This window comes from Microbulbifer sediminum, assembly GCF_021729035.1.
GTDB classification, from domain to species: Bacteria; Pseudomonadota; Gammaproteobacteria; order Pseudomonadales; family Cellvibrionaceae; genus Microbulbifer; species Microbulbifer sediminum.
The window spans coordinates 402,794-456,599 of the sequence record NZ_JAJSAP010000004.1; the positions used below are offsets into that span (position 1 = coordinate 402,794).

Genomic DNA, 53,806 nt, shown 5'->3' on the forward strand with positions numbered 1-53,806 from the left:
GAGATTGGGCACCACCAGCCGTTCCCGCACCTGTTGTGCGAGATCGGCAATATCCAGCTCAATACCGAGGCCGGCACTGTCAGTCATATTGCTGCCACGGGTTCGCCGCAATCGCAGGGCCAGCCGGTCGCCATCCGGCCAAGCGGTGAGCCGGAACTCCCGCTGCCCCCGGTAACTGGCGGAGAGCACGATGCCCGCATCCGCGACCAGTGCGCCGGCAGACGACAGCAGGCTGTACTCCAGCTCCAGGGTGGCTTCCAGGTGACAGTTAGACTGCCACTGCAGTCCCGCGAAATCGTTGGCGGTCAGGATTCCGTCCGGGCTGAAGGGTGATGGCAGTCGCTCCAGGCAAGCGGCGGCCGCAGGGGCAAAGCGCATATCGGCGGGCACCCGGAACCAGTAATCGAGCCGGCCGCGGGCCTCGCCATCCACCGCGGCGACGCCGCCAGCCCCGGCCTCCCCAAGGATCTGTCCCGCCAGGCCGATTCGCAGTGGGCAGGTGGCGGCCCCGGCATCTTCTGCGGGAGAGACTGGCAACCCCAATTCCGGCTGGTCAAATGCCTCCAATTCCAGGCGCGCCTCGCCATCGCCGGCCAGCACCAGGCTGGCGGCACCGGTGTGCAATGTGGTCCCGGCGGGAACCGCAGCATCCAGCAGGGGCAGCTGTACCAGGCCCGGGTCATCGTCAAAGCTTGCCAGCGGTCGCAGCAGCCTGCGCCACGAGGCAGGTATGAGATCGGCACACGCCCGACGCAGCTGGGCCCCAAGCGCCGACAGGGCCGCGGGATCAATATCCAGCGCCTCCAGCCGCGGCCCCTGGACATCCAGCTCATCCTCCAGGGTAACCAGATATTCCAGAGGGGAGTCCGCAGTAGTACCGGTGCGAAGCTCGGGCCAGTGGCGCTGGAGACGCGCCAGCGTCTGCAGTAGCTCAACCTCCCGGTCGAGGCCGAGGCGGGCAAGTGCCTCACCGGCGGAAGACCGGCGCGAGAGGAAATCCATGGAGCACTCCTTGCGGGTTATTCTTATCAAATGGATGCTGTCCCGGAGGATAAGCCAGTGACGGAGACAAAAGCCAGCAGCCATGGGGGCTGCCGGCACCTCCGTATTGAACCCCCCCTTGGACTCACCCATAATACCGCCCCTGCGCGGTATGCCACCGCACCCCACTCCCCGGCCCTCTTCGCGACACGGCCCCATGCGCGGGAACGGGGCGAACCAGTGCTAGGCTTCGACAACCAGCACCAGGCCAATCCCGGAGAACCATGACCGAATTTGCCGTCATCCTGTTGAGCACCATTCTGGTTAACAACTATGTATTGGTGCAATTTCTCGGCCTGTGTCCTTTTATGGGCGTCTCCAACAAGCTGGAGACCGCCGTTGGAATGGCCGGCGCCACCACCTTTGTGCTCACGCTGGCGTCCATCTGTTCCTACCTGGTGAACACTTACCTGCTGGAGCCCTTCGATATCGGCTACCTGCGCACCATCTCCTTTATCCTGGTAATCGCAGTGGTGGTGCAGTTTGCCCGTATGTTTATCGAGAAAACCAGCCCGCTGATGCACCGTGTACTCGGTGTATTCCTGCCCCTGATCACCACCAACTGTGCGGTCCTGGGCGTGGCGCTGCAGAACACAATGAAGGCGCACAATTTTGTGCAATCGACCCTGTACGGGTTCGGCGCCGCAGTGGGCTTCTCGCTGGTGCTGATTTTGTTTTCCGCCATGCGCGAACGCCTGTTTGCGGCGGAAGTTCCCACCCCATTTCGCGGTGCCGCCATTGGCATGATCACCGCCGGGCTGATGTCGCTGGCCTTTATGGGCTTCAGCGGCCTGGTATAGGGAGGCGCCATGCTGGACTGGTTACCCGAAATTTCCACTCCCCTGCTGGTGCTTGGCGGCATGGCGCTGGCATTCGGCGCACTGCTGGGTTTTGCGGCGGTGCGTTTCCGGGTCGAGGGCGACCCTCTGGTGGACCAGGTTGATGCCCTGCTGCCACAGACCCAGTGCGGCCAATGCGGCTATCCCGGCTGCCGCCCCTACGCCGAGGCCATCGTCCACGGCGACCGCATCAACAAGTGCCCGCCCGGCGGCCAGGGCACGATCAACGAACTTGCCAATCTGCTGGATGTTGAACCCGAGCCACTGGATGCCGAGCACGGTGTCGAGGATGTAAAGAAAGTGGCCTTTATTCGCGAGGCCGAGTGCATAGGCTGCACCAAGTGCATCCAGGCCTGCCCGGTGGATGCGATTGTGGGCGCGGCCAAATACATGCATACCGTGATCGAGGAGGAGTGCACCGGCTGCGACCTGTGCGTCGAGCCGTGCCCCGTGGATTGCATTGATATGGTGCCGGTGGAAACCCCGCTGCAGGACTGGCACCCGCCCAAGCCGGTTGACGGTGTGGAGCTGATCGCCAGTGACAGGAGAGACGTAGCGTGAGCCCCGAGCAGTTACCATCATCACGCGAAACCGCCGAAGAGCGCCGGACGGCCCGCGAGGCGCGCCTGATCGCGCGCGAGGAAAAGCGGGCATTGAAGCCCAACGACTTTCCCGGCGGCATCCATCCGCCGGAGAACAAACAGCAGTCCACTGGTGAGCCCATCGGCAGCATTCCCCTGGCGGAGAAACTGGTGGTACCGCTGATACAGCATACCGGCACTGCCGCCATCCCCGTGGTCAAGCTGGGGGACAAGGTGCTGAAGGGCCAGCTAATCGCCGAGGCCGATGGCCTGATCAGCGGTAATATCCATGCGCCCAGTTCCGGCACGGTGGAAGCCATCGAGCCCGGCCCCATGCCCCATCCCTCCGGCATGGAGGTGGATACCATCACAATCCGCACCGATGGTGAGGATCGCTGGTGCGAACTGACCCCGTGCGAGGACTTCCGCCAGCTGGCACCGATCGAGCTGCTGGAAAAAATCCGTGATTGCGGGGTTGCCGGCCTGGGCGGCGCGGGATTTCCAACCGCGGTAAAACTCGACCCCCACGGTGGCACCGAGATCGACACCCTGATTATCAACGGCACCGAGTGTGAACCCTACATTACCGCCGATGACATGCAGATGCGCGAGCGCGCCGGGGAGATCATTGCCGGCGTTGAAATGATGGCCTATATCCTGGACGAGCCCGACCAGGTCCTGATCGGGATTGAGGACAACAAGCCGGAAGCCATCGAGGCCATGCGCGCCGCCGCGGAGGGCACCCGCTTTGATATCATCGTCTATCCGACCAAATACCCATCCGGTGGTGAGAAACAGCTGATACAGATCCTCACCGGGCGCGAGGTGCCCAACGAGGGCCTGCCTGCCAACGTGGGCGTCATCTGCCAGAATACCGGCACCGCCCGTGCGGTGTACCGCGCGGTGCGCTTTGGCGAGCCCATGATCAGCCGGGTGACCACGGTAGTGGGTGAAGCCCTGGAGAGAAGCCGCAATATCGAGGTGCCGCTGGGCACCCCCATCCGTCATATCCTCAAGCAGCATGGTGTCCACCGTGGACTGATGCAGCGGATCATCCATGGCGGGCCCATGATGGGCTTCACCATCGAAGACGACCGCACTCCGGTGATCAAGACCACTACCTGCCTCCTGGTGCCGACCGACAGTGAACTGCCACCGCCCCCTCCGGCCCAGGCCTGTATCCGCTGCGGCTTCTGCGCCGAGGCCTGCCCCGCCTCACTGCTGCCGCAGCAGCTCTACTGGTACGCGCGGGCTGACGACCGCGAGAAGCTGCAGGCCTACAACCTGTTCGACTGCATCGAGTGCGGTGCCTGCTCCTATGTCTGTCCCAGCACCATTCCGTTGGTGCAGTACTACCGCGCAGCCAAGGGCGATATTCGCATCGCCGAGGAAGAAAAGGAGAAATCCGATCGCGCCCGCGAGCGCTTCGAGTTCCGCAAACTGCGCCTGGAAAAGGCCGAAAAAGAGAAGGAAGCCAAGCGTAAGGCACGACGCGAGGCCGCTGAACAGGCGCGCAAGCAACGCGAGCAACAGGCTGCCTCCGGCAACGGCGACAGCGCGTCTGGCAAGGCCGCGAAAGAAGAGGCCGATGTGGTGGCTGCAGCCCTGGCACGAGTCAAGGCCAAGCAGTCGTCACCGGAGCAGCAGCTGGCCCGCGCCAAACGCTCACTGACCAGCGCCGAACATCGTGTCGAGCGCATGCAGAAAAAACTCGACGCCGCCGACGATGCCCAGCGCGACCAGCTGGCGGCACAACTCAAGGATGCCGAGCTCAAGTTGCAGGACGCCCGGCGCAAGCTGGCCGACGCGCAGGCCAAGGCCAGCCCCTCTGCCGCCACAGATGCCGCCGACGTACAGAGCGGTACCGGCGGCAGTGGCGAAGAGGGAGGGCATGGCGGCCAATCCCGGGCGCAGAGCGCAATCGAGAAAGCCAAGGCTGCCGCCGCGGCGCGGGCCAGTATGGACCCGGCGGAAAAGCTGGCGGCTGAGATAGAGGCCCTCAGGGCCCGCGTGGCCAAGGCAAAAGCGCGACTGGAGAAAGCGCGCGCGGAGCAGGACGAGAACGTCGATGCCTTTGCCACGGCACTGGAAAAATTACAGGAAAAACTGGACCACAAGATGCGCCAGCAACAGGAACAGGACGGGGAAAAATAATGTCTCTGATGCGCATGTCCTCGCCCCATACCCGCTCCGGTGACCGCACTGCCGGGGTGATGCTACAGGTAGCAGCCGCCACCGCCCCCGGCGTGCTGGCACTGGTGCTGTATTTCGGTATTGGCGTGCTGATCAATATCGTCCTGTGCACCATCACCGCTCTCGCCTGTGAGGCGGCAATGGTGAAACTGCGCAACCGGCCGGTGTCCTTTTACCTGAAAGACTACACCGCTTTTGTGACCGCGCTGCTGCTGGGCATTGCCCTGCCCCCATACTGCGCCTGGTGGCTGCCGGTAGTGGGCAGTGCCGTGGCTATCGTGCTGGCGAAACAGCTCTACGGCGGCCTTGGCTACAACCCCTTCAACCCGGCCATGGTGGGATATGTGGTATTGCTGATCAGCTTCCCGCTGGCCATGACCCGCTGGGTGGCGCCGGGCGAACTGATCCAGGGCACACCGGGAATCGCTGAGGCCTTTTCTCTCGTTTTCGGTAACTACAGTGTCGATGGCTTTACCCGCGCCACTCCACTGGAAATCGTGCGCCTGAACGACTCGGTGCTGCTCGAGCAGCTTTACCAGATGGAACCCATACTCAACCAGGGCAGGGTCGCGGGTCTCGGCTGGGAAACCGCCAACCTGGGCTTCCTGGTCGGCGGCCTGTTCCTGCTTTACCGCCGCGTAATCACCTGGCATGCCCCGGCGGCCATGCTCGCCACCCTGGCACTGCTGTCAATGCTCTTCTACGACAGTGGCAGCTCGCTCAGCGAGGGTTCCCCGGCACTGCACCTTTTCTCCGGGGCCACCATGCTCGGGGCGTTTTTTATCATCACTGACCCGGTGAGTGGCGCCACCAGTAACAAGGGCCGCCTGATTTTCGGTGCCGGCGTGGGACTGCTCACCTATGTCATCCGTGCCTGGGGCAGTTACCCCGATGCCGTGGCATTTGCTGTGCTGCTGATGAACTTCGCCGCACCCACCATCGATAATTACACCCTGCCACGTACTTATGGCCACAAGGCACCGCGCAAGGCCACCGAAGGGGAGGAGCAGTAATGCTGAAACGCTCCATGATCAGTAACGCGGTGATACTGGCCCTGTTCGCCCTGGTTACCGCCGGTACCCTGGCAATTACCCAGATCACCACCCGCGAGCCCATCGAGCGTGCAGTCCGTGCCGCCGCAGCCAAGGCACTGCTGGAGATCATCCCCCTGGATCGCCACAGTAACGACATGCTGGTGGACACCTACCCGATACCACGCCAGTACTGGTCGCGCCTGGGGCTCAAGGACGGTGGTGATATCAACCTCGCCCGCGAGGACGGCCGCATTACGGCAGTAATTATCCCCGCAGTCGCCCCGGACGGTTATGGCGGCCCGATCAACCTGCTGGTGGGGGTAAACCGCGATGGCACCGTGGCCGGTGTCCGGGTCACCAGCCACAGCGAAACCCCAGGCCTGGGGGACAAGATCGAGGTAAAAAAGAGTGACTGGATCCTCGATTTCAACGGCAAATCGCTGGGCAACCCACCCCGCGACCAGTGGCAGGTACAGAAAGACGGTGGCGCTTTCGACCAGTTCTCCGGTGCCACCATCACACCTCGCGCGGTGGTAACCCAGGTGCGCGAGGTGCTGGAATTCGTCGCCAAGCACCACCAGGAAATTTTCTCCGCGCCCGTTTCCGAGCGCGCAGTGGAAGTAGAACAGCCCAGCGAGTCCGGCCAGGAGGAGCAGTAAGATGGCAACGCCCGGCTACAACGAAATCAGTCGCAACGGCCTCTGGAACAACAACCCCGCCCTGGTGCAGCTCCTGGGACTATGCCCGCTACTGGCAGTGACCGGTACGGTGGTCAACGCCATCGGCCTGGGACTGGCCACCATCGGCGTACTCACCTGCTCCAACCTGGCGGTATCCATTGTTCGCCGACAAATGCCGGAAACGGTCCGCTTGCCCGTATCGGTGATGATCATCGCCACATTCGTAACCTGTGCCGAGCTGCTGATGAAGGCGTTCACTTATGAGCTCTACCTGGTGCTGGGCATTTTCATCCCACTGATCGTGACCAATTGCGCGATCCTGGGCCGGGCGGATGCTTTTGCCAGCAAGAACCCGGTACTGCCCTCGATGGTGGACGGCTTCATGATGGGCCTGGGCTTTATGGCAGTGCTGATTACGATTGGCGCCATCCGCGAGATCCTCGGCCAGGGCACCCTGTTCGCGGACATGGACCTGTTGCTGGGCCCAGTCGCCCGGGACTGGACTATCCCGGTGCTGGGCAGTGACTACCCGGGCTTCCTGGTGGCGGTACTGCCACCCGGCGCCTTCCTGGTTGCGGGGCTGCTGATTGCAGCCAAGAACGCCATCGACGCCGGTATTGAGCGCCGTCGCAGCCAACCGGTGCGAGTCGTGCCCGGGGCCAAACGAGTGCGCGTTACCGGCAAGATTTCCTGATATGCACCAGCGGCGCGCACGCGCCTGTTGCCATGTAAGGCCCTGTAAGCTGGTTGGCACCACATTCTTCCAAATGACGCTGGCCACGGGATTCTTTTTCGCTAGAATGGTACGCCCGATCAGGGGATTGATCGGGTATGTACGAAATAAAAAGGAATTACCGCTATGACAGTGGACAATGGAAAGTCTGAACTCGTTTACCACGGCCGGCGTGCACAACGCGCTGACAGCCGCCAGCGCCGCAAGGCGATTCTAGAAGCCACACTGCGCCTGATCGTCAAGGACGGTATCCGCGGTATCCGCCACCGCGCTGTCGCCCGCGAGGCCTCTGTCCCGCTGGCCGCCACCACTTACTACTTCAAGGACCTCAACGACCTGATCAGCGATGCATTTACCTACTTCGTTGAACAGGGACTGGAGCATACACGCCAGCTGCAGGAAGACAGTTTCGCCGCAGCCCGCGCACTGTCACCCGAGGAGCGCGCCTCCGCCGGCGGACGCAAGCTGCTGACCCAGCAACTGACCCGCTTTATCCTCACCCATGTGCGGGCCCAGGCCAGCCAGCGCGACTTCCGCCTGATCGAGCTGGCCTTCCGTAACGAGGCCCTCCGCAACGAACAGTTGACCCGGGCGATCCGCATGGCCAACCAGGCCAACCAGGCCCTGATTGAGGAGTTCTTCCAGTTGCTGGATGTCGCCGACTCGGAAGCTGCCGCCCAGATCACCATGGGTACCATCCTCAACCTGGAATACCAGATCCTGAGCGGCGCGGTGGATATCGAGTCACCACTGCTGGAGCGCACCGTCACCAAGATGGTCAAGGGACTGATCCCGGTAAGTGCCCCTGCCAGCCAACCGGTCGCTCTCGACTGAGCCCCTGCCCTGCCCCGCCCCGCTCCGGCGGGGCTGCCCCGCCCCCTCCACAACTGCCACAGCCAGCTAGGCTGGAGGTATGACTCTGTAAACATACTTCATCGCCATGACACCAAGCTGGCGCCTGTTATTCGCAATTATCGTCGCGCTGTTGCTGTCAAACACCGGCTGCGAGCGCGGCAACCCGGGTGCCGTCCCCACCGGTAATAGTGCGGCCGCCTCAACGCCCGGTAACCTTGATGCTATCCCGATAGAACTGTATGACAACTACGTCGAATCCGGTGACCTGGCCGCGATTGAAAAGCGTGGCCGGTTGCGCCTGCTGGTTGATTCCAGTCGTTCGGCCGCCCTGCACCGCGAGGCAACACAACAGGATGTGGAGATCGAACAGGCCCGCCTGATGGCGCATCGGCTGGGCCTGCAGTTGGTCGTGCTGGAGGTGCCCCAATTCAGTGACCTGATCCCAATGCTCAATGCCGGCGGGGGCGACCTGATCGCCAATAACCTGCTGGTAACCGATGCCCGGCGGCAGAAAGTCGACTTCTCGATTCCCACCGCCGAAACCGACGTGGTACTGGTATCCGCAACCGGCACTGAGGATATCAACGACCAGAGCCGGTTGAGCGGGAAGGTTGTCGTGGTGACCGCCGGCACTGTATTCGAGGAGGAGGCTCAGGAATTTACCCGCCAATACCCGGGAGTGGAGCTCCAGATACGCGAGGATAACTATGTCGACTTGCTTATCGAGGTGGCTGACGGTGATGTGGATTTTACCATTGTCGACCGGCAGGCCCTGGACCTGGTATTGCAGTTTCGCGATGGCCTCAAGGCGAACCATGTGTTTCCCGGCCGGCGGGAACTGGCCTGGGCAATCCGAAAGGACTCGCCAGAGTTACTGCAGGCCATCAACAAGCAGGTACAGCAGATCCGCATGACCCGGCCGGGACAGCGCTCCGTGGGTGACCTCCAGGCCATCAGGAAGCGCGGTGTCCTGCGGGCGGTGACACGCAATCATCCCGGCACTTACTTCATGTGGAAGGGCCAGGTTCTCGGGTTCGAGTTCAGACTGCTGGAAAATTTCGCCAAGTCCCTGGATGTGCGACTGGACATTACCGTGGCCGATACCCATGAAGATTTTGTCCGGATGCTGCGTAACGGCGATGTGGATGTTTCCGCAAGCCTGCTGGCAGTGACCCGTCGGCGACAGGCTTCGGGCATGGCGTTCTCCAGGCCCTACCTGCAAAGCCCGACCGGCATAGCCGCACGCGCGGGCGAGAAACTGTCAGGCATGCAGGACCTGGCTGGCCGCACTCTCTGCGTGCGTCGGGCCAGCAGCCAGTACCAAGTGGCGGAGGAACTGAAAAAACAGGTGCCCGGCATTGAGGTGCAGGAAGTTCCCGGGGAGCTGGACATCCAGGAAGTCATCGACAAAGTGGTCAACAACGAGTGCGACCTCACCATTGCTGACGAAATATCTGTCCGGTTGGAGCAGGTGTGGCGCGATGATATCGCGTTCGCGCTCAGGCTGCCCCGGGAAGAAAGCCGTTATGCATGGATGGTGCGGGAGTCCAACCCCAGGTTATTACGGGCCATTAACGAGTTTTTTGCCGAACCCAGCACCGACGACAGGATTCCCGAACTCTTTGAGCGCTATTTCAATGCCCCCAAGCGCACCCGTGACGAAATCGAGGAGCTCAACCGCAGCGGCCAGCTATCCCCTTTTGACGATATCGTGCGCCGGTACGCAGAGGAGTTCGACTTCGACTGGCGACTGATCGTCGCGCAGATGTACCAGGAAAGTAATTTCCACCCCGACGTTAAGTCCTGGGTGGGCGCCAGGAGATTGATGCAGGTGATCCCGAGCACCGGCAGGCGAGTGGGCGAAACCGGCCTTTTCACTCCTGAAAACAGTATCCGGACCGGCATCACGTATATGCGCTGGCTCCCTGACAAGTTTGACGACAAGGGCATCAACCTGGAGAACCAGATGTGGTTCCCACTCGCCCCTTACAACGCCGGCTCGGCTCATGTCGACGACGCGCAGGACCTGGCTCGGGAGAACGGCTGGGATCGCAGGATCTGGTTCGACAACGTGGAAAACGCCATGTTGCTGTTGCCGGACGGGAAATACTTCAGGTAGACCCGCTATGGCTATGCCCCTGAACAGGAACCGGTGGACAACGCACGCAAGATCGAGGCGCGCTTTCGCTCCTTTGCCTCACTGCTGGAGGCACAGAAACAACGGGAGGAACAGGGCAGCCACATGACCCCACCGGGAACCTTCTCCACCGGCCAGGTACGTTACCGCGCCACCAATGCCCGAGCACAGCCTCTGGCTAGACTGTAACCAACGAAACAAGCACCGACCGGTATATAACTCAATGCGGTTTATCCCCCCGAGATTCTCTCTAAGCGTCATTGTCCTGACAATCTTCCTCGCGGCTGGCTATGGCGGCGAGCACGAGGAATCTCAGCAACGCGAGGCGACCGACATGGTCGCAGAACAGGAGTCCTCGGAAAGCGGGAGCGAGACTGCTACGGCAGATGAAGCGAAGGGGGATTCAGCCCCTGAAGCGCAGCAACCTCCAGAGTCCCCGGAAAAAGCTGTCCCTGGGGAGGCCAGGGAAAAGGTCGGTAAAGCGGCAAAGGCACCCGGCCTGTGGGATCGCTTCGCCAAGCGCGTGGCCGGCAAGGATGACCTGCGGCCGGAAGCCGCCTGGTCACCCGAAACTACCGGCGAATACCCCATCGGCGCCTACGACAACTATATTGAGACCGGTGACCTGGACGCCATCAGGAAGCGCGGCAAGCTCGGCATTCTGGTGGATGTCACTAATACCGACTCACTCCACCGGGCTGCCACGCCACAAGACATTGAGATCGAGCGAGCCAAGCGAAAGGCGGAAATACTGGGCCTGGAGCCGGTTGTGCTTTACGCGGAAAGCTTCGACCAGCTGATACCCATGCTGATAGAGCAAGGGGGACATTATCGCCAACAACATGGTCCCAACCTCCGAGCGTCGCGAGCTGATTGACTTCAGCATTCCAATAGCATCCACCCATGACACCCTGGTGTCCCGGGCCGATATGCCTGATATCAAGGAGGGGGACTCCCTCAAGGGCAAAACACTACAGGTGACCAAGGGCACAGTGTTTGAGCAACGTGCTCAGGAGCTGGCACAGAAATACCCTGGCTTGAAAGTCGAAGCGGTAAAGACCAACTATGTCGAACTGGCCCTGCAGGTATCCATGGGGAATATCGACCTCACCATAATTGACGAGATGATATTCGACCTGTTGAGCCAGTTCCGTGACAACCTGAAGAAAAATATTGTCTTTGAGCGGGAGGACCAGCTGGCGGCCGGTATCCGCAAGAACTCCCCCCAGCTGAAAAAGTTTATCGACGATGCCATCCGCGATATCAAACTGACCACCCCCGACCAGCGCTTTATCGGTGATCTGGACCAGATCAGGGAGCGCGGGGTGCTGCGTGCGGTTACCCGCAACCACCCGGGAACCTACTTTATGTGGAAGGGACGCATAATGGGCTACGAATACGAGCTGCTGCAAAGGTTTGCCAGGGATCTCGACGTGCGCCTCGAGATTATCGTGGCCCCCAAACACAGTGACCTCCTGAATTTCCTGCGAGATGGAAAAGCCGATGTAACCGCCAGCCTGCTGACTGCCACTGATATACGCGACAGCCAGGGGGTCGATTTTGGCCCTGCCTATATGGAAGAAAAGGTCAGCGTGGTCGGGCGCCCGGGGGAAACCATCAACAGTATCAAGGACCTGGAAGGCCGTACCGTTCACGTGCTCGAGTCCAGTAGCCAGTATGAAATACTGAGGGAAATCCTGGAACAGTACCCGGACATCAACGTGGACCTGGTGCCGGAAGAGCTCACCATTCCCCAGATCCTTGACCGGGTCGCAGAGGGCGAATACGACCTTACGATTGCTGACGACATAACCGTGCGCCTGGAACACCAGTGGCGTGACGATGTGGACAACCTCCTCGACCTGCATGAGGAGGATAATGTCTATGCCTGGGCGGTGCGCGAGGGAAATCCACAATTGCTGGAGGCCGTGCACAATTTCTTCAACGACAAAAAAATAACCCAGTTAAGAAAAACACTGTTTCGCAAATACTTCGATGAACCCAAGCGTACACGCGACGAAATCAAGGCCTTGAGCGAGAAAGGGGAAATCTCCCCTTTCGACAAAATCGTCAAAAGGTACGCCGATAAACATGATTTTGACTGGCGGCTGGTAGTCGCGCAGATGTACCAGGAAAGCACTTTCGACCCCAAAAAGCCAAGTCATGGGTCGGCGCGCGCGGCCTGATGCAGGTAATGCCCGATACCGGCAAGCAGGTTGGCGAGACCAACTTGTTCGAGCCGGAGACCAGTGTGCGCGCGGGCCTGAAGTATCTGGAATGGCTTCACCGCTAGTTCGAGGACAAAGGTATCACCCCGGAAAACCAGATGTGGTTCACCCTGGCCTCCTACAACGCCGACCTGGGCCATGTATACGACGCGCAGGACCTGGCAGAGGAAAAGGGCTGGGACCACAAAGTGTGGTTCAACAGCGTCGAGAAAGCCATGCTGCTGCTCTCACAGGAGAAGTACTATAAGAAAGCACGGTACGGCTATGCCCGAGGCCACGAACCTTACGATTATGTGCGCAAGATAGCCGCTCGTTTCAGGACCTATGTTTCCCTTCTGGAGGCCTTTAAGCGGCAGCAGCAAGTGGGGAGCCTTACCTGCGCAGCCCTGCCTTCCTGGGTGACCGGGCAACTGGAAGGCCTGGCACACATAACGGAGTGTCGCGAATCACACACCCGGGGCCTGGTGCAGGTGCGGGTCCCCGCACCATAAAAAAGCCGGCGGAATTACCGCCGGCTCAATTGTTGGCATTTACGGTAGATGCGCCAGCTGTCGTCAGCTGCAACTGCCTCCCATCGAGGCCACCCACTCCCGCAGCAATGCCGTGCCCTCCTCGTGCTCGAGGCTGCGTCCCAGTTCCGGCATCATGGCACCGGGGTTGGTGGTTTCAACCCGGAAATTGAGGATGGATTCCTCCGGCTCTCCCGGGACGATGGCAAACAGGCGATTGCCGCTGCCGGTCCCCGCCGCTACCGGTGGCTTACACAGGCCCAGCTTGCGCCGGTCGGACTCCAGGTGGTGCAGCATCAGCCCGGATGTATCGGCGGCACCTGCCGGGTTATGGCAGTGGCCACAGTTGATATCCAGGTAGGATCGGGCGCGCGCTTCGAGCGACTCGCTGCTATCCGCGAAATCCACGTTGCGCGGTACTGTTGTAATTTCCGGCAAGCCGCTCAGGTAACCCAGCTGCTGCCAGTGCAGCAGCTGGTTTCGCGTCCCGTCCCCGTAGGCATAGTCCTTGTTCAGGTGGCGGGCCCGGGGGCCCAACGGCATGATCGCCTTGTCGGTATGGTTGTCCGCATGGCAGCCGGCACACTGGTTCGCATCCGGCACCACATAGGTAAAACCAGCATCCTCGACGCTCTCACTGACCAGCTGCAGGCGGCTGGCGTCGCCGGCAATTTCCAGCACTGCCTCGGTTTGCTCCGCGTTCCATACGTATGGCAGGGCCTGCCAGCCGCCCGCACGCTTCACCAGCAAGCGGGTTTCCATCAGCCGTACATTGTCCAGGTCCAGAGCCTCACCGGTCCGGCCGGCGACATAATCACGGCTGTAGTCATCGGTGCGCAGTACTGCGTCCTGGATGCCACTGGTATCCCGGGGGTAGTAAAAGGTCTTACTGAGAACCGTACCCACAGGGTACTCGAAACGCTCATCCGCGTACTCTGCCGAGGTGCCCGGGGGCATCCAGACCGTGCGCAGTTTGTGGGCATAGTCAGTAAACAGCGCCGTGTTCAGGTCATAGGGAAGCACACCGTCGTTCGGCAGCAATTCACCGTCGATGGCTTCCACGATATGCCAGTCACTGAGCTTTTCCGGAACCGCGTCGCGCTCGAAAATTGCCACCTGCTTTCTTGGTGCATCACAGCCGCCCAGGGCGAGTGCAAAAACCGGGGCCAGCACCGCGCCCCACAACAGCTTACGCATCTTCCGCCTCTAGTTTAGCCATATCAGTTTTTTTCGGCTCGACCTGGTCGAACTCCAGCACCACCTGGGGCAGTTTCTGCAGGGTACACCTGTGCGGTGCAATATCGGTGGATATATTCTTAAAGTCGTTGGAGGCATCGATATTGATGATGCCGGCATCACCGTTGTCAATGCACAGTTTCAGGGGTTCCGGCAATGTGCCATCCACCAGCTTTTCACTGTTCACGACCCCATCCCAGAGAATGTCCGGGAGGCTGCCGCCCAGACCGAACTTGGCCAGCTTCAGGGCCTTCAGCTCAATATGGTCAGGTGAGGCGCCTCCACCGGTGAACTCGTTGTCATAGATAAAGATGCCCTCGGGATAGGGGTCAAAGGCTTCCTGGGTGGATTTATCGGAGTAGTAGCCCGCGGTGTAATAGCTGCTGACGATAATATTGGCCGTGTCATTATCCGCGATCTTGTTATTGAAGATCTCGACATTGTCGTTGGAATTGATCACGATCCCGGATCCTGCAGGGACTGCCGCCACCGGCGTGCCCTCGTGGCCGAAGTTCCCGGTATTGTTCTCAAATACACGGTTATCGTAGACACGGGTGCTGTGGCCCGGCTGCGGCAGGTTGGGCATATTGAAGACCAGGATGCCGCCGGTGTTGTTGGTGGCGATATTGTCATAGACATCAGCGCCGATGGTATTCTCGATCTCGATCCCCGCAACATTGAACTCGGCCCGGTTGTTACGCACGATCACATTGCGTGACTGGCCCACATAGATTCCCGCATCCGATGCGCCAATGGCGACATTGCCCTCAAGCAGGGTGTTTTCCGTCTGTACCGGGTAAATGCCGTAAGCCCCGTTTTCCGTGGCAGGGCCATTGGTCCACTCCACCCGCACGTTGCGGATGACGATATTCTCGCCTTCGTTCACCTTCAGTGCGTCACCGATGGTGTCCTCGATCGCGAGGTCCTCAATGGTGAAGTCGCTGGCATTCACCAGCAGGCCCTCGGCCCCCTGGATCTGGTTCTTGAAGGAAAGCACTGTCTCATCCATCCCGGCGCCACGGATAGTCACACCATCCACGTTCAGGGAAAGACTGCGATTCAGGGCGAAATTGCCAGCCGGGAGTTCAATAACATCGCCGGGCTTGGCGGAGATCAATTGTTTCAGCAACTGCTTCTGGAAGTCCGCGCTCGCTGACGCTGCGGCTGTTCCAGAGATATCGCCACCGGGGTTGTTGTCCCGGGAGCAGGCCGCAGCAAGTACAGCAGCCAGCGCCAGGCCCATATAGGCAGTGGTCTTCATGTGAATTTCCTTTTATTCAGGTTCTTCTATTGTTCGAGTTATCTGCTACCCGGGCCGCAGCTCCATCTGGCCCTACACCCCGCCATCCGCCTACCTGGTACATGTGTACCAATTAAAAACCGCAAAAAATGGCGGGGCTGCAAACAGGCCAATCCTAGCCTATCCCCGGCCGATCCGGCAATAAGGCCTGGGGGGCCACTTGCCGGTCGGCGGGTGGCTGTGTATTGTCTTGGCAGTCACTCGAAGATGGCCAGGCACCATGAAACTGCGAGCACTTTCGGGCGTACCATCAAAAGCAAACCCTCCCGGGGCCCTTTCGGGGCACTTTTCTCCCAACCGACTGGCCTCCTCACTCGCCGTGCTCTTTGCCCTCTTCACCAGCCAGGCCCATACCAGCGGCACCCTGCAACTGAAACTATTGACCGATCACGGTGATACATTCGAGATTGAGCAGCAGGTCGAGAGGGATGGGCCGGACTTCGCTTCCGCAATACTTGGTGAAGAGGGGGCTGTGAGGGAATATCAGGCGATCAAGTGTGATGGTCCCTGGGGGGCGGTGAAATATCGGATGGCCCTGCCCAACGGACCCGGCTACCAGCTGGAACTGGCCCGGGACACCATCCTGCTACGGATCGTGGAACATGCGGTGGTCAGCGAAGACCGCAATATCGAGGCGATGAAGATCCACTGCCGGGATACCCAACCCCGGCCCGTGGTGAAGTCACTGGTTGAAATCCAGCTGGACCGCAGTAGCCCCGCAGAGCAGGAACTGATCCTGCCCAACGGCTACCGGATCCAATATAGTTACCTGCCCGAACAAGGCGAGTGACCGACGATCGCCTGCACTCAGTGGAATACCGGCGCGGAAACAAAGCTCCAGAAAAGCACCGTAGCAACCATTACCACCACCGCCATCACCAGTGACACAGTGACGATGGCACTGGCAAACAGGAAGCCGCGCTCTTCCGACACCCCCATGACGATCGGGATGCCGGTATACAGCAGGTAGACGGCGTAGGCGACGGCCAGCATCGCAATCAGGATATCCAGCCAGAGTACCGGATAGAACCCGGCCAGCCCGGCGATAAAGATGGGTGTGGCGGTAAACCCAGCGATCACCATGCCCTTCATGGGGTAGGTGTCCGCACCATAGGTCTTTGCCATCCAGTGAATAAAGTAACCGACGGCAACCACCCCCAGCACCATGGCCAGGTAAAAGGCCCCCACCAGCGACAGCGCGCTCTGGCTGGTGACCCGGACCGGGTCGCCGCCACCCACGCTCCACCCGATTTCGGTGGTACCGTAAAACCACGCCAGGGCCGGCAACAGTGCCAGGACAATGGCATAGGGGATTTGCCGGCGCAGGCCCTTCTCGGACAGGCCCCCGATCTGCTGCCACTGCTGCCGCGGGTGCACCAGCATTCCGAACATGTAGCTCAACATCCCGTTTCTCCTCACTCAACGCAAGGAACATTCCGCCAAGGCGCTACTGCTTCAGTACTGCTGTTACTTCCTCTGATTTATGCTTGTAAAGGCATATGGCGCCTCCCCGCTCCCGACCGGACTGCACGGCTCGCGGGATTCAAGACGGTCGGGGATGACCGGTCTCAATTTGCTCTGGATACGTCTTGTCAAAGTGAGGAATACTGCCCGAAGGTCATTCCCGAGGTTCCAGCTTGTTTTTATTCTCACCGCCTGTTGTATCACTCACGGCATACAAGTCAACGACGCTACGGCAATAAGCGTCACTGCCAGCCTTAGCGTTTCCAGAGGAAACAACCGGGGCAGACCAATGCTACCGATCAACCCGGCAATTCGACTGAGCGAGAAAGGTAGTCACGAAGAATCGGAATGACGGGCACAGTCCCGGCTTAGAGCTGGGCGCACCACCAACCAGATAGACAAACCGTACGCCCCGGTTCAGACCTCAATCGGCGCCACCGCTTGCATCCAGCCGAACGGGTCTTCCGCCCTGCCCTCCTGGATATCCAGCAATGCCTGGCGCAGGTGCTCGGAAACCGGCCCCGGAACCTGCGTCAACTCATACTGGACCTCACCGTCACCCAGGACACTGATCGGGCTGATAATGGCAGCGGTGCCGCAGGCAAAGGCCTCACTGCAGGTCCCGGACCTGACCAGCGCAAGCAGGTCATCAATATCGATGTCCCGCTCGTGCACGGTATAGCCCTGCGCTTCAGCCAGGTCGATCAGGGAATCGCGGGTAACCCCTTCAAGGATTGAACCATTGAGCTTCGGGGTATGCAGCTCCCCTTCCATCACGGCAAAGAAGTTCATGCCCGACAGCTCGTCGACGGTATGGCGGTTACCCGGGTTGAGCCACAGGGACTGGTCATAGCCCCGTGCCCTAAGGCGCGAGATGCTCAGCAGCGAGGCCGCGTAGTTACCGCCCACCTTGGCGTCCCCGGTCCCCCCAACCGCAGCGCGGGAATCCTCTCTCTCCACCCACAGGCGCATATGGCCGGCATGATAGGCCTCTGACGGGCTGGCGATCACGTAGAACTCGTATGAAGTGCTCGCAGATACCGTCAGGTCCGCCTGGGTACCGATCAGGAAGGGGCGCAGGTACAGGGACTCGCCGCTGTTTGCCGGCACCAGGTTGGCGCAGTAGGCGGCCACAGTGCGGACACCATCCATAAACAGAGCCTCCGGCACCGGGGGCATGCACAGGCGCTCTGCGGAATGCGCCATCCGCGCGGCATTGCGCTCGGGGCGGAACAGGTTAACGCCACTGTTCCTGGTCCGATACGCTTTCATCCCCTCGAAACAGGACTGGGCGTAATGCAGCACCTTGGCCGCGGGGTCCAGCGCCAGGGGCGCATAGGGCACCAGCTCACCGCTGCTCCAGCATCCATCCTGGCAGACCGCACGAAACATCACCGGTGCCATCACCGTGCCGAACCCGAGCCGCTCGGGCATTTCAAATCCCCGCAGGCTGTTCGCCACTGCCGGGTCAATATAAATGCTCACTGGGAGATCTCCTGTATCAACGCTGTGCCGATTATGGCCCCTGCCGACAACGAATCCAAACTCTCTTTGCCGGTAATGGCGGGCCCGCGCAACGAATGAAGATACAAAGGCACACTTTGTAGGAGAAGCCTTTCACCGGCCACGCTGTCACCTGCCGGCCTCCCCCAGGCAACCCTCGGCCGGCTCTGACCAGAATACACCTCAGGGTCACCAAGCCGTCTAATGCGGCACTTCCATCAACATGAAATTGTGGCATGCAGCACTTCGTATTCGGCAACGACCAAACCGGCCCGGTGCTACTGTGCGTAATAGCCTGTCGAGGGACGCAACAATTTTTACCGTCATCCGCACCGGGCGACAGACGACGCTTGACTATACTCATCAATACGCCCCGGTGACGCCGGCGAACAGGTGACAGGGGCCTCCCGCGAACAGTAGTGCGGTTTATTGCACCGCCAGAAAATCGCGGAGACCGGAACTGAAAACCTCCGGGCACAGTCAAGGACTGGGAACCGAACCACACTTCAGGGAGAGAAATTCCGGCGGCATGTATCGCACGGAAATCATGCCCGACCACTCGCGAGCCACGGTTCGCGGCCGGGTGAGGCAAAACATGGAACAGAAGTGGTTCAACCGTGACACAGACAGAATCCAGCAGCACTTTTGCTATCGGCTTGATGTTTACAGCCACAGCTCTGCTGTGCAGCGATACGTGGGCGGAAGTTGAGCCCGCGCCGGCTGATACCGGCGCCCCTCCGCCGGCCTTTATCGAAGCAGCTTCTCAACCTCTTGAAAGCGAGCCACGCCACCGACAGTTGCGTCCATCCGAAGCGGTACAGCGCTATCGGCAACGTATTGAGGATATGGAGGCCGAGCACGGCGCCTATGGCACCGGCATTGATGAACAGTTGGTGGGCCTGGCCACTGCCTTGCAAAAATCTGGTGCGCACGAGGAGGCGATCAGCGAGTTCCGCCGGGCAATGCTGATAAATCGTGTCAATGAGGGGCTCTACTCGCTCAACCAGGTTCCCATGATTGAGCGCATGATCGACAGCCAGATTGCACTCAATCAGTGGGGAGATGCCAACGACAACCAGGAATACCTCTACTGGTTACACGAACAGAATTACGGCGACAGTGACCCTCGCATGCTGCCAGTCATAGAGCGCCTCAGCAGCTGGCACCTGCAGGCCTACGTGGAGGAGAAAGGCGAAACACTGTTCGAGCACCTCATCAGTGCCACCAATCTCTACCAGCTGGCGGTAGACATTATCACGCAGAATTTCGGGGCCAACGACCTGCGGCTGGTTGAAGCACTGCGGGGACTCAAGGCGACGAACTATTACCTGGCCACCTATGCCGGCGAACCCCAGCCGCCGGTGGTAGTGAACACCAGTTTCGCCGGCGGGGGATTCGACAATAACCACCGGCAGGCGCAACTCGACCATTTCCGCATGAACAGCTTCAGTACCGGGAAGAAGGCCATTGCGCGCATTGTCGATGTCTACCAGAAGAACCCACAGTCGCCCCCCGCTGCCTCGGCCAAGGCCAAGGTGGAGCTGGGAGACTGGTACATGATGTTCAACAAGTGGCACTCAGCCCGGGAAACTTATGGTGAGGCCTATCATGCCCTGTGGGATAACGGCGCCACCAACCGAGAGATAGACGCCATTTTCGGCCGTCCCGCCGCCCTGCCCGACCTGCCCATGCTGGACGAAGATCGCGGGGGCCTGGCCCAGTCTTATGTGACCGTTTCTTACGACGTAACAGCCTACGGCAAAGCGCGCAACATAGAGATCCTCAACTCCAGCCCGGGAGACAGTGTGGTCATCCGCTCCCGTGTCAAAAATGTTCTCAAGCGCGCCAAGTTCCGGCCCCGGTTCGAGAATGGAGAACCGGTGGATACCGTGGGTATCGTGCAACGGTTCGTCTTTGACTAACCTGGTTGATAGTTCGCACGACAGCATCGTCAAGCCGGGTGAGCTGGCACGCCCCGGAGACAGGTTCAACCAAACCAGGGGCCTCGCCGCAGGTCCAACAGAACAGGCTGCGACAGAGGCGAGAAAGCCCGAGAAAAATGCAGAGTTCCGGCCCCGCAGTAATACAGGAACCAATTTGAAAGCTGGCAGAGTCGGCGTGCACCGCACCGATCACTCGAGCCCGACAGGCGCCCACCGGCGCATCAGGAGAGAGAAAATGACACCAGGGAAAGCGGTATTTTCACAGCGCAGCAAAACCCCGGGCTGGCACACCCTGGCCTCGGTCGTGGTACTGAGCGCCGTTATCGCCGGCTGCAAGAGTCAACAGACACAGCAACAGCCACCGGCTCAGCCATCCCAGTCACAATCCCAATCACAACCGTCCAGCAGCTCGCAGTCACAGTCCTCCAGCAGCTCACAGAGTCAGCCGAGCACGGCCAGCAATACGCCGCAAAGCAGCCCCCAGAGCAGCCGCAGCAGCTCGTCCTCGACGCCCAATACCAGCAGCGGCCAGCCGAATACCTCCATGCCCAGTATCGAGTCGGGTCCACAGTCCACCCAGCAGACCAGTACTGCATCTGATTCGGGCAGCGAGGAATCCAGACGCCGCAGTTCGGCCGGGGACAGCATGCCCGACCCGACAGCGCGACCGGACTCCCCATCGACCCCGGTTTACAGCGAATCCGAAGCGGAACCACAGGAACGGCGTATGCCCCCCGATCCCTCCTCCAGCAACGAGGGCCAGCCCCCGGAGGACATCGACTTCTCCGAGGAGGAGCAAACCTCTTCCTCCTCCAGTAGCAGTGCTTCCTCTTCGAGTAGCAGTGCCTCCAGCAGCAGTGCCGCAAACGCCAGCAGCGCTTCCAGTGACGCATCCGCTCAGGCCAGCAGAGCCTCCACCAGCGCCAGCGCCCCGGCCAGCGCGGGCAGCCCGCCGAGTGGCAACAGCGCCCCCAACGAGGCACCAGCCACCGCCGCCGAGCGCGTGGCAGAGCTGGAGGGCGAGTTCGACTCCACCATGGCCAGCTACGACGGGATGATTCTGCGGGAGCGGGACTATGTACGTAATCGCCCGGCCTCCCAGGAAGAGAGCGAAGAGTCCATGGACGAGCCCCCGCCCGGGGAGTCCCTCGAAGACCTGATCGAGTCCGCTGAAGCGGAAATTCCCGCTCCCCCCGGGGGCGGTGGTGCCGGGGGCGAGGAGGGCAGTGGCCCGGAACAGAATAATTCCAGTGGGCAGGCCACCGGCCCCGGCATGCCGACTGCCGGGCGCAAGGGTGAATATGACCACAGTGGCAGCGGTTCTGTCGTACCCGCCGACATCCCCCAGGGTGATGACGACGATGTAGTGGCACGCCAGATCCGCGAGGCCGCCATGCGCGAGAAGGATCCCGAGCTGCGCGAGCGGCTGTGGGAGGAATACCGGAAATATAAAAACGCGAAGAAGTAACAGCGGAGGGAATTACCATGCACTTGCCCAGACTGTTGTCCACCGCACAATCACTGCGCCGCTACCTGCTGGTGGGCAGCCTCTTGCTGCTAGGCGCCTGTGCGACAACGGAGGTGCGCACGACCGCGTTTACCCCACTGACGGTAGAGGACGCCACCATCCCGGAGGACCGCCTGCTGGATGTGGGTGTGGTGCAGTTCGATCCGGGACTGGCCACCGCGGAGGTGGATGAAGAGGAACTGGTATTCCCCGAGTTGCGCCAGGCCGAATCACGCTATATCGCCGTGACGCTCGCGGAATCCCTACAGGGGAGCCAGGGCTGGGGTCCGGTGCGGGTAATCCCCAGCACTCGCACCAATATCGATGTGACCGTCCAGGGCCGGATCCTCCAGTCTGACGGCGAGACCCTTACTGTGGAAGTGACGGTCACCGACTCCCGCGGCCAGCAGTGGTTTACCAGGGAGTATTCCGAGCGCGCCTCGCAGTATGCCTACGATCGCAAGCACCCCACCAAAGGGGATGCCTTCCAGGGCATTTACAATCGTATCGCCAATGACATGCTCAAATATCGCCAGGGCCTGTCCAGTGAATATATCGCCGAGCTGCGCGCCATTTCTGAGATGCGTTTCGCCCGCAGCTTTTCTCCGGGTGCCTTCTCCCGCTACCTCAGCCAGAACGAGGATGGGATCTATCAGCTGAAAGCCCTGCCCGCCCAGGATGATCCGATGCTGCAGCGTGTGCGACGCATCCGCGAACGTGATTACCTGTTTGTCGACACCCTGCAGGGATATTACGGCACCTTCGTAAAATCCATGGAGACCCCCTACCAGGAGTGGCGCTCGCTCAGCTTCGAGGAAGTGCAGCAGATGCGCGAACTGAAACGCAAAGCCCGCAACCACACCATCATGGGCGCAGCCGCAATTATCGGCGGGATCGCCGCCGCCGGTGCCGGGGGTGGTGCCGCACGCCAGGCGGGCCATGTGGCTATCGCCGGTGGCGGCTACCTGGTCAAGAGTGGTTTCGACCGCCGCAGCGAGGCAAAAATGCACATCGAGGCCCTGCAGGAGCTGGGTGATTCCATGCAGGCCGAAGTCGAGCCGCAAATTGTCGAGCTGGAAGACCGCACCGTGACCCTTTCCGGCACAGTGGAAAACCAGTACCGGCAGTGGCGTGAAATCCTCAAGGAGATTTACGAAACCGAAACCGGTGCGCTGGAAACCAATATCTGATCAACGCGCGCCCGTCCACATGGCGGGCGCCGGACAATAATCACAGCAATGCGGAATGACTATGCAACACCGCGATCAGTCCCCCGAAGACGATGGCTATATAGAGCCCGCCGATTTTCGCTTCGGTGGCAAGCCCGGCCGTACCGACATTCGGGAGTCCACGACCACTGCGCAGGAAGGGAGGCGTCCCCCTTCCCGCCGTAACCTGCCGGCCATCTTCCTGGGAACCGCTCTGGTCGTGGGGGTAGTCGGGGTCTTCTGGCTTCTGCCCCGGGCAGTGGAAAAACCGGCCGTCAAAGTCACTTCTTCCCAGACGACGGTCACATCGGCGACCGCCGGGGCAAACCGGCCGGCGAAGCTACAGGCATCCCCCTATACCGATGCGGAAATCGCACGCCAGCGCCGCCGTGTACAGGAGATCCTCCAGGAAATATTCGTCCTTCAGGAAGAGCTGCAGGAACGCCGCGTGGAAATCTGGGCTGGCGAGGATTTTTCTGCAGCTCGCGGCCTGGCGGAAGAAGCGGACGGAACCTATCGACAGCGCAAGTTCCAGCAGGCGCTCGGCCAGTACGAGGGGGCCCTGGCCGCGATGCAGGAAATCCGCGACAGCGTTCCAGAGCGAATCGAGCAGCATCTGGCCGAGGGCAACAGGGCACTGGACAACGGTGATGCCGATGCCGCACACCGTGCCTTTGACCTGGTCCTGACCATTTCCGAAGAGCACCCGCGCGGCACCCGGGGCAAGGCACGCGCAGAAAAACTGCCTGAGGTCTGGGAACAGGTCAACCGCGGACGTGCTGCCTTCGCCGCCAATGACCTGGACACTGCGAAACGGGCCCTGGAGCAGGCTCTCGCGCTGGATGACGAGACCCGCCCGGCCCGCAAATTACTGCCGAATGTGCTCGCCGCGATCACTGAACGCGATTACAGCGAGGCCATGTCCAGGGGGTATGCCGCCATTGCTGAGAGTAATTTTGCGGTCGCCAAGTCTGCATTCGAACGGGCGCAGGAACTCAAGCCCGCAGCGAAGGACCCTGCCGTCGGCTTGCAGCAAGCAGCCAATGGGCTGGAGCAGACCCGCGTCGAACGCCTGTTCAGCCAGGCCCGTCAACAAGAGGCATCCGAACAGTGGCATGCCGCCGTAGATAGCTACAGGGCACTGCTGGCAACCGACAGCAGCCTGGTCAACGCGATCACCGGCAAGGCCCGCGCCCAGGCCAGGGCCACACTGGACGACCAGCTCCAGGCACTGCTCGACGATCCGCTGTCGTTGGGTGGCAGCAAACGCAACGCGCACGCGCGCACGGTGCTGGCTGACGCTCGCCAGATCGATGCCGATGGGCCGCGACTGCAATCCCAGATTGAAGCGCTGGAAACCGCGCTGACCCAGGCCGTGATCCCAGTGCCCGTACTGTTCCAGTCGGACAGCAGCACCCGGGTATCCATTTACCGTGTGGGTACGCTGGGCAACTTTAGTGAGCGCCAGATTACGCTCAAGCCGGGCCGCTACACCGCGGTGGGAAGGCGTGACGGCTATCGGGATGTGCGTCGTGAATTTACCGTAACTCCAGGGGCCGAGACACCGACAGTCGTCATCCGGTGCGCAGAGAAAATAAACGGTGCCAATAACGGTTAGCAGCGCCGCCAGGCACTGAACCGCCCTCCATTTAACTGATCCAATTCGTTGCTGGTCCGGCCGTTTCCAAAAGCTGGACAGGTTCGCCTGCCCGGTGCTGGCGATAAAAGGAATATCGCGACAAACAGCGGCGCGAGGGACATGGCGCAAGCACGAGCGAGCTAAGCTTTATGTCACTGGAAAAGACAGGCAGCGAAAGGCGCGGGAATCCACCATCCCCCAGCGCTGCCCGGGCAACAGCCGGCGCCCATGCGATAAAGCGATAACTACGCAGTAACAGGGATTCACTAATGACAGCGAAGGAAGCGGTACCCGTTCGCGATCAAGATCGCGCAGACGAAGACTTCTCGATCATCCAGCCAGCTGGTTTCACCCCGGTCGTGACACAGGCAGGTGGTCGCAAGCTGCTGTTTTCCCCACGTGCCCTGATTGTCGCAGCCGCACTGTTGCTGGGCATGCTGATTCTGGTTTACCTGCTGGTGGCCCGCTCACTGATCTTTGAAACCCAACCCGCAGACGCCAATGTCAGTGTTTCCGGCCTGGCCCTGCCCCTCGGCGATGGCCACCTGGTGCTTCCAGGCACGTATCGCTATGAAATCAGCGCCACCGGCTACCTCCCACAGAGCGGAGAAGTGGAAGTCACCAGTGAAGATCACAGCCGCCGCGCGATCAAACTCGAACGCCTGCCGGGCCACCTTCAGGTGATCACTGACCCTCCTGTCCCAGTGCGCATCCTGGTAAACGGCAAGGAGATACCCGCTGAAAACGGCCTGGCAAAAAATATTCCTGCAGGTACCAAGCGTGTCACGATCGAGACCGATCGCTATCTGCCATTTACCCGGGAAGTCGAGATCGAGGGCCTGGATAACACCCAGCAACTGCAGGCCCGACTGCGGCCCGCCTGGGCCGATGTAGAGATCAGCAGCCATCCGCCGGGGGCCACGGTAACGGTCGAGGGCGAGGTCATCGGCACCACCCCCCTGACGGCACAGCTGATCCAGGGAGACCGGATAGTGGAGATCTCGCTGCCCGACCACAAAACTGCAGAAGTCCCCGTGGCGGTTACCGCCGGTGTCGACCAGACCCTGGCTCCGGTGGAACTCGCCGCAGCCGATGGCCTCCTGCGCGTGGCCAGCAGTCCCTCCGGCGCCAGCGTCACCGTCAACGGGGAATTCCGTGGACAGACGCCAATGGAACTGGAACTGGCGCCGGACAGTGTGCACCAGATCCGCTTCTTCAAGGATGGATTCGGTTCAGTGGAACGCCGCGTGGAGATAGGCCCCGGCGTGGCGCGGGAAATCAAAGTGGACCTGTCCGCTGTATTCGGCCGGGTAAAAATCACCAGCAGCCCGGCGAACGCACGCGTTTATATCGACGGGGAGCTGGCCGGCAATACAGGCGAAACCTTCACCCTACCCGCACGCAGCCACAACATCCTGGTACGCAAGCAGGGCTACGAGGATTACCAGACCAGTGTCATACCCAGTGCCAAACTGGAGCAGACCGTGCGCGCGGTGCTGCTGACTGAAGAACAAGCCCGCTGGAGCAATATCCCTGCGGAGGTCACCCACGGTGCGGGTGGCCGCATGCTCCTGATGCGCCCGAATGCACAGTTCACCATGGGATCCTCACGGCGGGAGCAGGGTCGACGCGCCAACGAAGTCATGCGCAAGATTTCCCTGACGCGGCCGTTCTATATCGGTACGACCGAGGTTACCAACCGCCAGTTCCGGCGCTTCAAGCGCATGCACAGCTCAAGCCACGTCAATGGAGTAAGCCTCGACAATGACAACCTGCCGGTGGTCAATGTCAGCTGGTCCGACGCCGCGCTGTTCTGTAACTGGCTCAGCCAGCGCGACGGCCTGAAACCGGTCTACCGCTCTGAAGGCAGCCGTGTTACCGGGTTCGACGCCAGCGCCAACGGCTACCGCCTGCCCACGGAAGCTGAATGGGCCTGGGCCGCACGTTTTCGCAACGGCGCTATGCTGAAATTCCCCTGGGGCAACGAATTACCGGTGCGCAAGAACTCCGGTAATTATGCCGACAACAACGCCGCACAGCTGGTCCCCGCTGTACTGCGTTCCTACAGCGACCGCTATGCCGCCACTGCCCCGGTGGCCAGTTACAGCGCCAACCCGTTGGGCCTGTATGACCTGGGTGGCAACGTGTCTGAATGGATCCACGACCTGTACACCATCGGCACCGGCCTCTCAATGCGCCGGGAGGAGAACCCTGTGGGCCCACAGGATGGTGATTACCATGTAATCCGTGGTTCCAGCTGGCGTCATGCGGGACTTACCGAATTGCGCCTGTCGTTCAGGGACTACGGTGCTGAGCCTCGCAGCGATGTGGGTTTCCGCGTTGCCCGTTGGGTCTATTAGGAATTCCGCACCAGCGGACAGACGGAGAGAAGCAATGAAACAAATCTGGTTGGCGCTGGCGTTCATTCTGCTGCCGCTCGTGGGATTCGCGCAGGATCAGGAACCGCAGGGAGGGGACACAGCAACTCCGGCTGAAGAGCAGGATGCAGCCAATGTACGAGCCCGCGCTCCCGACAGCAACAGTAAAGAAAGCGACGTGGACAACTACGAGGCATCGGAAGAAATTTCCGAAGACCTGTCCGTGTCCTACCCGATCGATATCTGAGCCAACGGTCAAACCACCGGGAAAAATTGCGGAGCAGAGCGAGAACCACTATGAAATTCAAATCCTCCGATTTTGTATTCCAGCTGTTTGCGTTACTGGGCGCGATCATCCTGGTGCATGCTATTTATGTGGCGGTGATCCGGCCCAATGCGGATGCACTGATCGAGGAGCAGCTGGCGCGCGAAGCGGCCGGTGAAACCTATATCCAGCAGCGATCCCTGTATATCGTCATGCGCGACTATGAACAGGAGGCCTGCTTTGTACTGATGCTATGGGCCATGGCGATCATGGGCCTCAAGGCACAACGCAGCATACGCGAACGCAAGCTGCTCGACCGCGCCCTGCTCAATGTACGCGAGGGCACCCCGATCCTGCCCGAGGATGCGCGGGACCTGTCCCGGCCCATCCAGGCACTGCCGGAAGAAGAGCGTAACTACCTGTTGCCCCGAGCACTACTCACTGCCCTGCAACGCTTCAGCTCCACCCGTAATGTGGCGGCAGTCTCGAATTCGGTAAAGGAGGTCTGTGATACCGAGGGAGACCGGCTCGACTCGGAGCTGGCCATGGTGCGGTATATCACCTGGGCCATTCCCTCCATCGGTTTTATCGGCACGGTACGCGGTATCGGTGAAGCCCTGTCGCAGGCCCACCGCGCCGTCGAGGGTGATATCGCCGGGGTAACCGTCAGCCTGGGCGTGGCCTTCAACTCCACCTTTATCGCCCTGGTAATCAGTATCGTGATCATGTTTTTCACCCATCAGCTACAGCTCATGCAGGAACGGCTGGTGCTGGATACACAGAATTACTGTGACAACAACCTGCTGCGTTTCCTCAAGGTCAGCTGACCGGGTAAATGCCGCCAGGCGCACGCCCGGTAAGCCGGGTATGTGTCCACCGCAAACAAGTAACCCTTCCGCCAAGACTCAAGGTCCGCGGAAGGGAAGAAGGAGCTAGCCCATGGCGCAACAAGGCGTACTGGAAATTAACGACTGCGGCCTCAGGGTCTTCACCGGTACCGACGAGATACTGGACAGCCCCGGGGTGGCGGTGGTGGACAGCCACAAGATCCTGGTGGGTACCGCAGCGCTGATGCGCGCCCGCAGTAACCCGACACGCGTCAACAGCCAGTTCTGGCGCCGACTGAGCCTGGAATCCCTGAACTCCGACAATGCCCGCTGCCGCCACCATGCAGATCTCGCCTACAGCCAGCTGCAGGATATGGCCGAACACTGCGACATGCCCGATGAACTGGTGCTGGCGGTGCCAGGCAATTTCACCCGTGAACAGCTGGCCCTGCTACTTGGTATCGTCAACGAAAGCCCTGTCAATGCAGTGGGGCTTGTGGATGCCGCCACTGCCTGCGTTGGCGACTGTGCCCCGCGCGGGGTACACCTTCATGTGGAATTACAGCGCCACCAGACCCTGGTAAGCCGGGTGGAAGTACACGAGCAGGCAACACTGGACCTCGCCGAAACCGTCAGTGACGCCGGCCTGCAGCATTTCCAGGATGCGTGGGCTCGGGTATTTACTGACGCATTTATCATGCAGTGCCGCTTCGACCCCCAGCACTCTGCAGAGGCGGAGCAACAATTGTATGACCTGATGCCTCAGTGGGTGGGTCGCGCCATGCGCCAGGGTGAGGTCATGGCGGAGTTGGAGGACCGCACCGCCAAGGTAAGCCTGCGACAGCTGCAGGACGCCAGCACCCCTATTCTGTCGCGTATCCGCGCACTGCTCGACAATCTCGCTGATCCCTCCAGCGTGGTATTCGTGTCACATCGCTGGGCGGACGTCCCGGCAGGCGCGCAACTGGCCGAGCGCATCCACCTGCTGCCGCACAACAGCATCGCTCAGGCGGTGGAAAAGCGCTGGTATGAAGTCCACAGCGAGACCGAGGCCCTGCGCCTTGTCACCGCCGTATCGGCGGCACCGGCCAACGAGGTGGCAGTGCAGGTCAACGCCACCGCCGAGGCTGCCGCCACCCACCTGCTGTTCGGGCATCGCGCGCTGGCGGCTCAGCAGCCACTGTTTGTCAGTTGGCAGGAAGGCAAGCTGAATATCACCCCCACGCCTCCCGAGCATCCCGCCGCCACGGTAACCAACCATGCCGGCCGCCTGGCCCTGCGCGTCGATGCGGGTGCACAACTGATGCTCAATGGCGAGGCAATCGCGGCACCGGTAAATCTCACCGCCGGCGACAGGATCGGCGCGATGGATTTTGACGAGGTCATCACCGCAATCAGTGTGGAGCAATATGGCGCGTAAGAATCGGCGGTTCACCACTTTCAGCCTGTCGTTCCTCGACATCATGTCCTGTGGCTTTGGCGCCGTGGCGCTGATCTTTTTGATCATCAAACATGGCTCCGACCACGATATTGAAGTGAAAAACGAGGACCTTGCGGCCGAGGTCGAACTCATGAAGGAGGAAGTCCAGTTCGGACGGGAACACCTGGTACTGGCCCGTAACACGCTCGATGCCACCAGCGATGAACTTGCCGACGCACAGGGCCTGGCACGCCGCATCATCGAACAGATCGAGGAAGTAAAAGGCAACATTGCCGAAATCGACAGCAATACGGAAGAGGACGATATCAAGCGGCTGCAGGACAAGCTGAAGAAGCTCCAGGACGCCAAGAAACAGCTTGAGGAGGAGAACAAAAAACTCGGCAACAACGTGCGCAAGTTTGTCGGCGAAGGCGACCGCCAGTACCTGACGGGTTTACGCCTGGGCGGTAACCGTATCCTGATCTTGTTGGACTCTTCCGCCAGTATGCTGGGGGATGAACTGATCAAGGTTATCCGCACCCGCAACATGTCCTCGCGCACCAAGCGCGAGGCGGGAAAATGGCGCCGTGCGATCAACACGGTTTCGTGGCTCACGGCACAGTTCCCGCAGGACAGCCAGTACCAGATCTACACGTTCAATACCGGGTTCTCGGCCGCCATTGCCGGAACCGAGGACCGCTGGCTGAACGTGGATGACCGGGACCAGCTGGATGACGCCATCAAGGCTCTGGACGAGGTTGTACCGGACGGGGGCACCAGTCTGGAGCGGGTATTCAACGCAGTCAGTGCCATGTCCCCGCTACCGGACAATATCATCCTGATTACCGACGGCCTTCCCACCCAGGGCATGAAAAAGCCGCGGCGCAATGTGGTCACCGGCAAGGAGCGCCGCAAGCTCTTTACCCGCGCAGTGAAAGCCCTGCCCGGGGGCATACCGGTTAACGTTATCCTGGCACCGATGGACGGTGATCCCTTCGCTGCCAGCGAATTCTGGAAGCTGGCCATGGAAACGGATGGCTCCTTCCTGGCACCGTCGAGGGACTGGCCATGAGACGCAATCGCCTGAAGCGCCAGCAGGAAGAGTTCAGCATCTCGTTTCTGGACGTAATCTGCTGTGGGTTCGGCGCCATCGTGTTGCTATTAATGATCGCCAAGACTGTCGAGCCCATCGTTCTCGAGGAGGCTGAACTGGACCTGGACGGCCAGGTGAAGCAGCTGCAGGAGCAGCTGGCACAGATCCGCGGCGAGACCACCGTGCTCAACCGGGACCTGAACGCCAAGCGCGAACAGCTGGATATCGAGCGCGAGCGGATCGCCAACCTGCGCGGCAGGCTGTCCGTCCTGCAGGCGCAATATGCCAGCAAGACCGAGGGTGAGACCGAAGAGGGCAAGCTAAAGGGCGAGCTTACCGTGGCGCTGCAAACCATGACCGACGAAATGCGCCGCCTGCTGGGAGAAAACTACCAGCGCAAGAACAATGTGATCGGGGGTATTCCGGTAGACAGTGAATACATCCTGTTCATCATCGATACCTCCGGCAGTATGTTCAATTACGGCTGGGACCGGATGATGAACGAGATGGTCAACACCCTCGACCTCTATCCCAACGTCAAGGGCATCCAGGTCATGAACGACATGGGGGACTATATGTTCTCCAATTACCGAAGCAAGTGGATACCCGATACCCCGGGACGCCGCCAGGCGATCCTGAAAAGACTGCGTTCCTGGAATCCATTCAGTAATTCCAGTCCGGTCGAGGGGATCCAGAAGGCAGTACGCAGTTTCTACGATCCCAACAAGAAAATCAGTATCTACGTGCTGGGCGACGAATTCACCGGAAAGTCAATCCGCCGCGTAATGCTGGCTGTCGACCGGGTGAATGCCCAGCATGGCGAGGGCAAGCGCAATGTGCGCATCCATGCAATCGGTTTCCCGATCCAGTTTTCCAGGCCGCCGCACCTGCAGACAACCGGACTGAGGTTTGCGGCGCTGATGCGTGAGCTGACCTATCGCAACGGGGGAACTTTCGTAGGACTCAACGATTTCCGGTAGCGCCGCCGGCGCCACCGGCCAGGAGCGAGCCATGGCCTTGAAGATAAATGGATTTACGGTATTAGGCAGGGTTGTGCTGGCGGCCTCGGTGCTGTTGGCTGCCGCCTGCGCACATACGGTAAAGGTTGACGGTGACTATCCGGAGCCTGTCGGTGAACAGTACCCGCTGAATGTTGGCTACTACCTGAGCCAGGATTTTCGCGAGTTTACCTACCACGAGGACAGTGAGGACCGGGACGAGTGGAATATCAATACCGGTCGCGCACAGCAGAACCTGTTCCAGACGGTACTGGGCGCAATGTTCACGGAGTCCATACCCCTGGCCAGTTATCCCCAGGACCTGCCCGACAGTATCGAACTGGTGATTGTGCCGGAGGTACGGGAACTGCAGTTCACCATGCCCCGGGAAACCCGGGTGAATATTTTCGAGGTATGGATCAAGTACGACATGCACGCCTACGATAAAAATGGGGACCAGGTGGCAAGTTGGGTGATTACCGCTTACGGCAAGACACCGACAGCCTTCCTGAAATCCCGGGAGGCTGCACTCGGCCAGGCTATCAACGTGGCCCTGCGGGATGCCGGGGCCACGCTGTATACCGGTTTCGAGCGGGTTCCCGAACTACAGGCCCTGGTGGCGAGCAAGCAGCGGGCCCTTTCACTGAAAGACCAACCGGGTGGGGAAGCAGAAACCACGGACTGACAGGAGGTTGTTGTGGTCAAGGTAATTTTTGTGATTCTGGTGGCTGCCGCCACCGGTTGTACCACGGTGGTCATCGATGAATACCGGCGCAGCGATGGCGAGCTTGCCGCGGGTGATTCTGTGGTCATCCTCGGCCGGCGTCACTCAAGTGACTATGAGACTGAACCGGACCTGATCGACTGTGTCGGCCGTACCCTGCATAACCCAGACGGAGGAGTCACAGTCATTTCAGAACAGCATTTCGTCGACGCCATGTACCCCTGGTTCGAGCCACGAACCGCGCCATTACACCTGAAGTCCCTGGACCGCCTGATGGAGAACAGCAAGGTCCGCGAGCGGCTGGAAGCCTTCGGGGTGAAATATATCGTATGGATCGATGGTTCAACCGAGACCACGGCCAGTGCGGGATCCATAGGCTGCTCCATTGGGACCGGCGGTGCCGGCTGCTTCGGTTTTGGCACCTGGGACAAGGAATCGGATTACGAAGCGTCGGTGTGGGACTTCCGGGACAAGGAACTGTCGGGCAAGCTGAATGCCGATGCCAAGGGTACGTCCTACATGCCCGCCATTGTTATTCCCATCCCGCTGATCGCGCGGGTCCAGAACAATGCCTGTAAAGGTATGGCCGCCCAGCTCGAGCAGTTCCTGCTGCCGGGGCAAGCCACCAAAAGTTAAAAGTTAACGGAGGGAGGGACCCAGAGCCATGCACCATGCTAATAAAATACTGATCAGCGCAGTATTGGCAGCCATTGCCGGCTGCGCCTTCAATCCGGCCACCAATCGACCGGACCTGGTGCTGATGTCAGAGGAAAAGGAGATCAGCATCGGTCGGGAGATGCATGAAAAGCTGGTGGAGAGTACGCCCATCTACCGGGACCCCGTCCTCACTGCCTACGTCGATTATGTGGGCCAGAAAATCGTCAAGGCCAGTGACCGGCCCGACCTGACGTACAACTTCACCATTATCGACAGCCAGGACATCAATGCCTTCGCCCTCCCCGGCGGTTATATCTATATCAATCGCGGACTGCTTACCTACCTGCATTCCGAAGCCGAGATGGCCGCCGTACTGGCCCATGAAATCGGGCATGTCACCGCGCGACATGCGGTGCGGCAGAAGACCGCCGCCACCGGTGCGGGTGTCGCTTCGGTGCTCTCGGTACTGGTAACCGGCAGTGGCGTGGTTGGCGATGTCACCAACCTGTGGACCACCGCTGCGGTAAAGGGTTATGGCCGTGATATGGAACTGGAAGCAGACCGTTTCGGCTCCCAATACATGTTTAACGCCGGCTACGATCCCCAGGCCATGATCAATGTCATTTCCCTGCTGAAGGACCAGGAGACATTTGCCCGACGCAAGGCCAGGGTCGAGGGCAAGAAGCCCCAGACCTATCACGGTGTTTTCTCCACCCACCCGCGCAATGATATCCGACTGCAGGAGGTGGTAGCCGCAGCCGGAAAGCTACCCAATGACAAGAAGGAAGTGAAAGTCGAAAACTTCCGCGAGAAAACCGAGGGGCTCGTCTACGGGCGGAATGCCCAGGAGTCTGACCGCAACCGCTACAACCATCGCCGCCTTGGCTTCTCACTGCTGTTTCCCGATGGCTGGAAAGTGGAGAACCAACGCTCGTCCATCGTCGGTACCCACCCGGAAGGCAAAGCCACGATCACCATCAAGGTGGACCAGCGGAGCGGCAACCAGCCGGCGGATATGGCTCTGCGGGAGGTATATGACGTGCGTGACCTGGAGCAGGACGAGGAGCTCAACCAGTATCGCCTGGTGGGCCACACCGGCAAGCTGCCGGCGGCGTCACCGGACAGCCCGGAACGGGTGGCCGTGGTCTTTTACGGCAGCCGCCAGTATATCCTCGAGGGCAAGATTAACGACCCATCACTGCGGGATGCGGAAAACCTGAACAAGTACGACAACCTTTTCCTCACCAGCATCCGCAGTTTCCGCCCCCTCCGCAAGAGCGACATTATCCAGCCGGATATCAAGCGTGTGCGCTATGTGCAGGCCAACGACAAAACCACCTTTGCCTCCCTGGCCCGGCACATGGATATTGGAGAGTATGCCGAGGAGCAGCTGCGCCTGTTGAACGGTTACTACCCCCGCGGCGAACCCCAACCCGGCGAGTGGATCAAGATCGTGCAATGACGCAACACGGGCGGCGGCATCTCCCCGCCGCCCGGAGCGTGACCAACCAGACGGGGTGAGCCGGCAAACCCCCTTCCCCATGCCGGCCCAAGCCGCTACCTTTATAACGACAGCGACAAGCAGACAATAACGATAATGAGGAGCCTCCCATGAACGGTTTGATGATGCCGTCCCAATTGACCCTGACCGCCGTCATGCGCCACGCGCAGGCCAATTTCCCCGACAGCGAGATCGTTTCCTTCACCGCGGACAACCCCGCACACCGGTATACCTATGCCGATGCCTTCGGGCGCAGTGCGCAGCTGGCCAATGCCCTGAAAGCCCTCGGGGCGAAACCCGGCGACCGGATCGGCACCCTGGCCTGGAATGATTACCGGCATTTCGAGCTCTATTACGCTACCTCCTGCAGCGGCCTCATCTGCCATACCATCAACCCCCGCCTGTTCGCCGAGCAGATTGCCTATATCGTCGGGCACGCGGAGGACCGCTGGCTGTTTATCGACCCAATGTTTGTGCCCCTGCTGGAAGCCCTGGCCCCACAACTCACCTCGGTGGAGGGCTTCGTGGTCCTGACGGACCGGGCGCATATGCCCGACAGCACCCTGCCCAACCTGATTTGCTACGAGGAGCTGCTGGCATCCCAACCCACTACATTTGACTGGCCGGAGCTGGACGAGAACGCCGCAGCCGCACTCTGTTACACCTCGGGTACCACCGGCAACCCCAAGGGTGTGCTTTATTCGCACCGGGCCATGGTCCTGCACACCTACGGCGTACTGATGCCGGACGTGTTCGCCCTCAAGGGCAATGAAGCGGTACTGCCGGTGGTGCCGATGTTCCATGTCAACGCCTGGTCCATCCCCTACGCGGTGCCCGCAGTCGGCGCCAAGCTGGTTTTCCCCGGGCCCAAGATGGCCTGCGGGGAGACCCTGAGCCGCCTGATTCGCGACGAGGGCGTGACCATCGCTGCTGGCGTTCCCACGGTGTGGCTGGCCCTGCTGAAATACCTGCGGGATACCGAGAGCACCCTGCCCAGCCTCAATCGCGTGGTGGTGGGCGGCTCTGCCTGCCCCTGGAGCATCATGCAGGAATTCGAGGAACAACACGGGGTGTATACCCACCACGCCTGGGGCATGACCGAGATGAGCCCCCTGGGGACCTACAACCCCCGCGTCCCCCACAACCTGCCGGCGGATGAAGCCCGCGCACTGCGCCTGAAGCAGGGCCCCGCGGCCTTCGGGGTGGAAATGCGGATCGTCGACGAGCAGGACCAGCCCCTGCCCCACGACGGCGTTGCTTTCGGCGCCCTGCAGGTACGGGGGCCCTGGGTCTGCGAGCGCTACTTCCGGGCTGAAGAGTCAGCGCTCACTGACGATGGCTGGTTCGATACCGGCGATGTAGCCACCATCGACCCCCGCGGCTACCTGGGAATTACCGACCGCACCAAGGATGTAATCAAGTCCGGTGGCGAGTGGATTTCCTCGATTGAGCTGGAAAACTGTGCCATGGCACTGGAAGAAGTAGCAGAAGCGGCCGTCATCGGCATCACCCATGAGAAATGGGCCGAGCGGCCCCTGCTGGTGATCGTGCCGGCGCCCGGCGCCCAACCGGACCCACAGCAGGTGCTGGCCTCATTCGACGGCAAGGTCGCCAAGTGGTGGATTCCCGATGACTGTGTGGTAGCAGAGGAACTCCCGCATACCGCCACCGGCAAGGTCAGCAAGAAAGACCTGCGCGAGCAGTTTGCCGATTACCGCTGGCCGGAAGAACAGCCGGCCTGACCCTGCTAGCCGCCATGCACTACTATCGCGCCGGCCCGTACCGGGCCACGCGGTAGTCCCGCAAGCCGACTTATTCCACTGTCACATCAATGTGACAGTGGATGTGGCAGACTGGAAACGTCCATCCAGCACCGGCGATTACCCCTTATGCAAATCAACGCGACCAGGCTCCCCTTCTTTCTCGGGATACTCCTGATTTCACAACTCATCGCCCTGTATGCCAATACGGTTTTCGCGGCACAGCGACCGGATCCACTGGTAATCGCCCACCGGGGCGCTTCAGGATACCTGCCGGAACATACGCTGGAATCGAAGGCGCTCGCCTACGGCATGCGCCCGGATTACATCGAGCAGGACCTGGTATTGAGCCGGGACGGCCACCTGATCGTGATGCACGATATCCACCTGGATCAGGTCACTGATGTTGCACGGATATTCCCGGATCGCGCCCGTGAAGACGGGCGCTTTTACACCATCGATTTTACCCTAAGGGAATTGAAGCAATTACGTGTAACCGAGGCATTCGAAGGGGATATCAAGGCTCTTACGCCCAAATACCCGAAACGCTTCCCACTGTGGGCCTCCAGTTTCCAGCTCTCCACCTTCGCCGAGGAAATCGAGCTGATCCAGGGCCTGAACAAAAGCCTGGGTTACAACATCGGCATCTACCCCGAAATCAAGAGCCCGTGGTTCCACCATGCTGAAGGACAGGATATCGCGCGCCGAACCCTCGAACAGCTGAAAGCATACGGCTACACCAACCGTGACAAGAAAATCTTCCTGCAGAGTTTTGATGCCGAGGAACTACAGCGCATCAAGAATGAATTGATGCCGGCAATGGATATGGACCTGCCTCTGGTACAACTGGTAGCCGCTACAAGCTGGGGTGAGAAGAAAGTCAGGCAGGGCGGCCACTGGGTCAATTACAACTATGACTGGATGCTGGAAGCCAATGGCCTCGAGAAAATTTCCGGTTACGCAGACGGTATCGGTCCCTGGGCAATGATGCTGGTAACCGCGGAGACAGATACTATAGAGGGTAACGGCTTAACACGACGTGCTCAGGCATTGGGCCTACAGGTACACCCCTATACATTCCGTGCCGATGGTCAACGGATTCCCGGGGTAACGCACGAATTCGGCGCAATACTGGCACTCTTTATCAGCCGGATCAAAGTCGACGGACTGTTTACCGACCATCCAGACAAAGTGCGGGCCTTTATTGAGCAACGGTAGCCACTGGCGCCCGGGTGATACCCCGGGGCGCATTTGGCCACAAGTTGCCCACCACCCCGCCTCACCGTTCGGGAATCAGTAAAGATAAGATAACCACTGTCGCTTCCTCGGGCAGGCATCTAACGAACCCACAGGGTCTGAGAGTAAGCACTTACAAACAAATACTCACTACACGCCCACTGGGTTATAGTGAGAGACTGGAAACGAGCTCAGGTCCCGCCACTACCTTTCAGAGTCCCGGAGCCTTCTCTCCACCGGAAGCCGGCGCCACACAAATGTGGGCACCATTAGGCGACGGCTTCCGCCTGGATAGCCGTCCAGGGCCCGATCCCTGTAATAAAAAGAAATGAGGTCCACCTTGAATTGCCGTCACGTTTTTCACTTAATTGCGCAGCTGCTCCTGTTTTTCTCCACTTCTGCAATCGCCAGCCCGGAACTACTGTTCGGCCCTCATCCAGAATGGGTCACATCTGTGCAGATAGAGGGCGATAGCCAGCGAGAGTCCGGCAGTGTGCGGTACCACCTCTCCAATTCCCAGGCCTTTTATGCCGGCAAGAAAAAACAGTCATATTTTCAGCTTGTTATGGAGCCTCTAAATAAGCAGGGAATCCAGGAGGTCTCCGAGCTTACACTAAGCTTTTATCCTGCATACGAGCGGTTGACGGTCCACGAAATCACAGTGCAGCGCAATAACAATCTTATCGACCGCCTGGACCCCGAAGCGTTCAAGCTGTTTCAGAGCGAAGAGGAACTCTCCAGCAAGCTATATAGCGAGCGTTGGAACGCACTCTATATCCTTGAGGATATCCGGCCTGGCGACGTGATCTCCTACTCTTACACCATCTCTGGCAGCAACCCCATCTTTGAGCGATCTGACTTTGGCACCCTGTTTCTGAATTGGCCCCAGGCTGTCGATCGCCGATATATAAAGCTCACCAGTAGCTCCCCTCTCCACTATCGTTTCAACAATCGAAAGGAAACGGTAAAACACCGCCGAACCGACCAGGGTTACGAATATGTCATCGACCTCAAGGAGGTGCCAGCAGTCGCGCTGGAAAGTCAATATCCGCGCTGGCATGAGCCCCTCAATTTTTTCCAGTATTCTGGCTACCAAAGCTGGGAAGAGGTCAACAAATGGGCCCTTTCTCTCTACGAGATTGATCGCAAACTGCCCGCCGAGGTAAAAAAGTCACTGGAAACCTGGAAAAGTGAACTTGGATTGCCCGGCGCAATCAGTAAAGCCATTCAGTTTGTCCAGGAGGACATTCGCTATTTCGGTATCGAGCTGGGCGTCAACTCGCACTTACCCAGGACACCCAGGGAAACCCTGAACAAACGCTATGGTGACTGCAAGGATAAAGCACTACTACTAAGCAGCATGCTGGCGCATCTCGGCGTCGAATCCCACCCGGCGCTGGTATCCTCTTCACGTGGCAGAGCTATTGGTGCGGACATCCCCTCGCCTCAAGCCTTTGATCATGTCATTACCCTTATTCAGTTCGATGGTAAAAAGTACTGGATCGATGGCACCGCTACAGGTCAAGGCTCTGATTTCCGCAACAAGGGATTCTTCGACTACCGCCTGGCGCTTCCGATCCGGCCAGGCACTCAAAAACTCGAGAAGGTCGAGCCGGCCGCAAAAAGAAACCGTATTCTCAGCGCGGAAATCGAAGAAAATTTCACCCTTGATCCCGCGAGCAACTTTGCTGACCTCACTATCAGGTCAAAATTCTCTCACCTCAAAGCCGAACAAGCGCGACAATTCTTTCTCTCTGCTGACCAGAAGCAGGCGAGCAAAAATCACACGAATTTCATGGCTCAATACTATCCCGGTGTAAAGCTGGACAAATCTGTACAACACTTTGACACCCTTGAAGATAATGAACTTGTTGTAATCGAGCAGTATAAAATTGAGGATATTGGAAAACTTACTTCTGCCAGAAAGATTTTCACCCTCTATGGCTCCAGCATTTTATCTCACCTTTCCAAGCCGGAAGATCGAATTCGCCACACGCCTATGGCAGTGGCGCACCCACTGGAGCTCAGCCACCGATCTACAGCCGAGATAAGCGGAGAAATTCTTTGGCGTGAGTCCCCAGACACCGTAACTATCGACAACCCCTGGTTCACGTTTTCTCGCACGGTATCGCGTAGGGACAGCGTCATCTCTGTTGAATTCAATTTCATATCGAAAACTGACCATGTGAAGCATGGTGACTTACCAGGATATATCAGCCAACTAGAAGCTCTGGACCAGGCGCTGCAATACCAGTTCTGGGCCAAGGGCAACAGATCCGATAAAGAAAAAGGCAACCAGGAAGTGAAAGACCTTATAAAGTCCCTGATCAGGAAATAAGCGCATGAAAAAAGCAATCATCTCTCTCGTCTCAATTTTCGCCATTTCCTGCGCTGCTCCACAGCATATCAACAATTCGGATGAGGCATTGCTAGCTCTGGTCGATCGAATCGGCAAGGCTCCTGAAAGCATCGAGTTTTCGCGGTTCTGGAATCAGTACCTGAACTCCGGGCAAGTATTGTCCACCGTACAGGCCCACGAGCAATTCACCGAGACAATGTCCTCTATCGAGCGAGGGGAAATTAGCTGTGAGGCTGTAGACTGGCGGAGCATCACTACAGCCAATGTTTTTTCACTCCCACCCAGGCTCGCTGCTGCTGAATGCCTGGAATCAGCGGGCAAAGACGATCTGGCAGCGTACCATCGAAATATCATTTCTTTCATCGCCTCGGGAATCCTGTCACCACACAGTGGTGATGAATATTACAGTGCTTATGAAATAGCGGGCTGGGCTGACGCTGAAGACCTTCTTGCTCTCTCAGGGTTTGAGATCATTGACAGCTATTTTGAGTTTCAAGCATCAAGGAACGGGCTATATCGAGTCTACAATGTGCGCGACCGGGAGACTGGAAAGTTCTCCCGCATCTACTTTGAGAACCTTCGCTTTCTTCATCGTGTTATCGGCGGACACTATCCCTTTGCCGGACTGAGCGATGCGCTCTTCACTAATGTGATCCAGTCACTTGCCGATAGCGACTACGCCGCACGCCATGCCGAGGCAACAGTCCACCATGCCAATGGTGAGCACGAAAAGGCGGAAGAAGCATACATAGACGCCATTAGCATGGGGTCAGTCAGTGCCAACATTGGCCTGGGGCAATTATGCATGGAAGGAAATTCCAGAAAGTTTGGTCGTTCAGACTGCCCCGCGCTTTATGTTACTGCTTCTGAGCTCGGGTTGGAAAATGCCAAAGTGCCGCTGGCTTACATCATGTACATTGGGCTGGGCGTTGAAAAAGATGCTGCCCTGAGCGACCAGCTACTGGAAAGTGCATCCGCGGCGCTAGACCCGGGGCAGGCGGAGTTTGAGTTTTCTGCACTGGCTTCGTCCGGCCAGTTCGCCCCGGCAAATAAAGCGCTCTCCAGGACCTTCCTGGAACGCGCTGTCCAGCAGGGTTACCCCCCTGCACTATTCCAGAAGGCAATGACCAAACTCGGCGCGATTCGCCAGACCAAAACCTCTGATGCCGCGATAAAAGAGTTCTCTGAACTGATTGAGACAGCTGCAGCCGCCGGCTATCCGCCAGCCAAATTCATTTACTCCCAATACCTTCTGGAAGTCTCCCGAAATATCAACCTGGGCCTGCAGATGTTGGACGAAGCTGCATCTGACGGCCTTCCCACGGCCCTGTTCGAGCGTGGTCGCGTGGCGGAATGGGGACTCTATACCCGGGAAAAAGACGAGCTCAAGGCATTCCTCGACTACGAGGCTGCGGCCGTGCGATGGCATCCCCAGGCCCAGCTCAGAGCAGGGCTATTTAATACTACAGGCAAGGCAGTTGAGGTGGATCATGACATTGCCTATGGCTGGTATTCCCTCTGCGCGGAAGCCGGGAACCTGGATTGCATTACCAATCTAGGGTATGCCGCGGAAAATGGCCTTGGAGTTGAAAAGAACCCGGCCCACGCTGCGGAGCTATATCAATTAGCAGCAGAATCCGGACACCCACGGGCAAACCATAACCTGGGCCAACTATATCGAAAAGGCGTCGGTGTAGAGCAAGATACCGGCAAATCGATCAAGTTGTTTACCAGTGCAGCGGAGAACGGCTGGGCGGACGCGATGAACGCCCTCGGCCTGCTGTATCTCGACGAAGCAGAGCGCACATACAATACCGAGATGGCATTACACTGGTTTGAAAGAGCCGCAGAGGAAAACTCAAAGTTTGGCTTCTACAATCAGGCAAGAATGTATGATGAGGGAGTGGGTGTCCAGAAAGACCGTGACCGGGCACTGAAGCTCTACCAACAGGCATCTGATCGAGGCCATGGCAGAGCCTCATTAGTCCTTGCGAAGGCCTTTGAGGAAGGAGACGGATTTGACCAGGACATCAAGCAGAGCGTCGAGTATTACAGGCTTGCACTGCGCCAGGGCGAGTCAGAGGCACTAAACCGGCTACGCCAAATTTGCACAGATACCGGCAACTGCAGTTTGACTGTCGAGGATATACTGAGAATGTCACCTCTCACTGCTCAATAGGTTTTAGTCTCACGAAGTCCGGGCCGGACCCGGCGTCATCAGTAGCGCCATTAAAAAACGGAGAGTTTTATGAAGATTGTACCAGCAGTGATTTTGGCCATAACGATCAGCCCCGCCAGTGCCACCGAATTTCAAGTGGGCCCGGTGATCGAAAACTTTGGCCCGGTAGTGGATGTCAAGGCTGATGCACCTCTTTCCGGACAAGAGCGGTTCCGGGTCGCCTTTGACGTGGCAGAGCGTGGTGAGAATGGCAAACCGAACAGGAATTTCACCAGTCTCGCACGCTTTATGAATTTACATGCCCGCGCAGGCATCAAGGCAGATCACATCGAGCTCGCCCTGGTGGTGCATGGCAAGGCCAGCTTTGATCTTCTCGGCGATAGTGCGTTCAAGGAAAAGTATGGCGAAGCGAATCCCAACCGGGAATTAATAAAGGCCCTGCAGGAAAATGGTGTTCGGGTGATCATTTGCGGTCAGTCCGCGGGGCACCTGGGGATAGAAAAAGCACAGCTGTTGCCGGGCGTGGAAATGGCCCTGTCGGCCATGACCGCGCACGCACTGTTACAGCAGGACGGCTATACCCTGAATCCCTCTTAAAACGCCCGGCACAGCGAGCGGCACTCCCGCCTGACAGGCAGCAGGGTGCCGGCGGCACAACAGTCAGTTATGCCCTCGCTCTGGTGTGAGTCCCACTTCCCGGCCAGCAGCCCAACTGGACAGGGCCATTTCTTTCACTGCGGCGAGTTCCTCCGCATCCGGTGTCGTCGTGGGCACCAGCGCCTCTGTGTCGTCATGGAACAGGTAGAGGCGGGAAGCCAGCTGCGGGAATGGCAGCGATGCCTCGCCGTGGCGCTCGCCCCTGCCCTGGGTGGACACTTTAACCCCCGCCCCCCAGTCCTGGCCGCTGTCGTTATTGGGGTTGAAAAAATACATCCGCATGGTGTTATCACTGTCGAGCGCGACACGGATCAGCGTGATCGCGTGCCAGCCGACAAAGGCGCCGGTGCTGTCGGTGACAGCGAGACCGGCGGGCTGCGGGTGAATGATTGGCTGGTTCCCGTTGTAGAAAGGATGGTAGCTGCAATAGAAGCGATGCAGGAAGGCATCATAGTCACGCAGCCCGCCGGTGTGGATATCCACGGCGAGGAAGCATTGACGACCGACCCACCAGCCGTGCAGTTCCGGGTTGATCCAGCGATGCGGGTCATCACCACGGCCCGCACACAGCTCCCCCATGCGTCGGTACACAAGGTCCAGGTGAGGAACCAGCAGCACGGATACCGGGTCGGTATCCAGCGGAACCGCCCCGCCCGAGGCCCCCGCCGAGGATACCGCCTCACCCTCGAAATGCAGGATGATTTCATCAAAGTGCGCGGCACGGGAGATCAGGTGCAGCAGGTAATCCGGATCGTTCGAGGCCCACATGGAAATAGCCCGGGCCGCCTGGCAGGTTGGGTTGTTGCCCTGGCCGATGCCCAGCGGCTGCCCCAGCACCTGTACGGTGCCCGCAAGCAGGCGCGACGCAGGTGAGACCTGGGGCCCAAACACCGCAGCCAGCAACTCTGTGCAACGCGGGGACAGGCGCAGGTCGATCTGGCGCCAGAGCGCCGGTGCCACCGGCGCCGAATAAAGCATGCCGCTTTCCAGTAACTGGGCCAGGCTATACACACACTGCGCGGTACCCAGCTGCACAGCCCCCTCGATCAGCCTTGTCACCAGGCTGTGGAACGTCCGCAGCACATCGTAGCCGGTACTGCTGAGGCCCAGCGCGAGGGCCAGTAATGAATCGCGCGCGACCGGTAATTCCCCCTGCTCCAGTGCCAGCCAGCGCAGGAACACAGCATGGTAGTCGGACACCAGCCCGCTTTCGTGCATGGCAGCGGCAAATGCGTTTGCCTCCCCTTGCAGGGCATCGGCGTCCAGCTGCGCCAGTCGCTCCCGGTACAGCGGGACGCCGGGATCATCGGCGCAGTTTTGCGTGGGGCCAAACAGGCTACTGACCAGGCGATCGGCATCGGCTGCGGCGGTGCCTGCGCCGCCCTCTCCCCGGCCGCGGGCCAGGGCGATCTGGGTGATCATCGACTTGACGCTGTCCACCTGCAGTGGTCGCTGCGACATGATGCGGCGCACCTCGTGCACCAGGCTACCGAGGATATCCGCAAAGCCGATATTCTCCAGCAGGTAGCGGAACACCACCGAAACAGTGTTGCCAGTGCGCCCCAGGCGCGCGCGCATGGTTTCTCCGGGACCGGAAAGCAGGTGATCCAGGTTGAGGGCCATTACCTGGGCCAGGAAATGCCGCGCCTGCTCGGCAGAAATCCCGCCATGCATGTAAACGCCGTTGCTTATCGCCAGCAGCCGCAACTGGCTGAACAGTTCTATCAGCACAGTCTGCCGATCCCCCTGCTCCAGCGTATTGCGTACCAGGCCCGGTAACAGGCAGGCTGGCTGGTCCCAGGGGGTATCGGCAAACACACCGGCGCGGTCACAACGTGCAGCCAGGCGGTAAAGCACATCGACTCCACCGGGCTCGCACGCCAGCCGCCCGCCCACATCCAGTACTGCCGGGCGGAAGCGTACCTTGTTAAAGGGACGCGCCTGCTCCAGCTGCTCCAGGGCGTACTCAAGTTTGTCGATCAGTTGCCGGCTTTCCACTTCACCAACCTGCTCAGCCTCATATGGCAAGCGAGTTTAGCTTACCCGCCCATACTTTATCGGACCCAGTCCACCGAATGCACTGCACCCGTTGGAGCTCGCAGGGTCACTGTGCCCAACGCCGCTGTCGTTCACTCCCACTTAAACGTAGTAGTCCAGCTCCTCCTGAGCCTTGAGAAGGTCGCGCAGCTGGTAGGGATCATCACCGAAGAAGTAGACCAGGCCCCAGTGGGTACCGAAGGCACTGCGCTTGGGCACCTTGTTCTGCATCGGCGACTGCAGTTCGTGGAACTCGAAGTAGGCATGGTTTTCGGTGGCATCCGGGATCTTCAGCTCATTGACCACGCGCCGGCGCGGATAAACCCCGAAACAGCCCGCATGGCCCCTGGCATCCACCACTTCCTTCGGGAAGAATGCCTCGATCTCCTCGTCTGTGGTTTTCGGGTCGAACATCATCACCATGGCCTGATAGGCATTGAAGCCATAGGCTCGCTCTATCAGCTCAAAGGCATTGAAGCCCGGCGGCCGGTAGGCAACTTCACCGAAATACATCTTGCCGTCGCTCGTGACAAAGTATTCCGGGTGGATAAAGCCGAAGTCAATCTCGAAGGTATCGATCAGCTTCTGGATTTCCTCCTCTACCCGGGGCCGCCATTTCTCCAGATCCGGTGTCGCCGGCACAAATACCGAATACCCCAGGGTCACGTACTCTGAAATATTCATGAAATGGATTTTGCCGTTTTTGATAAAGGCCTCTACCGCAAATTCCCAGCCATCCAGGTGGCTCTCCATCAGGAATGGAAATTCCTCATCGGGAATATTGTCAACGTCCTCGGCAGTGCGAACCACCCTGTGGCCCAGGCAACCGGCCTTGTCGAAAGCCTTTAGGTGAATCGGGTCGTTTGGGTCGCCATCCAGTTTGAGCAATGCCTGGTTCACGCGCGTCAGGAAACGGATAACATCCCCCTTGTCCTGCGCCTCCTCGAAAATGCCCACGCGAATACCGCCCAGCTGTGCCCTGCGCTTCATCAGCGCTTTGTCCCGGAACAGCAATGACTGTCCCATCAGGCGCGGGTTGTCGAGCAGCACCGCATTGATGGCGCCGGCCCATTCGACGGTTTCCTCGTAGAGTGGGATGGCCACATCCACGCCCTCGTCCTTCAGCCGCTGCGCAATTTCCATGGAGCGCTCATTGAGCCGCTCAAAGTTCCAGGAAATAAACGGTATATCATGCCTGTTCGCGTAGTCTTCAGCCCAGGACGGTGCAACAATCACATAGCGCCGGTCGAACCGGTCGATCGCGTCTATGGCATTCAGGCTCCAGCCAAGAATGGCCACGTATCCCTTATTCCGGTCGAAATTTCCCATGTCGGTCTCCATGTCGCGGGTTTTGCAGCAAAAACCGTGCGGCGGCAGGTACAGCCCGGAGCACAGGTATCACTTTGAAAAATGTGAACCTCTATACCCACCCTATCGTAGGCCCGGTTACGATGGAATGGATAGTGGCGCCAGATTGCTCCATACATGTCAATGGCTGCAGCCTGGCAACCATACTTGGCCCAGTCACTGGCTATTCAATGAAATATTTCGCGACATGGAGCACCTGTGGAAAAAGACGAAAACCTGGAAGAGTTCAGACGCTGGTTAAAAGAGCGCAACCCGGGCGAGGAAGAATTCCTGCAAGCCGTCGACGATCTGGCCACGGATGTGTTTTCCCTCTACACCCAGAACCAGGACTGGTATGACGCCTGTGTGCTGCTCCACCTGTGCGAGGCAGACCGGATTATCTCTTTCCGGGTCTGCTGGGAAGATGATAACGGCGCAGTGCATGTGAACCGGGGCTGGCGGGTGCAATATTGCGGCGCCATCGGCCCCTATAAAGGCGGCATCCGCTTCCACCCCACAGTCAACGAATCCATTCTCAAGTTTCTGGCCTTTGAACAGACCTTCAAGAATGCCCTGACAGGCCTGCCCATCGGGGGCGGCAAGGGCGGGGCCGACTTCGATCCCCGCGGGCGCTCCGACCGGGAAATCATGCGTTTCTGCCAGGCATTTATGGATGAGCTCTACCGCCATATCGGTGAGAATACCGACGTGCCGGCGGGGGATATCAATGTGGGGCGGCGCGAAATCGGTTACCTGTTTGGCCAGTATCGCCGGCTGGCCAATACCTTCAGCGGCGCCCTGACCGGCAAGGACATTGAATTCGGCGGTAGCCATGTACGTATGGAGGCAACCGGATACGGGCTGGTGTACTTCCTGCGCTGCATGCTCGCACAGAGGAACCAGGAACTCGGGGGGCAGGTGGTGGCCGTTTCCGGCGCCGGCAATGTGGCACTGCACGCAGCGCAGAAGGCGGTACAGCTGGGCGCCAAGGTGGTATCCCTGAGCTCCAGCAGGGGCGCACTTTATTACCGGGATGGCATCCCACGGGAGCTGATCGAGAAAGCCCTGGACCATCGGGCCGGTTCCACTGAGCTACTGACCGGGATGGCCGATGCCTGCGGTGGCGAATGGCACAAGGGTTCCACTCCGTGGAGTTTCCCTTGTGATATCGCCCTGCCCTGCGCGACCCAGAATGAGCTGGACGGTAACGACGCGAGGGCGCTGATTGAAAACGGCGTGAAGATGGTGGCAGAGGGAGCCAATATGCCGTGCACTGCGGGGGCGATCGAAGCGTTTCAGAAGGCCCGCATCCCCCATGCGCCGGGCAAGGCCTCCAACGCCGGCGGGGTGGCCCTGTCGGGCCTGGAAATGGCGCAGAATGCCTCCTTTACGCGCTGGGAGCAGGAGCGACTGAACGAGCAGCTGGTGGAGATCATGCAGGATATCCACCGCCAGTGCATCGCCGAAGAGCAGGGAGAGAAGGATTACATCAACTACCACCGCGGTGCCAACCTGGCCGCATTCCGGCGCGTGGCCAGTGCCGTCTACGCTCAGGGAGTGGGCTGAGCCGGCCCGGCCCTGGCATCTGCAGCGCGCTTTCAGCCATCCGGCCCATGCCGTAACATGGGCCAGATAAGTCTGCCAGAATAACGAGGGATTCATGGCCCAGCCGAACCAGTTCCGCCTGCTCTCCACCCGGCGCTTCCTGCCCTTCTTCCTCACCCAGTTCCTGGGCGCCTTCAACGACAACGTCTTCAAGAGCGCCCTGATGGTGATGATTGCCTTCCGGCTGGCGGCGGACCAGGCCAATGCACTCAACAACCTGGCGGCGGGCCTGTTTATCCTGCCGTTTTTCCTGTTTTCCGCCACCGCGGGCCAGCTGGCCGACAAATACGACAAGAGCCTGCTGATCCGCCGTATCAAGCTGGCGGAAATCGGGATCAGCGTGCTCGGGGTGGCGGCCCTGGTGCTGGGTAACAATGCATTGTGCCTGCTGGTGCTGTTCCTGCTTGGGGTACAGTCCGCATTCTTCGGACCGATCAAATACGCCATTCTGCCCCAGCACCTGCGCCGCTCGGAGCTGGTGGGCGGCAACGCCTTTGTGGAAATGGCCACGTTCATTGCCATCCTCGGCGGCACCATTGTGGGCACGGTACTCAGCGGGGCCAGCGACGCCAGCAGCAACAGCCAGTGGATCGGCGTGCTGATCATCACCATTGCCCTGCTGGGTTACCTGGTGTGCCGCGCCATCCCTGCCGCCCCGGCGCCGGTGCCGGAGCTGAAGATCGAGCTTAACCCGATCAGCCAGACCGCGGGGCTCCTGCGGGAGATTGTCAAAAAACCCGCAATTTTCTATTCGATTATCGGTATTTCCTGGTTCTGGCTGCTGGGCGCCGCCTACCTGACCCAGATCCCCAGCTTTGGTAAGAACGTCCTCGGCGGCGACGAGCCGCTGGTGGCACTGCTGCTGTGCAGTTTTACCGTGGGCGTGGCCATCGGCTCCCTGCTCTGCTCGCGCCTTTCCGGCGGCCGCATTGAACTGGGCCTGGTGCCCCTGGGTGCCGCCGGCCTGACCTACGGCGGCGTCATGCTCTCGGTCATCGGCGGCGGACTGTCGCCGCTCACCGAGAGCTCACTGGCGGCTTTCTGGGCCAGTGCCGGGGCCAAGGGTTTCCTCCTGCACCTGGCACTGATCGGCGTGTTCGGCGGGCTCTATATTGTGCCGCTGTACGCCATGATCCAGGACCGCACTGAAAAGGCCCTGCGGGCACGGGTGATCGCCGTCACCAATATCATGAATGCCCTGTTTATGGTGGTTTCGGCAGTACTGGGCATCGTCTTCCTGAGCGTGCTGGATTTCAGCATCCCACAGTTCTTTATGGTGATGGCCCTGATGAACGCGGCGGTGGCGGTGTTCGTCTTCAACCGGGTGCCGGAATTTGCCATGCGCCTGCTGGTGTGGCTGCTGTCTCACACCATGTACCGGGTAAAACACGAGGGGCTGGAGCAGATTCCCGACGAGGGGCCGGCCATCATCGCCTGCAATCACGTGAGCTACGTGGACGCACTGCTGCTGGCCGGCGCCGTGCGCCGGCCGATCCGCTTTATCATGTTCAAACCTATCTATGAGATCCCGGTACTGCACTTTATCTTCCGCACCGGCCGCGCCATCCCCATCTGCTCACGAACCCAGGATCCGGAAGGCTATGAGCAGGCCTTTGTGGAAATCGAGCAGGCCCTGAATGACGGCGACCTGCTGTGTATCTTCCCCGAAGGCCAGCTGACAAAAGACGGGGAGCTGACACCATTCAAGGCGGGCATCGAGAAAATCCTGCAGAAAAACCCGGTGCCGGTTATCCCCATGGCCCTGCGCGGCCTCTGGGGCAGTTTCTTCAGCCACAAGGGCGGCAATGCCTTTACCACGCTGCCGCGGCGCTTCTGGTCCCGCGTAAGTGTGGTGGCGGGCAAGCCGCTGGATGCGACCTCAGCGAGTGCCGACAGGCTTCAGGAGGCAATACTGGGGTTGCGGGGCGAACAGCGCTGAAAAAGGTCGCATGGTGTGCCCACCCAGAACCCCAGGCCATCGCCATAGGACGCCGGCACGCCCTCTTCGTGATGTGCGCGACGGGTCGAGAGCGTCCCGAGCACCGCATCGTAGAACTTGGTCGCCGACGCGACATCATCGACCCCCACGGAAACATGACTCAGTATCATTACTACTTCCTTGCATAAACCTGCCTGCAAACCGCACGGTCTCCGGTTCTGCCGCAATGGTCAAGCGCGTCTTGCCGTGCAGGGAAAAGTTACTTTCACTCTCCGGCAACCTGACCTCGCGAATCCGCACCAGATTCAAGGCTGGATTGCAGGAGGCAATCGAACCGGCAGCCGCCAAAACCGCCTAAACAGACATTCCTTTATTTCCATCTCGTGACAGGCCGATTTTGCCCCTGTCCTGTATCCCCGCGGTAAGCAATCTTATCCACAGTGGCCAGATTGTAGTAATCTACCCAAAACCGTGAGCCAGCCCTCAACACTTCTGTGATGTTGATTAGCCCGGTCATAGCAGCCCCGTCGCGCGATATAGATAACAATGAACGATAAAAAGCGCCCTATTACGGCCAGTCCGCACTTGCGGGGGCTGTTTTGTTTTCTGGCCGTATTGTTGGGCGCCCTGCCCGTGCCCCTGCTTGCCAGTGAAGTGATCGTAATCACCGGGGAAGAGGATGGCAGCAGGCGGACAGGCCAGACAGAGATCTGGCACGACCCGCGGGACACCAGCGGCGTAGAGGGAGCCAGCCGGGCCTATGCAGGAGGTGACTTCGTACCGCTGCAATCGGCGGGCTCCACGGGTCTGAAAGAAGGGGCGTTCTGGTCCCACTTCATCCTCCACAACCCCTCACGGCAACCTGTAACCCTCAACCTGGAATATGTCGATCACCAGTTGATTGAGCTGGCCGCCTACCAGCGGCCAACACCGGGAACTGGCGAGTATCGGAAGCTGGCACAGCTATCGATGCACGGATCGTTCGAGCAGCGGCCGGTTGAGCATCACCGGTTCGTGCTGCCGGTGGAATTACAGCCAGGTCAGCACAGGGAATTACTGGTGCGGTTCAGCTCCGCAGAAATCGGCTTCGTATTCCCGTCCATGCGCATCTGGAGTCCCGATAATTTCCGCAACAGCCAGGTACAGGAGAGCAGTGGTGTCGCCTTCCTGTTCGGCGGCTTCTTGCTGATGGCAGTTTTCTCCCTGATCTGTGGTATCACCAGTGGCGGGCGTACATTCTATTTCTATGCCATTTATTCGCTGTCCAAGATCGCCGCCTGGGCCACCATACTGGGCTTTACCCACCAGTACCTGGTCCGCGAGCAGTTCCAGTGGCACTACATGTCCATCAGCGGTGCGATGAGCATCCTGTGCGGGCTGGCATTCGCGCGCCAGTTCCTCCAGAGCCGCAGGTACACCCCGCGGCTCGATCGCGTTTTGGTACTGATGATGGCCAATGCCGCCCTGCTCCTGGCTGCCGCTGCGTTGCAGGTCAAGGCCCTGGCACTGCTCACCATCACCCTCGCCCTGCTGCTCTACCCAATGGTGACCGTGGTCGCGGTAGTGCGCTGGCGACAGGGCTCCGGTGCCGCGGCCATGTTTGCCCTGGCCTGGAGCCTGCTGGTGGCAGGCTTGTTTACGCAGGCCCTGCGGGACCTGGGCCTGGTCGGGCACACCATGTTCAATTACTACTGGCCACCGGTTGCGTCCTTCACCGAGATGCTCACCATCATGGCGGCCATGGGCATTCGCGTGCGCAGCCTGGGCCTGCAGAAGCGGGCCGCGGAGCGGCAGTACCGACAGCAACTCGAACACTCCAAGGCCGAACTGGAAACCATGGTGTGTGAGCGCACCCGCGAGCTGGAAGCCGCCATGCAGCGGGCAGAGCTGGAGGCCCGTACCGACCCGCTCACCGGCATCCGCAATCGCCGCAGTTTTATCGACGATGCAGAGCGGTACCTCAAGCTGGCACGGCACAATGGCCGCGACTACAGCCTGCTGATGTTCGATATCGACCACTTCAAGCAGATCAATGATGACCACGGCCACGCGATCGGCGATGAAGCGCTGCGCCAGTTCAGCCACACTATCCTCGGCTCCATTCGCGACACCGATATTTTCGGGCGCCTGGGAGGCGAGGAATTCGGGTTGGTGTTGAGCGGGAGCAGGGAGGATGCACTGCAGACCGCACAGCGGCTGCGACTGGCAGTTGCGGCTATTTCTATCCCGACCACATCGGGCGGGCTTGCCTTCACCACCAGTATCGGAATCGCCCACCAGGAAAACGGCTGCGGCCTGGACACCCTGCTGGCCAGGGCGGACCGGGCGCTCTACCGGGCCAAGCAGGGTGGCAGGGACCTGGTGATGGAATACCGGGATTTTACCCCGGAACCGATGCCGGCCTAGCATGCGCCGCCCGGGCCTGGTTCAGCAACACTGGGGCCGTGCGTAAGGAATCCGCCAAACTGGAACCAGTCCCCCGGGAAGGCTTATAGCCAGGACTTATCACCGAAAGTGAGAAAACTCATTTAACAGCCGCTTCCGCCGACGCTAGGCTCATACTGAATCGTCAACAACGTCCGGTTCCGCCGCTTACTTTTCCAGGCTCCTGGTCAACAGGCAAGACGGCGAGACAGCATGGTCCCTAGCGAGGAGAAGACAATGACCATCGTAAAACAGCTTCTTGGTGCCCAAACTACAGAACCGCCGATCGGTACCGAGTGCAACTATGACGACAACTACTACGGCGACCAGGTGTGCGTTATCCGCACCAACAGTCCCCGGCGCTGACGGGACCACGCAGACTCCCCCCGTGTCGGGCTCCCGCGGGTAAAGAATCGGCTCCTCTACCCAGCCCGGGAGCGCGCATCAGTTACCTGGCGCGGCGGCGCGTCACCAATTTACGTACACCGGGCCTCGACCATTAGCCTGGTGGCGCCATGCGTGATTACGGCCCCAGTACCACGGTTGGGACCAAGGATCTCCAGAGGCTAACCCAAACGAAAGCAGCACATAGCTGCCAGACTCCGGCCATGATCAACAGGGACTGGTTCAGCACGTAAGGGCTCAACGACAACAGCCCTGGCCTTCCTGTATCGGAGGGCACTTTACCGTGCCATAGGAGCAGTAAACACAACAATCTCCCGGTTTGGGCTCGAGAAGCTTATGGCACTGCTCACATTCATAAAAAAACTGGCAGAAATTAGTCGGCATTTCTTCTTTTTTTGAATGCCCGCATTCAGGGCATGTAATGGAGCAATGTAAAATTACCTTTTTCAATAGTCTATCACCTCGAACTAACAGTTAATCGTATTCCGAAACGTTCAGCTGCCGACGGGAAATCATCAGGATGCGAAACCCCACTAATGTGACTGAGCCAATCGAAAGATTAGCTCTTGCACTATCCGGACATCTACTTATCTCTCTAGCGTCAGAAACGCCCCAGCCCCGAAGGGGCAATAACAGCCGCCTGTCATGCCTACCTAGGCAGGAGGCCTACAGACGTATAAACATAAGCTGGCTCACCCAGTGCTTTAATGTGCTCACTTACTTCGCTGTATGGAATTAGCATAGGGGATCGATACGACTCAAATAGTGCCACATATTTTAACTTAGTTTTTAGAGGCTTCGGTTTTCCGCAACTAGTCTCATATCGAATAACAGTTACAACCTGAGGCTGAGGCTCACCCCAGCCATATAAAACCCGAAATTCAGTTTGTGCATTATGGGGGTATCTATTGTAGTGATAATCAACAGACACCTCTACAATCGCACGATTGTCCACCTCTTTGACCATCCGAATGAAACGTTCCTTTTGGGATTCTGGCTGAATATATAAAAAATCCCCATCCGGTGTTAGCGGCGGAACTACTTTCGGAAGAATTGGCTCACAGGCGTTGGCAAGAAATGGAAATACCACTGAAATTAACAGTGCCAACTCGATTACTTTCATTGGCACCACGTAGGCATAACGCTGCCAGATGCGGTGATCTGCTACCACTTTCGTGGACAATTTATGCCGCCAGTTTTTCATATTCGGACGGTGATTGGTAGCCGAGACTGGAGTGAAGCCGGTCTCGGTTGTAGAACTCTATATACTCGATGATATGTGCCACTAAATCGATTTCATTTTCGAACATTCGCTGATGAACGAGCTCTGCCTTCATGCTATGGAAGAAGGATTCAACGATAGCA

Annotated in this window: 48 protein-coding genes (1 of these 48 only partly in view); 36 read left to right on the top strand and 12 right to left on the bottom strand. The window is 59.4% G+C overall.

The window, feature by feature from the left end; all coding sequences use genetic code 11:
* Positions 1-1,002: the 5' end (the start) of a hypothetical protein gene (locus tag LVD11_RS09115; RefSeq protein ID WP_237058186.1), read on the bottom strand. It extends 1,845 nt beyond the left edge of the window; only the first 1,002 of its 2,847 coding nucleotides appear in the window; its start codon is at positions 1,000-1,002; the stop codon falls past the left edge of the window.
* Between the two features lie 263 nt (positions 1,003-1,265).
* On the opposite strand from LVD11_RS09115, the gene rsxA reads away from it, so the two are divergent.
* From rsxA to LVD11_RS09180, 13 genes are all read left to right on the top strand, one after another.
* Positions 1,266-1,841, top strand: a complete 576-nt coding sequence (gene rsxA / locus LVD11_RS09120; RefSeq protein ID WP_237058188.1) for an electron transport complex subunit RsxA — start codon at positions 1,266-1,268, stop codon at positions 1,839-1,841.
* A 9-nt stretch (positions 1,842-1,850) separates the two neighbouring features.
* The gene (rsxB, locus tag LVD11_RS09125; RefSeq protein ID WP_237058190.1) at positions 1,851-2,441 is read left to right on the top strand and encodes an electron transport complex subunit RsxB; all 591 of its coding nucleotides are present in this window, start codon (positions 1,851-1,853) and stop codon (positions 2,439-2,441) included.
* Positions 2,442-2,509: 68 nt separating this feature from the next.
* A complete protein-coding gene (gene rsxC, locus LVD11_RS09130) occupies positions 2,510-4,615 on the top strand; it encodes an electron transport complex subunit RsxC (protein WP_237058282.1) in 2,106 nt (701 codons plus the stop codon).
* Positions 4,615-5,667, top strand: coding sequence for an electron transport complex subunit RsxD (rsxD, locus tag LVD11_RS09135; protein ID WP_237058191.1), 1,053 nt, complete (start codon positions 4,615-4,617; stop codon positions 5,665-5,667). Before rsxC ends, rsxD begins: the two co-directional genes overlap by 1 nt.
* Positions 5,667-6,347, top strand: a complete 681-nt coding sequence (gene rsxG, locus LVD11_RS09140; RefSeq protein WP_237058192.1) for an electron transport complex subunit RsxG — start codon at positions 5,667-5,669, stop codon at positions 6,345-6,347. The genes rsxD and rsxG overlap by 1 nt, the downstream gene beginning before the upstream one ends.
* A 1-nt stretch (position 6,348) precedes the next feature.
* Positions 6,349-7,062: an electron transport complex subunit E gene (locus tag LVD11_RS09145; RefSeq protein WP_237058193.1), complete on the top strand. Its 714-nt coding sequence runs from the start codon at positions 6,349-6,351 to the stop codon at positions 7,060-7,062.
* 165 nt (positions 7,063-7,227) lie between these two features.
* Complete coding sequence (locus LVD11_RS09150; protein ID WP_237058194.1) at positions 7,228-7,935, top strand: TetR/AcrR family transcriptional regulator; 708 nt, start codon at positions 7,228-7,230, stop codon at positions 7,933-7,935.
* Positions 7,936-8,041: 106 nt separating this feature from the next.
* Positions 8,042-10,075 (top strand): MltF family protein, encoded by a 2,034-nt coding sequence (locus LVD11_RS09155; RefSeq protein ID WP_237058195.1) that lies wholly within the window; start codon positions 8,042-8,044, stop codon positions 10,073-10,075.
* Between the two features lie 33 nt (positions 10,076-10,108).
* Entirely contained in the window at positions 10,109-10,282 is a 174-nt protein-coding gene (locus LVD11_RS09160; protein WP_237058196.1) for a hypothetical protein, read from the top strand.
* Between the two features lie 34 nt (positions 10,283-10,316).
* Positions 10,317-10,970, top strand: a complete 654-nt coding sequence (locus tag LVD11_RS09165; RefSeq protein ID WP_237058197.1) for a hypothetical protein — start codon at positions 10,317-10,319, stop codon at positions 10,968-10,970.
* Positions 10,936-12,279, top strand: coding sequence for a transporter substrate-binding domain-containing protein (locus tag LVD11_RS09170; protein WP_237058198.1), 1,344 nt, complete (start codon positions 10,936-10,938; stop codon positions 12,277-12,279). Before LVD11_RS09165 ends, LVD11_RS09170 begins: the two co-directional genes overlap by 35 nt.
* Before the next feature lie 8 nt (positions 12,280-12,287).
* Positions 12,288-12,386, top strand: a complete 99-nt coding sequence (locus LVD11_RS09175) for a hypothetical protein (protein WP_237058199.1) — start codon at positions 12,288-12,290, stop codon at positions 12,384-12,386.
* Positions 12,387-12,419: 33 nt separating this feature from the next.
* Positions 12,420-12,812: a lysozyme family protein gene (locus tag LVD11_RS09180; RefSeq protein WP_237058200.1), complete on the top strand. Its 393-nt coding sequence runs from the start codon at positions 12,420-12,422 to the stop codon at positions 12,810-12,812.
* Positions 12,813-12,875: 63 nt separating this feature from the next.
* On the opposite strand, the gene LVD11_RS09185 is transcribed toward LVD11_RS09180, so the two are convergent.
* On the bottom strand, positions 12,876-14,027 hold the full coding sequence (locus tag LVD11_RS09185) for an SO2930 family diheme c-type cytochrome (protein WP_237058201.1): 1,152 nt from the start codon (positions 14,025-14,027) through the stop codon (positions 12,876-12,878).
* Positions 14,020-15,327: a parallel beta-helix domain-containing protein gene (locus LVD11_RS09190; RefSeq protein ID WP_237058202.1), complete on the bottom strand. Its 1,308-nt coding sequence runs from the start codon at positions 15,325-15,327 to the stop codon at positions 14,020-14,022. The genes LVD11_RS09185 and LVD11_RS09190 overlap by 8 nt, the downstream gene beginning before the upstream one ends.
* A 358-nt stretch (positions 15,328-15,685) precedes the next feature.
* Here LVD11_RS09190 and LVD11_RS09195 point away from each other — a divergent pair, with 358 nt between their 5' ends.
* Positions 15,686-16,156 carry a hypothetical protein gene (locus LVD11_RS09195; RefSeq protein ID WP_237058203.1) on the top strand — a complete coding sequence of 157 codons (471 nt, stop codon included), beginning with the start codon at positions 15,686-15,688 and terminating at the stop codon, positions 16,154-16,156.
* A gap of 17 nt (positions 16,157-16,173) precedes the next feature.
* Here the strand turns inward: LVD11_RS09195 and LVD11_RS09200 are convergent, their stop codons facing one another.
* Positions 16,174-16,770, bottom strand: a complete 597-nt coding sequence (locus tag LVD11_RS09200) for a Yip1 family protein (protein ID WP_237058204.1) — start codon at positions 16,768-16,770, stop codon at positions 16,174-16,176.
* Positions 16,771-17,247: 477 nt separating this feature from the next.
* Complete coding sequence (locus LVD11_RS09205) at positions 17,248-18,315, bottom strand: branched-chain amino acid aminotransferase (protein ID WP_237058205.1); 1,068 nt, start codon at positions 18,313-18,315, stop codon at positions 17,248-17,250.
* 815 nt (positions 18,316-19,130) lie between these two features.
* Here LVD11_RS09205 and LVD11_RS09210 point away from each other — a divergent pair.
* Positions 19,131-20,255, top strand: a complete 1,125-nt coding sequence (locus LVD11_RS09210) for an energy transducer TonB (protein ID WP_237058206.1) — start codon at positions 19,131-19,133, stop codon at positions 20,253-20,255.
* Positions 20,256-20,717: 462 nt separating this feature from the next.
* Here LVD11_RS09210 and LVD11_RS09215 read toward each other — a convergent pair whose 3' ends face one another.
* Positions 20,718-20,924 carry a hypothetical protein gene (locus LVD11_RS09215; RefSeq protein WP_237058208.1) on the bottom strand — a complete coding sequence of 69 codons (207 nt, stop codon included), beginning with the start codon at positions 20,922-20,924 and terminating at the stop codon, positions 20,718-20,720.
* A 79-nt stretch (positions 20,925-21,003) separates the two neighbouring features.
* Here LVD11_RS09215 and LVD11_RS09220 point away from each other — a divergent pair, with 79 nt between their 5' ends.
* The 17 genes from LVD11_RS09220 to LVD11_RS09300 all read left to right on the top strand — a co-directional run bounded on the left by LVD11_RS09220 (position 21,004) and on the right by LVD11_RS09300 (position 42,624).
* Entirely contained in the window at positions 21,004-21,744 is a 741-nt protein-coding gene (locus LVD11_RS09220) for a hypothetical protein (protein ID WP_237058210.1), read from the top strand.
* A 17-nt stretch (positions 21,745-21,761) separates the two neighbouring features.
* The gene (locus LVD11_RS09225; protein ID WP_237058212.1) at positions 21,762-22,973 is read left to right on the top strand and encodes a hypothetical protein; all 1,212 of its coding nucleotides are present in this window, start codon (positions 21,762-21,764) and stop codon (positions 22,971-22,973) included.
* Positions 22,974-23,034: 61 nt separating this feature from the next.
* Positions 23,035-24,609, top strand: coding sequence for a hypothetical protein (locus tag LVD11_RS09230; RefSeq protein WP_237058215.1), 1,575 nt, complete (start codon positions 23,035-23,037; stop codon positions 24,607-24,609).
* A 290-nt stretch (positions 24,610-24,899) separates the two neighbouring features.
* Entirely contained in the window at positions 24,900-26,990 is a 2,091-nt protein-coding gene (locus LVD11_RS09235) for an SUMF1/EgtB/PvdO family nonheme iron enzyme (protein WP_237058222.1), read from the top strand.
* Between the two features lie 34 nt (positions 26,991-27,024).
* Positions 27,025-27,255 (top strand): hypothetical protein, encoded by a 231-nt coding sequence (locus LVD11_RS09240; RefSeq protein WP_237058223.1) that lies wholly within the window; start codon positions 27,025-27,027, stop codon positions 27,253-27,255.
* 50 nt (positions 27,256-27,305) lie between these two features.
* Complete coding sequence (locus tag LVD11_RS09245; protein WP_237058227.1) at positions 27,306-28,100, top strand: MotA/TolQ/ExbB proton channel family protein; 795 nt, start codon at positions 27,306-27,308, stop codon at positions 28,098-28,100.
* A 112-nt stretch (positions 28,101-28,212) separates the two neighbouring features.
* Positions 28,213-29,520, top strand: a complete 1,308-nt coding sequence (locus tag LVD11_RS09250) for a hypothetical protein (protein WP_237058228.1) — start codon at positions 28,213-28,215, stop codon at positions 29,518-29,520.
* Positions 29,510-30,592, top strand: a complete 1,083-nt coding sequence (locus LVD11_RS09255) for a vWA domain-containing protein (protein WP_237058229.1) — start codon at positions 29,510-29,512, stop codon at positions 30,590-30,592. The genes LVD11_RS09250 and LVD11_RS09255 overlap by 11 nt, the downstream gene beginning before the upstream one ends.
* Positions 30,589-31,593, top strand: coding sequence for a VWA domain-containing protein (locus LVD11_RS09260; protein WP_237058231.1), 1,005 nt, complete (start codon positions 30,589-30,591; stop codon positions 31,591-31,593). The genes LVD11_RS09255 and LVD11_RS09260 overlap by 4 nt, the downstream gene beginning before the upstream one ends.
* 31 nt (positions 31,594-31,624) lie before the next feature.
* On the top strand, positions 31,625-32,296 hold the full coding sequence (locus LVD11_RS09265) for a hypothetical protein (protein WP_237058233.1): 672 nt from the start codon (positions 31,625-31,627) through the stop codon (positions 32,294-32,296).
* A 12-nt stretch (positions 32,297-32,308) separates the two neighbouring features.
* Complete coding sequence (locus tag LVD11_RS09270; RefSeq protein ID WP_237058235.1) at positions 32,309-32,971, top strand: hypothetical protein; 663 nt, start codon at positions 32,309-32,311, stop codon at positions 32,969-32,971.
* Between the two features lie 28 nt (positions 32,972-32,999).
* Complete coding sequence (locus tag LVD11_RS09275) at positions 33,000-34,454, top strand: M48 family metalloprotease (protein WP_237058237.1); 1,455 nt, start codon at positions 33,000-33,002, stop codon at positions 34,452-34,454.
* A gap of 149 nt (positions 34,455-34,603) precedes the next feature.
* Entirely contained in the window at positions 34,604-36,235 is a 1,632-nt protein-coding gene (locus LVD11_RS09280) for a long-chain-fatty-acid--CoA ligase (RefSeq protein WP_237058239.1), read from the top strand.
* 147 nt (positions 36,236-36,382) lie between these two features.
* Complete coding sequence (glpQ, locus tag LVD11_RS09285; protein ID WP_237058241.1) at positions 36,383-37,471, top strand: glycerophosphodiester phosphodiesterase; 1,089 nt, start codon at positions 36,383-36,385, stop codon at positions 37,469-37,471.
* A 358-nt stretch (positions 37,472-37,829) separates the two neighbouring features.
* Positions 37,830-39,827, top strand: a complete 1,998-nt coding sequence (locus LVD11_RS09290; protein ID WP_237058243.1) for a DUF3857 domain-containing transglutaminase family protein — start codon at positions 37,830-37,832, stop codon at positions 39,825-39,827.
* Between the two features lie 4 nt (positions 39,828-39,831).
* Positions 39,832-42,027, top strand: coding sequence for a tetratricopeptide repeat protein (locus tag LVD11_RS09295; RefSeq protein WP_237058245.1), 2,196 nt, complete (start codon positions 39,832-39,834; stop codon positions 42,025-42,027).
* Positions 42,028-42,096: 69 nt separating this feature from the next.
* Positions 42,097-42,624, top strand: a complete 528-nt coding sequence (locus tag LVD11_RS09300) for a DsrE family protein (protein ID WP_237058247.1) — start codon at positions 42,097-42,099, stop codon at positions 42,622-42,624.
* Positions 42,625-42,687: 63 nt separating this feature from the next.
* On the opposite strand, the gene LVD11_RS09305 is transcribed toward LVD11_RS09300, so the two are convergent.
* Together LVD11_RS09305 and LVD11_RS09310 are read right to left on the bottom strand one after the other, a co-directional pair.
* Positions 42,688-44,712, bottom strand: a complete 2,025-nt coding sequence (locus LVD11_RS09305; RefSeq protein ID WP_237058250.1) for a hypothetical protein — start codon at positions 44,710-44,712, stop codon at positions 42,688-42,690.
* A 111-nt stretch (positions 44,713-44,823) separates the two neighbouring features.
* Positions 44,824-46,050, bottom strand: coding sequence for an ATP-grasp domain-containing protein (locus LVD11_RS09310; RefSeq protein WP_237058252.1), 1,227 nt, complete (start codon positions 46,048-46,050; stop codon positions 44,824-44,826).
* A 237-nt stretch (positions 46,051-46,287) separates the two neighbouring features.
* Between LVD11_RS09310 and gdhA the strand changes: the two genes are divergently transcribed.
* Positions 46,288-47,634 carry an NADP-specific glutamate dehydrogenase gene (gene gdhA, locus LVD11_RS09315; RefSeq protein WP_237058254.1) on the top strand — a complete coding sequence of 449 codons (1,347 nt, stop codon included), beginning with the start codon at positions 46,288-46,290 and terminating at the stop codon, positions 47,632-47,634.
* A gap of 94 nt (positions 47,635-47,728) precedes the next feature.
* Positions 47,729-49,612 (top strand): MFS transporter, encoded by a 1,884-nt coding sequence (locus LVD11_RS09320; RefSeq protein ID WP_237058256.1) that lies wholly within the window; start codon positions 47,729-47,731, stop codon positions 49,610-49,612.
* Here LVD11_RS09320 and LVD11_RS09325 read toward each other — a convergent pair.
* Positions 49,573-49,782, bottom strand: a complete 210-nt coding sequence (locus LVD11_RS09325) for a VOC family protein (RefSeq protein WP_237058258.1) — start codon at positions 49,780-49,782, stop codon at positions 49,573-49,575. The two genes, LVD11_RS09320 and LVD11_RS09325, sit on opposite strands and share 40 nt — an antisense overlap.
* Positions 49,783-50,158: 376 nt before the next feature.
* Between LVD11_RS09325 and LVD11_RS09330 the strand changes: the two genes are divergently transcribed.
* Entirely contained in the window at positions 50,159-52,018 is a 1,860-nt protein-coding gene (locus LVD11_RS09330; protein WP_237058260.1) for a sensor domain-containing diguanylate cyclase, read from the top strand.
* A 255-nt stretch (positions 52,019-52,273) separates the two neighbouring features.
* Positions 52,274-52,402 carry a hypothetical protein gene (locus LVD11_RS16915; RefSeq protein ID WP_255775493.1) on the top strand — a complete coding sequence of 43 codons (129 nt, stop codon included), beginning with the start codon at positions 52,274-52,276 and terminating at the stop codon, positions 52,400-52,402.
* Between the two features lie 276 nt (positions 52,403-52,678).
* On the opposite strand, the gene LVD11_RS16970 is transcribed toward LVD11_RS16915, so the two are convergent.
* From LVD11_RS16970 to LVD11_RS09340, 3 genes are all read right to left on the bottom strand, one after another.
* Positions 52,679-52,891, bottom strand: a complete 213-nt coding sequence (locus tag LVD11_RS16970) for a GDCCVxC domain-containing (seleno)protein (RefSeq protein WP_305080679.1) — start codon at positions 52,889-52,891, stop codon at positions 52,679-52,681.
* A gap of 199 nt (positions 52,892-53,090) precedes the next feature.
* A complete protein-coding gene (locus LVD11_RS09335) occupies positions 53,091-53,564 on the bottom strand; it encodes a hypothetical protein (protein WP_237058262.1) in 474 nt (157 codons plus the stop codon).
* Between the two features lie 61 nt (positions 53,565-53,625).
* The coding region (locus LVD11_RS09340) for an IS3 family transposase (RefSeq protein WP_237058264.1) at positions 53,626-53,806 on the bottom strand (181 nt) is incomplete at its 5' end.

Coding starts and splice junctions, on each gene's coding strand:
- LVD11_RS09310 (WP_237058252.1), bottom strand. CDS start 46,050: ATGGGAAATTTCGACCGGAATAAGGGATACGTGGCCATTCTTGGCTGG.
- LVD11_RS09265 (WP_237058233.1), top strand. CDS start 31,625: ATGGCCTTGAAGATAAATGGATTTACGGTATTAGGCAGGGTTGTGCTG.
- LVD11_RS09250 (WP_237058228.1), top strand. CDS start 28,213: ATGGCGCAACAAGGCGTACTGGAAATTAACGACTGCGGCCTCAGGGTC.
- LVD11_RS09325 (WP_237058258.1), bottom strand. CDS start 49,782: ATGATACTGAGTCATGTTTCCGTGGGGGTCGATGATGTCGCGTCGGCG.
- LVD11_RS09245 (WP_237058227.1), top strand. CDS start 27,306: ATGAAATTCAAATCCTCCGATTTTGTATTCCAGCTGTTTGCGTTACTG.
- LVD11_RS09330 (WP_237058260.1), top strand. CDS start 50,159: ATGAACGATAAAAAGCGCCCTATTACGGCCAGTCCGCACTTGCGGGGG.
- LVD11_RS09335 (WP_237058262.1), bottom strand. CDS start 53,564: ATGAAAGTAATCGAGTTGGCACTGTTAATTTCAGTGGTATTTCCATTT.
- LVD11_RS09220 (WP_237058210.1), top strand. CDS start 21,004: ATGCCCCCCGATCCCTCCTCCAGCAACGAGGGCCAGCCCCCGGAGGAC.
- glpQ (WP_237058241.1), top strand. CDS start 36,383: ATGCAAATCAACGCGACCAGGCTCCCCTTCTTTCTCGGGATACTCCTG.
- LVD11_RS09300 (WP_237058247.1), top strand. CDS start 42,097: ATGAAGATTGTACCAGCAGTGATTTTGGCCATAACGATCAGCCCCGCC.
- LVD11_RS09240 (WP_237058223.1), top strand. CDS start 27,025: ATGAAACAAATCTGGTTGGCGCTGGCGTTCATTCTGCTGCCGCTCGTG.
- rsxB (WP_237058190.1), top strand. CDS start 1,851: ATGCTGGACTGGTTACCCGAAATTTCCACTCCCCTGCTGGTGCTTGGC.
- LVD11_RS16915 (WP_255775493.1), top strand. CDS start 52,274: ATGACCATCGTAAAACAGCTTCTTGGTGCCCAAACTACAGAACCGCCG.
- rsxD (WP_237058191.1), top strand. CDS start 4,615: ATGTCTCTGATGCGCATGTCCTCGCCCCATACCCGCTCCGGTGACCGC.
- LVD11_RS09275 (WP_237058237.1), top strand. CDS start 33,000: ATGCACCATGCTAATAAAATACTGATCAGCGCAGTATTGGCAGCCATT.
- LVD11_RS09180 (WP_237058200.1), top strand. CDS start 12,420: ATGTGGTTCACCCTGGCCTCCTACAACGCCGACCTGGGCCATGTATAC.
- LVD11_RS09230 (WP_237058215.1), top strand. CDS start 23,035: ATGCAACACCGCGATCAGTCCCCCGAAGACGATGGCTATATAGAGCCC.
- LVD11_RS09295 (WP_237058245.1), top strand. CDS start 39,832: ATGAAAAAAGCAATCATCTCTCTCGTCTCAATTTTCGCCATTTCCTGC.
- LVD11_RS09170 (WP_237058198.1), top strand. CDS start 10,936: ATGGTCCCAACCTCCGAGCGTCGCGAGCTGATTGACTTCAGCATTCCA.
- LVD11_RS09185 (WP_237058201.1), bottom strand. CDS start 14,027: ATGCGTAAGCTGTTGTGGGGCGCGGTGCTGGCCCCGGTTTTTGCACTC.
- LVD11_RS09200 (WP_237058204.1), bottom strand. CDS start 16,770: ATGTTGAGCTACATGTTCGGAATGCTGGTGCACCCGCGGCAGCAGTGG.
- LVD11_RS09255 (WP_237058229.1), top strand. CDS start 29,510: ATGGCGCGTAAGAATCGGCGGTTCACCACTTTCAGCCTGTCGTTCCTC.
- LVD11_RS09260 (WP_237058231.1), top strand. CDS start 30,589: ATGAGACGCAATCGCCTGAAGCGCCAGCAGGAAGAGTTCAGCATCTCG.
- LVD11_RS09175 (WP_237058199.1), top strand. CDS start 12,288: ATGCCCGATACCGGCAAGCAGGTTGGCGAGACCAACTTGTTCGAGCCG.
- LVD11_RS09165 (WP_237058197.1), top strand. CDS start 10,317: ATGCGGTTTATCCCCCCGAGATTCTCTCTAAGCGTCATTGTCCTGACA.
- LVD11_RS09145 (WP_237058193.1), top strand. CDS start 6,349: ATGGCAACGCCCGGCTACAACGAAATCAGTCGCAACGGCCTCTGGAAC.
- LVD11_RS09155 (WP_237058195.1), top strand. CDS start 8,042: ATGACACCAAGCTGGCGCCTGTTATTCGCAATTATCGTCGCGCTGTTG.
- LVD11_RS09320 (WP_237058256.1), top strand. CDS start 47,729: ATGGCCCAGCCGAACCAGTTCCGCCTGCTCTCCACCCGGCGCTTCCTG.
- rsxA (WP_237058188.1), top strand. CDS start 1,266: ATGACCGAATTTGCCGTCATCCTGTTGAGCACCATTCTGGTTAACAAC.
- LVD11_RS09225 (WP_237058212.1), top strand. CDS start 21,762: ATGCACTTGCCCAGACTGTTGTCCACCGCACAATCACTGCGCCGCTAC.
- LVD11_RS09190 (WP_237058202.1), bottom strand. CDS start 15,327: ATGAAGACCACTGCCTATATGGGCCTGGCGCTGGCTGCTGTACTTGCT.
- LVD11_RS09280 (WP_237058239.1), top strand. CDS start 34,604: ATGAACGGTTTGATGATGCCGTCCCAATTGACCCTGACCGCCGTCATG.
- LVD11_RS09235 (WP_237058222.1), top strand. CDS start 24,900: ATGACAGCGAAGGAAGCGGTACCCGTTCGCGATCAAGATCGCGCAGAC.
- LVD11_RS09150 (WP_237058194.1), top strand. CDS start 7,228: ATGACAGTGGACAATGGAAAGTCTGAACTCGTTTACCACGGCCGGCGT.
- rsxG (WP_237058192.1), top strand. CDS start 5,667: ATGCTGAAACGCTCCATGATCAGTAACGCGGTGATACTGGCCCTGTTC.
- LVD11_RS09215 (WP_237058208.1), bottom strand. CDS start 20,924: ATGCTGTCCCCGGCCGAACTGCGGCGTCTGGATTCCTCGCTGCCCGAA.